The following is a 57671-nucleotide window of genomic DNA, read 5'->3' on the forward strand; positions in this document are numbered from 1 at the left end:
TTCTTCACGCCGGGGCTGTCGTCGATCTCGTATAGAGTAATCCAGGTCTCCGTACCCATGCGCTCTTCGACGTACTCGCGAAGATCTACAAAGGTCAGATATGCCTCGTTGCTGAGCTTGATTTGCACGCTGTCACTCGCCTCATAAAATTGGAGCATCCAAACTCATTATCTCACGGGCAATGCCGCCCGCATAGTGATTAACCAGCCGATGCGCCCTGCCCAGTTCTGGATTGGCTTTGAAGGGGACTTCTTCTGGGTAACGGGTCTTTGGCTAATAGATGTTCCGTCGTCACCCCACGCCAAGCCGACGGCTGCTACGAGCCCAATTGCGATGGCCGCAAGTGGTGAGATTCTAGGTCTTGTGTCGACCGGGAGTTTCAAGACGACTATCTCTTAAATGCTGGCAAGTTTATCGTAATATCAACTGTTGTTCTGTCACTCGGTGGATTGTCGCGCTTGGTTACCGTGCAGAATTGGTCTCCCGCGCCGGTATAGGTCCTACTACCGTATTCGGTGACCAGAAGTACAACACTTCCTTCAGCTAGGTCGGCATACGGGCTTCGCTGTCCGGTTCGGTCTGCGAGCAGCCGGTTGTCTTCGGCGTTGGCTCGGGACGAATCGTCGACAAGCGAGAATCCAACTTCCTTGGCGGCCGTCGAGACCAGATCGGACGCTGTTGCTCTATTGCCCGGCACTTCGTAGATCGCATGATAGTTCGGCGCGTCATTGTCTGACCCTCTGCCCGCGTCGCCCCGACTGCACATCTTCACGCCCCCCGCCTTCACCAGCGCCTCTTCCAACGGCTTCGCCACTTCCTCAGCGTAATTGGCTGTGGATTTAGTGTTGAGTGCGCCGTATAACGCAACAACACCCCATACCAGACCGACGACGGCTATAAGACCGATTGCGACAGCCGCCAGTGGTGGGAGCTTACGTTTCGGGGCAGATGATTTTGTGTTTGAGGTTTTCAAGTGTGTATTCCTATTAAGTTGCCTTCCATTATATGGATAGCTCGCCACTATTGCAATGTGGCCAGAACTGACCCCTGCCGCCAGAGGCCGCGCATCGCGGCGCTCTTGCAATTGCAGGGAACTAATGTTATTCCTCAGTTCATGCCCTTCGATAAAGCGACCTGCGCTTGAGGGTAGAACATTCCCATCTCTCCAGTAAGAAAGCTGGTGATGCGCCGTGCGCGTAAACCGAAGATCCAGGTGGCAAGCAGCCGCGCTCAGCGCCGCAACGCTTGTCAGCACAAGCCTGCTGGCCGTCGTACCGGCAAGCCCGGCCTACGCTGACCCTGGCTGCCAGCAGGGCGGGGTGTATGTGCTCTGGGCGAGAGGCTCGGGCCAGACGCTTGGTGATGTCGAAGCGGCGCGGTTCAAGGAGCATGTCTACTACGCTCTTGGAACTGGCGGGGTTGGTCCGTATGACTGGGCCGAACTCGGCAATCTGGACAACAACAGGGGTCAGGGCGAGCAGCCTGACGACCCGAACGAATTCCCCGCCGTCCCCGTCCCCTGGTCGCTCGTAACCGGCCAGTATTACGCCAGCGTCACCACTGGTACGAACGAGCTGATCGCTCACCTGAACGACCGGTACGCGGGCGACGGCCCCACTGGTGGTGGTAGCTGTTCCAACGAGACCCTCGTTATGGGCGGCTACTCGCAAGGTGCGCATGCAATTGGCGATGCCCTGGAACGAACTGGCTACGGCTCACTCAGCCAAGCCGCGAGGGACCACATCGGTTACGTCGCTCTTTACGGTGACCCCACGTCAAATCGGCTGTCGAGTCCGTGCCCGCTTTCAATGAGAGCGAACGCGCCCTGCGGCCAGGGAAACAATGCTGGCGCCCTGTACGGGCGGGGTGTTGTCTTTCCGGTTGCCTGGGCGGGGAGCTGGTGCGACCAATTCGACGGTGTTTGCAACCGGGCAAGCCAGTTCGGGTACAACGGGACTCTCGAAGGCAACCACACGTCAGCCTACCGCGACTGGTGGATCTGGCAGTCTGCGGCCGAAATCGCCCATGCCGCGCGTATCAAACGGTGCAGCTTCAACCCCTGCACTTCCAACCAGGTGTACATCACCAGCACCGCCGCCATCAACGGCAAAACAACTATCGGCTTCGGCAACTGGACGGAGCAGGTCGGGCCGGGGAACGCAAACAAGATCGCGGCGGGCGGCTCCAACCAGCTCTTCATCCGGGGCGACGCAGCGGTGTTCGGCCGCAGCGGCATCGGCACTACCTGGATTCAGCAGGTGGGGCCGGGAAACGCAAACGCCATCGCCGTGAGTTCAACAGGCGTCGTGATGTTCATACGGGGCGACGCGGCGATCTTCGCCAAGCAAGGCGTTGGCAGCACCGTCTGGACGGAAGAAGTTGGCCCCGGTAACGCAGCCGCCATCGCAGTCGGCGGTAACACCCAGATGTTCATTCGGGGTGATGGGGCGATCTTTGCCAAGGACACCATCGGCGCAAACGGCTGGACTCAAGAAGTGGGTCCGGGGAACGCCACAAAGATCGCTGTCAGCTCGACCGGCGTACAAATGTTCATTCGTGGCGACGGCGCCGTCTTCGCCAAGCGCGGTATCGGCAATGGCGGTTGGGTTCAGGAAGTTGGACCCGGCAACGCCACAGCGATTGCTGTGGGCGGCGAGACCCAGATGTTCATCCGGGGTGATGGCGCTGTGTTCGCCAAAAACTGGATCGGTGACGGCGGCTGGGTGCAACAGACCAGTCCGGGCAACGCCCAGGCTATCGCCGTCTGCGACGACGGGACGCAGATGTTCCTACGCGGCGACGGAATGGTGTTCGCCAAGCGGGGGATTGCGGCCAACTGGACCGAGGAGACGAGCGCCGGTTCGGCCAACGCCATCGCTTGCGGGTAGACCGCACGCACTCCACAGCGGTAACGCAGTAGTGAGCTAGGCCTGTCACTTCGGATGGGGAGGAATTCTGCTGAATGTAAGCAGCGCCCGCCGAGAGCGACATCTCGGCACCTACCTTGGGGCTTCATATATGTATGGAGGTTCGGGGCAGGTGCTAGGTTGGGTCGACTTCAGTTTCAGGCGATTGTCAGACCCGAAGGCGTCGACGTTAGGGTTAACGTCGCCTTCGCGTTTTGTAGGGTGACGTCGGCCCGCCACAGATTACCGCGTTCACCGCTCCTGCAGCTCGGCAATCGCCCGGCTGATTATCTCCCGCGCTGGCTTGCCCACGACGGCCGACGCCTGCAGGAGCGCGAACGCCCGTGAGTACACCGCGATCTCACGGGGCTGCGTGACCTCCAACCCGGCTGACATGGTCTCGATCTGCACCATCCGCTCGTCGAAGATCCAGAAGCTGCCCTGCGCCAGGCATTTCCGCTCGCCAGCGGCGGGGATGATCCCCAGGCTCACTCGCGGCAGCGACATCACGGCCAGTACACGGTCAAGCTGCCCGAGCATGACGTCTGTGCCGCCGACGCGGGTTCGTAGCGTCTGCTCCTCCAGGACGAACACAAACCGCCGGTCGCCGGTGTACAGCACCTTCTGGCGCTCCATGCGGGCGGCAACGGCTGCTTCGGTGTCGTTGGGCAGGTCGAGGAAGTCCGCCCAGAACTCGAAGATGGCAGCGGCATACTCGGCCGTGTGGAACAGGCCGGGTATGACGGTGTTCTCGTAGCCACGGAAGAGCTTGGTGCGCTCGTACATCGGGACGGACGAGACGTGCGTTTGCTTCAAACCCGCCCGAAGTTGGCGCTGCCACTCGATGTACATCGACTCGATGGCGCGCACCGTCGCCACGAGGTCGGGTATCTGGTCCTCCGCGCCGCAGGCTTGGCACCAGGCGCGCATGTCCGCCTCGCTCGGCGTCTGGGTGCCGTGTTCGAGCTTGCTGATCTTTGTGTAGTGCCAGCGGCAGTGGTCAGCGAGAGCCCGCCCCGTGAGACCGGCATCTTTCCTGATCTCACGGAGGCGGACGCCCAGAGCTTCGCGCGCTTGCTTGACGGGGGCGGTCAACTTACGCGGGCTTGTACTCGTGATGCGGGGTGGCCAGTACCCAGGCGGCCTCGAACGCCGCCCAGCACGAGCGCACCACGTCGGGGTCGGTGGTCATCTCGTGGTCGAGCACCAGGCCGTCACCCGAGAAGTGCGTGAACGCCACCGTTTCCTGATCGAACATCCAGCAGTCATTGCCAGGCAGCAGGAGCGTTGACGCCTTGCGGCGCGGCAACCACCGCACGTCCTCACCTGCCTTCACGAGGTTGAAGGCGTCCAGCCACTCGAACCGGATGTAGTCGGTGACCGGCTCCGACACGATCCGCAGACGCCGGAAGCTCTTACCTGCCGCCACGTTGGCCGCCATCAGGTCAAACCACGGCTGCCACCACACCGCCTCTTCCTCGGGGTCGAGCGGTTCGCCGCGTAGCCAGGTCTGGAACCGGCTCCGTTCGATGTCGGTCGAGTAGATGTCTCGCATTTCGAGGTGCAGCGCTTCCCGCTGGTATGACGTGAAGTAGCCGTCGCGCTGCTCTTCGGAAATCGGTTCCACCTACGCTCCAATGAGTAGTGCCTGCATGGCGGCCTTGGGTACCTCCACGCACGTCTCATAATCCGGGATGGTCATCTGGCCGAGCGCTTCGGTGTCGCCGACGCGCTCGCCCTGGATGATGTAGTTGCCGCTGTCGAGCACATGCACGATGGGCGGCACACGGTTGGTGACGTCGCCCTCCATGCCGTCGAGTGCCAAGAAGCCAAGCAGCCTGGCGGGTACTTCCACCACCGTCTCACTGTCGCTGACATCCAGCCGCGCCAGCACATCGGGGTCGGTGACGATCCACCCCTGCACGATGTAACTGTCCTTGTCACTGGCGTACAGGGTCGGTGAGTTGCTGGGGGTGCTCTCCTTGCCGAGGAACCGTAGCCGCACGATCTTCTCCCTGTCGTCGGGCTTGCGAGAGGTTGCGCCGGACGTACCTACCCTTGATGCCGCCGAGCAACAATGTCAAGAGATGCGAGGCGGATTCATCGAGAGGGGACGTCGCCGGATCTGCCTGGTGCGCGCGGAGTGTTGATCAAGAGCGCGGTGTGCCAAGCCCAAGCAACATGCGGCAACTTCGTTCCGGCCGCGTCAACTGTCGCTCTAGCGTCAGCCAACGTCTTGGCAACGCACACAGGTGTGGTGCGGCGAGTTCCAAGGATGGTGGCACAAATGATCATCGTTTCGGTGGTGGCCGCCTTGGCGGTGGGCTTCTTGGCCGGGCTCCTCGCGTTCAAGGTGCGCACCAGGTGGTGCCCATCCTGCGGGGCGACCACCATCACGCTCGATGAGCGCCGACGACAGATCGAGCACACGGCGCGATGAGCCGGACGCTTAACCGTGACGCTCTGGACGCCTCATGATCCCGCCGGTCAGGGTGCGCGAACTCATCCACCTGCGCCCGCAGGACTACGAAGACGGCACCGCCGGGCTGACGCTGCGTGTCACGGCGGTTCCGGCCGAGCTGGTTGACCCCGAGTGGGTCGAGATCAAGGGCATAAAGATCCTGTTCAACGGCGACCGCGCCGAGGAGATGACTGTGCGCGTGCGCGTGGCAGCCCTGCTCGCCAAGGAGTGGGGTGGCCCGTGAGCCTCGACCACCTGACGGACGAGACGAGCTTCTACCGCGCCGTTCACCATCTGGCCGAGATCGCCTGGGACAAAAACCTCACAGTCGAAGCGTTGCTCTCCTTGGCTGAGGTCGTCGACCCCATCGAGCCGCCGGACACCCCGGCGATGGCCACGGAACCAGGTTCGTGATGGCCGTCTACTTGAGCGCCGCCATCCTCGATGAGCTGGCCGCCGCGCAGACGACCATCAACCAGCACGTCACTGGCTGCGCACGCTGCGGCACCAACAATCTCTGTTACGACCGCATCGAGGCCGAGCGGGTCTTCTTGCGCTACGACCGGTTGCCGCACCGGACACCTGGCCTCACGCGCTCCTGATGGACGGCGAACTAACCAGGGTCACGGTCAACCTCGTCCCGGCTGCCGTCGTCGCCCTCAACTCTGCTTGCGACCGGGCGCGGGAGAGCAAGACCGACGCTATCAACCGCGCCGTGAGCCTCCTCCCGGTCATCTACGAGCTGCTTGAGCGCAGCGACGACAGGTCTCTCGTCGTCATCCAGCCGGACGGCCGGGTTGAGCGGGTCTATCTTCTGTGAGAGGAGCGGGCGTGTACCGACTGTCGTGGCACCCGGAGGACCCTCCGGCTGAACCGCCGCCGGGCTGCCTGGACGCTCAGCGTTGGCGTGCCGCGTGTTGTCTGTACGGCGAAGACCAGCTTGAGGACGCTGCGACAAGAGCGGCCCGGACTGCCGCCGCACAACAGGTCGTCAACGCGCACGTTGTCGACTGCGCCGGTTCCGCGGCGCCATATGGATACTCCTCCGCGACCTAGAGCTACGAACAGACGATCATGATCGGCGGTTCCGCGATCTGCTGATTCGGGAAGGCGATATGGACCAAGCGACCGGAGTAAGAAGACTAGTCATCCGTAAAGGTTTCAATCAGAGGCCCGTACTTTCAGAGAATCAAATACACACTCGGCAGCACCTCCGTGCTTATCACTTCCCGTAACGGCCGCTAAGCCAAGCGTTACCGGAAACTGATCGACTTCAGCGCGCAACGCTTGGATGTCATCCACAAAAAACCTAATTTGGTTACCCTCACCGTAGACTGCCAATTTCGTTGAAGATGAGTAGTGCCAGTTTGACCAGTTCAAGAGCTTCGGTGAAAAGTTGATGAATGGCATGTGGGCGAGGCGATCGGCCGACGGCGCTTCGCTCACAGAGACAGACTCCGACTCATCCCGCTCGACCCGAAGAAACTCCGGGCGGTAAACCGGCTTGCGAGTAAGCTCATAAGGCCTAACGTAATATTGATTTTGTTCTTTCCTCACGCGCAGCAGGAATTCCCCGCTTTCGGTTATAACTTGCAAACCACAGAGGGTAGGCGCATCGGCAGTACCACTGCGAAAGGTAGTCTCAACGTAGTACTCGCCCGCCGCTATCTCCCCAGCCTGGTAGCTGATCACCCCCCGACGTGTCGTGAAGGCTTTGAGATGCAACGATTCCTCCAAGACGCTACAAGAAACAGACATGGAGGGGTGATCGGAAACAGGATCACTGACCTCAGGACAATTAGTTTCAATGAAACCATTGAAAACTGGATTCCACGTCGAGGCACGTAACGTGATGTTGTTCGGAATTTGAGTCCCGAGAGACGACACTAGAGGATCATCAATGATGTAATCGACCCTAGCCTGATCAGATAAGTGGTTCACATATGCAGAGAAGTTCGTAAGCAGAAGAATCGCTGTTGCTACTCCGGTCCAACCGGCAAAATGGAGCCCTTCCTTCGCAGATTGCAGACTTCTAATGACGGCTATGGCCCAAAACCCAAGAGCAAGAAGAGACATAACCACAAGTGACATGATGAACTTGGAAGTAACTTCCTGTATCCCGAATACACGTAGCGAAGCGGCTGGCGGAAAGGAAGCCGTCCAAATGAGTAGGACTGGATCGAGGAAGGCAGCTAGCAGGAAGATTATAAAGCGCACTCTTTTGGCCCAGAAGACCAATCCTGATGAGCGCAGAAGGTATCGAAGGCCGTTCAGGCTTACGCCGAACGTTGTCGGTTTGGGCTGCTCCTCGAAGTCAAGGCTAACCTCAACGATCCCTTCGTTTTCGGACTCGATAGCCCATCCGTCGATGTCCGAACCATTATCCGCTACGACCAACGCTTGATTTAGCGCCGCAGGCGAAAAACTCTCTCCTGCCGGCTTGCTCCCTGCGTCTATAGGCCGTACCAGAATAGAGGACTCACCACTTGGCTCCGTGAGCGACAGAGGAATGGACTCTACAGAAAATTCCTCTATGCTCCGAAATAGAGCGTGCAGACAGGGGCCAATATTCTTATCTTTCCCGGCATTTCGTGCCGTTTTGATCGGCTTTCCCCGGGAACGCTGAAACTGGCCAGCGCGCCGCAATCGCTGCTGCATTGGGTCATCTGGATCCTCATATCTCGGACATGGCGGGTCCGCCATTTTTGGATCACGCATGCCGATGGCTTCGGCTCCGCCCAGGACTGCACTCCCTGGCCGATCCTTCCTTCGTTCCAACTCGATCGCGGCAGTAAGAAGTCGTTCCAAATAGTCTGTTGAAGGCGACCCTTCAAGGTCAACGCCCTGCCGTCGGAGCCGACGGGCTACATAGGCTGAGAATCCATGGCAGGAAAACAGGGAATCCCGGCTGACGCCCTTAAGCACAAGATCTCTGAAATCGCCAACGACCGCCGTTTGGTCTGAGTTGATACGGACGGGTTGGTTCACAACCTGACCCCTCTACCTAGTTGACCCTAAAACTACAGCAAGTACGGTGCGGTTAAGATCATTTACAAAATGTCCAGATTGTGTTATTTAAGTAGAAAGGGTAAGATCACAAAGGAGGCGACAGAGACGTGTCTAGTGTTGCAGAAAAAGCGGCACAAGAGTTCATCAGCTACATGAGGTCAACGCAAAGCGGCAACGACTCCCCCCGGTCGCTCGTTAGCCACATTGAAGAGTGGCTGACTGACGGCAATAAGGGATTGTTCCATACTGGCGGCCAGGTAACCGTTTGTCTGCGGACGATAATCCACGTCCTTCATCGAGTGATGGCGGACCCGAACATTCTGGACTATATCGGACCAGATGGAACAAGGGTTCCCCTCCAACTCAGCGGCGTATTTTTCGAATCTGAGGGGCAAGTGGACGAAGGCTGCACCGACCCCGAGGAGTTTGGGGTAACCCTCTTCGAGCTTGGTCTTCAACAGCATTCCTGATCTCCTTGCATCTTGGCCGCCCTGTTCTCCCAGTTCGAGAGCGGGGCGGCCGATCATCCCCTGGGCGTCCTGGCAGCATCTTTGCTGCATCCGGGCGTCCTTTTTCTATCCTTTCATTATCCACGACGCTGACATTCTCATGTCAACCGGCTACGTTTCTCATTGGCTCCCTCAGGCATCGCCTTCTAACGAGGAAATTCCGACGAGAGCGATTTCGTGGTCCACTAGCGAGAGGAATGGCTAATGTCATCATCCATTGCCCGCAGCGATATGAATGCGGCCCACGTAGGAAGGAGTACATATGTCAAGTGAATTGGAGCGCCGCATCCAAGAGCGACTGCCCGGCCTGCCCATGAACTACTCCACCCGCCGCCAACTCCGTCAGGTCTTTACGGAAACCGGCGTGGCGATCATCAAGAACGACGCTGCCGCCAGCGTCACCCGCAACGCCATGAAGAACGCCACTGACCTTGTGGACGAGGCGCGGCGGATGTCCGCAGGCGATCCAGTCAAAGAGATGATCGCTATTCGCCTGGTACAGGACTACGTCGAGCGTACCCAGGCCGCCAACCGCAACATTCTCGGTTGGTAGGCCGGGATGGATAACATCCGCATCTTGCAAGTACTCGCCTATTCCTTCGCGTGGAAGTACATCACCCTCTGGCGTATCAAGCTGGTTGGTGTCTACGTCGACTTGGGAGGGGTGGATAGGCATGACCGCTGACTTCAAGGGGAGTTTCAGAGAAAGCATCGACACATTGGCCGCCAGTAAGATGTCTCTTAACCCGCGGGCACTTCTCTACCAGGCAAACTTCGCCCGTCACCTGGCGAGTATTAGAGGCCGTAAGGGATTTCGCCTACTGCCGCTGCGCTGGGATGACCGGCTTGAAGTGGCGGCAGCGTTCCATGCCGTCGATATGCACGAGCGCAACTTTTTTGCTCACCAGTCGCCCGAGGGCGATGGTCCCGGTGATCGGGCACGGGCAGTGGGCTATGTGCAGGGCTGGATAGCCGAGAACAACGCCAGGGGCGCCGACCGGGCAGGCGAAGTACACGACGCCTGGGTCAACAGCCCAGAACACTATGCCAACATTATCGACCCGAAGTACAAAGTCTTTGCCGCCGCTAGATCCGGCATCTACTGGGTTGAGATGTTCGGTAGCGAAGTCATGGCTAAAGAAGCAACGTGGACGCTGCCATGAAGCGCGTCCACGCCTGGCTCATAGCTGCCCAAATCTCCGCAGATTGAGGAGTGAACCCTATGGCAAGAAGGAATATCCGCGTAAGCGACCTCACCGGCGAACCCATCAAGAAGCGACACGACATTGTGACCGTCGTAGTTCACCGTCACCCAAGTCTCCAGGAAGGCGCGGTCATCATGGAAGCCGCGTTGGATGAGCTGGTGGGCATCGACAGCGAGCAGCTCGCCGTCATCGAGCTGTGGTTTGCGAACGGCCAGGAGGTCATGCTTAACATCAAGGCCGACGCCTTCAACAGCCTGGCGACCACGTCGCCGATGGCCGAGCTGCTGGCCAAAGCTCAGAAGCGCAAGCGGTGGTATATCGCGCTTGAGCGGAAAGCTCATCGCGCCCTGAGCCGAAAAGACGTAATCGGCCTGCCCCGGTCGACATGATGCTTCGGGGCGGGATCGAATGAAATACGAACGCGTGAGTACTTGGCGTTCCAAGGTTGTCGGTTCGATTGTAATTCTCCTTGGGGTTGCCGTCGCATCCCGCGCGGCGTGGGAGCTGCTGCGCCCGCTCTTGCCTGTCATTCTCGTGCTGCTGTGCCTCATCTTCATCTACTGGCTGGTAATCGCTCGGCGTCGGTAGCTCGCCGAAGACGGCCCGTGCTGTTTCAGTGTCAGTACTCAAATTCAGGAAAGGAGCTGTCGGTATCTCTATGCCTCGTAAGGGCAGGAAGCGAATCGTCGGAAAGCGGGAGGACATCGCGCGGCGACTGCGGGAAGAGTCGTTGTCGGAGTTGAAGGATGCACTCCGTGATGGAGGGCATGACGAGTCGGACGACACGCATGCTATCGGAGACTCGACCGACGAAATGGAGGTACGCCAGGCATGAATAGCGTCGTGACGGCTGTGCCCGAGCGCCCCCGCGATTGGTGGGTTACTTTGGGCATGGCCGTCTCGGCTACGTCGGCGGCGGCCAGTAGCTTCTCGGGTCTCATGTCCTTGGCTGAGGTGGCTGGTTGGACACAGTTCATGGCACCGCTGCTGCCGCTGACGGTGGATGCCTATGCGATGACAGCCACACGGGTGTGGCTGTCAGGTACCGCAACCTCCGCGAGGGCACAGCAATTCGCCAGAAGCAACGCCATCGGGGCAATTCTGTTATCGCTTGCCGGTAACGCGACATGGCACCTTGTTAAGGCCGACCTTCTGGACGTGGGCTGGGTCATCGTCCTCGGCGTGGGTTCTGTGCCGCCGGTAGTACTCGGGCTGATCTCGCATCTTGCGGTTCTGCGTCGCCAGGTGGATACACCGGACCGACCGCAAGGACCGAGTACGGCGGTTCGTACCGAGTACGGTCCCCGGTACGACGACGAGGCCGCCTTGCTGGAGGCGGCGCGGGCAGCGAACGCGGCGCACCTCGCCGCACACGGCAAGCCCATCACCCGTGACGCGTTGAGAAAAACCCTGAGGGTCAGCGGCCAGCGCGCGACTGACGTACTCCGGGTGTTGCGGAAGGCCGATCCAGCCTGACAAACGGCTGTGGCTCCCCTTCGGTCACGGCTTGCCGATCGGTGTTGTAGAAATGACATTTTTCGTTGACTGGAATAGCAAAAATACCGCATATCTAGATGCGGACGGAAAGTCCTTGGGCTGTCCGGGCAGTGCAAGTCGTCGCAGACATATTGCTGCCCGAACAGCTTGGTGAGCCGGTTGAGGGCTCGGGGAAAAGTTAATCACAATTGTCCTACGCATGCAATGTGTAGCTCTATTTGTGATGCCCTGAGCCACAGCTTGGTCCAATCCGTCCTCTAACGACAGGAGGAGATTTTCGTGAATGAAAGCAAAAATGACAACAACGCGCCATTGCGCGTAACCGGAGAGGAGCGGAAACATCCCGCGATCCGCCAACTGGCGCGGGCTTGCATTGAGTTGGCGCGTCAGCGGATAGCACGCGGGTCGGACGCCAACGCTCCAGCAGCGGGCACGTCTGAAGGCGGCCCGGCAGAGACGGAGGCGCGGCGTGGCTGACCTTCGCTGGTTCGACCTGAGCCTTCCCCGTGACATGGAGCTGACCAGTGTGGTCGCTGTGCTACGTCCGTTGGCGACTCGGCCGCGCGTCGGGCTAACGGCCACGACGCCGCTGGTCGTGCTTGAGGCATGGGGAACGGGCGGCCATGTCTGCTGGCGGCTTGGGCTGGACGGCCGCATCGCGCGCAGCCTGCCGGGTCAGATCATGGCGCATCTTCCCCGCCTCGGCGTTGAGCCGATGACAACGCCACGGCCCACCGTGACGGTCGCCGCCGACCTGCGCATGTACGGGATGACGAGGCCGCTGCGGACGGACACCGCCGACGCGGTGTCAGCGGGGCTGCTGGCCGCCCTCGGACAGCTCGGCGTGAACGAGGCCGGTGTCGTGCAGTGGCTCATCGGGCCAAGCCGCCAGCGGCAGTCCCCGCCTGCGAGCTTCGATCTGGGCGAAGCGCTCGGACTCCGCCAGGAGCGGCAGCCGGACGCCACGGCCACTCGGGAGTGGCGGGACAAGACGGCCGAGGCGCTGTTCGCCTGTCGCGGCCGGATCGGCGGAAGCGGAGCACCGGCCAGGGCGCTTGCCATCGTCCGCCGTCTGGCTGACGCGCTCAAAATCGCCAACACGCCGCACACCGGGCTGCGGCTCGGTGCCGCGACGAAGGGGCGCGCTGCGAAGCTCACCGCTCCCACGGTGCCGCTTACCTGGTCCTGCCTGCTGAACACCTCCGAGTTAGCCGCGCTTGTCGGCTGGCCGATCACCAAGGCTGTGGGCGACGAACTGCCCCTTGTCGGCGGGCACATCAACCCGGCGCCCAAATCGCTGCTGGTGGCCGAGGACGACGCGCCGGACGGAGAGCGGGTAATCGGCGAGAGCTTGCACGCCGGTCAACGCGGCCAGTTGGTGACCATGCCAGTCAAAACGAGTCTGCATCACGTCCAGGTCGTCGGTCCGACCGGCTCAGGCAAGTCAACGTTGTTGGCCTCAATGATCCTCGCGGACATCGCCGCTGGCCGCTCCACGCTGGTGGTCGAGCCGCGCGGCGACCTGATCAACGATGTTCTCGCCCGGCTGCCGAAAGACCGCCGAGACCGCGTGGTGGTCATCGACCCGGCCAGCAGCGAGCGCGTCGTAGGCGTGAACGTCCTGGCTGGTGAGCGCACCCATGCTGAGCGTCGTGCCGACGAGATAGTGCACCTGCTGAGCGAACTACACGGCGGCAACCTTGGCCCGCGCAGTACCGATGTGCTGATGCACGCGCTGGTCACCGCCGCGCGTCTGCCGGACGGGACATTGTGCGACGTGCCGGTGCTCCTGACCAGTCCGGCGTTTCGGCGTATGGCGCTCGCTGCGGTCAGTGACCCGATGGTGCTCGGGCCGTGGTGGGCGGGCTTCGAGGCGTTGTCGGAGCCAGAGCGTGGCAGGTACGTCGCCCCGCTGATGAACAAGCTGCGCCCAATCACCGGCCGGGATAGCTTGCGCCGGATGCTCGGCCAGGCCGCCCCGCGCTTCGACGTGGACGAACTGTTCACCACGCCGGGGACGGTGGTGTTGGCAAACCTCAACCGCGGCCTGCTAGGAACACCGACCGCGAACCTGTTGGGTGCCCTCGTGCTCAGCCAAGCATGGGCAGCGATCCAGCGCCGCGCCGCACTACCGCCAAGGAGGCGCCAAGCAGTATCCATCGTAGTCGATGAATTTCAGGATTTCCTGCGGCTGCCTGGCGGCGTGGACTTCGGCGACGCACTCGCACAGTCGCGCGGGTTGGGCGTTTCCTGGACGCTTGCGCATCAGCATCTCGACCAACTCAGCTCCAGCCAGCAAGCCGGGGTCGTGGCCAACGCGCGTTCCCGCGTCGTGTTTCGCCCGTCACCCGGCGACGCCAAACCGCTCGCTGCGGCGTTCGGCGGCGGGCTCGCCGGTAACGATCTGCTGAGGCTGCGCGCGTTCGAAGCGTGTGTGCAACTCCACCTTGATAGCCAGCCATCCCGTCCGTTCTCCGTGCGCACCCGGCCCCTGCCGCCGTGGACAGGTGATCCGGCTGCTCTGCGCAAGGCCAGCGTTGATCGCTACGGCGTAGACGGAACCGAGCTGGACAAGGCCATGACCGAGCGATGGCACAACAACCAGAGTCCCGGCAGACCTGTCGGCGTGAAGAGGAGGGCGACGAAATGAACGCGAACACCCCTGCCGGTCGCCCTACCGATCCCGTCAACTCGTCATCACCCCTGACATGCGCAGATGGCTCGTTGCCCACAACGACTGTCGAGCCGTTACCGGCTCGACCCAGCGCCGACCGAACCCAGGCGCTACGTGACCGGCTCAGCGACCGTGACGTTGCCGTGCTCCGATCTTTGGCGACGCTGCGATTGCTAACCGGCGGCCAGGCGCGACGACTGCACGTCGCCGATGGGTCAGCCGCAACCCAAAGCCGGAGGGCGCGCGCCCTCCTCCAACGTCTCGCGGACCTCAAGCTCGTCGTCCGTCTCGGCCGCCGCGTCGGTGGCGTGCGAGCCGGGAGTGCGGGCTACGTCTATGGCTTGTCTGGCCACGGGCAAGCGGTCCTGGCTGTCGAAGGTCCGATGGGTGGCCGACGCCGGCGCGTCTGGGAGACAAGCCCCAGTTTTCAAGATCACGTCCTTGGCGTGGCGGAGGTGTACGTGCGCCTGGTGGAGGCCGAGCGCACGGGAAGTCTGGAGATGCTCGACTTCCAGGCCGAACCTCCGGCGTGGCGGACGTTCCCCGGCGCGAATGGACCTGCCGTACTCAAGCCCGACGCCTTCGTGCGTCTCGGCGTGGACGACCTGGAGCACAGCGCGTTCCTGGAGATCGACCGGAGTACGGAGAGCGTACCGACCATCGTCCGCAAGTGCCGTACATACGTCGCCTACTGGCAAAGCGGCATCGAACAAGCCGAACACGAGGTATTCCCTCGCGTGCTGTGGCTGGCGGCCGACGCCCGTGGTGCTCAGCGCATCACCCAAGCGCTCACCCAGATGCCACGCGATGCCCAGCACCTGTTCCAGGTGACGTTCCTGGAGAGCGCTGTACCAGTCCTTACCGCCACGGCCAGGGGAGGCCGTATGGTGTGAGCGCGCCCCCGAAGGCCCGGCTTCCCCTCGGGCAAATTCTTATCGGGGACGTGCGCACGCGGCTCGCGGAACTGCCCAGCGGCAGCATCGACACCGCGATCACCAGCCCGCCGTACTACCGCTTGCGCGACTACGGCCATCCAGGACAACTTGGCCTGGAGCCGGACGTTGACGGCTGGACGTCCAACCTGGTCGAGGTCTGCCGCCACGTGGCCCGAGTGCTCAAGCCGGGCGGGTCGCTGTGGCTGAACGTCGGCGACTCCTATTCCAGCCACGACCGCCAGGGCGCACCGAAGAAGAGCTTGCTACTCGGGCCTCAGCGGTTGGCAGTCGCCCTGATGAAGGACGGCTGGTTGGTCCGTAACCAGGTGATTTGGGCGAAGACCAACCCAATGCCGTCCAGCGTGGCCGACCGGCTGAGCTGCACCTACGAAGTGATGTTCCTACTCGTCCGATCTCCGCAATACTACTTCGACCTGGACCTGATACGGCAGCCGCTCGTCACGTCCGCGAAGAAACGCCGCAACACGAACAGCTACCGCTACCTGCCCGACGAGGCCATGCCGCCGGACATCGGCTTCGACGACGACCGCGGCCTTAACCACCTCAAGGCTGAGGGGCGCGCCGGGCACCCCCTCGGCAAGAATCCCGGCGATGTCTGGCAGTTGCCAACGGCTGGCTACCGTGGCGCGCACTTCGCCACCTTCCCGCTCCGGCTGGCAGAACAACCCCTACTGGCCACCTGTCCCGAACGGGTCTGCGCCGCTTGTGGCGAGCCGTGGCGGCGGGAACCAGTCGACCGCGACAGGGAGAAGCCGCACCTCGGCCAACTGCGGCCGGGCTGCGATTGCCGGGCTGGCAGTACACCGGGCGTCGTGCTCGACCCGTTCATGGGCGCGGGAACGGTCGCCCTCGCCGCTGAGACGCACGGCCGGGAATGGATCGGCACCGAGCTGAACCCGACGTTCGCGGCGCTGGCACGACGTCGGCTTGCGGACTGGCGGGAGCGACAGCGCCGGTGACGGCATCCACGGCACTCGTCGGTGCCATGCGGCTGTTCGTCGTCACCCCTGAGCGAGGGTGGCCAGCCGCACCACACCGAGGAGGGAAAGCCGTTATGACGGAACCCGGAAATGGCAAGGCGGGCGTGAAGACGCTCGGCATCAAGTTGCCGGACGAGCTGCATGCGCAGTTCGCCCTGGTGGCCCAGCTCGACGGACTCAGCCTGACCGATGCGATGCGCCGGGCGGTGGAGCTGTACGTCGAGACGAAGCAGAACGAGCCGGACTTCGCGGCGCGGGCACAAGCCGCGCTCGAGGAGATCGAGCGCGAAGCTGCCAACCGACGCGGTGCGATCCAAGCGCTGTTTGGCGGGCAGACCGGCTCGGCAACAGAGGCGAAGGCTTCGAGCCGACGCCGCAGCGGTGACGCCAGCGCCTGAGGCGCCAGGCTCGCCGCAACGGGACGGAGGGTAGGCACACCGCCGCCCTCCGTCCCGCCAACCCCAAGCCGAACGCTGCAAATACCACAACCCAAAAGATGATCAATACCTGAGAAAATATAGGAGGATATGAATGTAATGGAAAGATCAACATGGCTTCCGACGGGAACGCCCGGGACATACCCTGCGTCGTCCCAGGACGCGCGTGGGCGCGACGGGACGACGATTCCGGAGGAAGACATGCGCGACGCGCCGACGTACACCGATGCCGACCAGGGCACGGATCAAGACCTGGACGGGCGTGCGGCTACGACAGTTGAACGCGCCGCCCGGCACGAGCGCAACCGCCCTGACCGCACGGGACTCATCGGCCAACTCAACGACCGCACCAGCGGCGTGGGCGGGATGGTCGACTATCTGCGCGGCAAGACCAGCGACCGGAACGAGCAGCCCGCCGGACACATCCCGCGCGTCGTCATCTACCTGCGGGTGAGCACCGAAGAACAGGCCAAGATGGGCGGCGAAGCCGAGGGCTACTCCATCCCTTACCAGCGCGAAGCCTGCTTGGGGAAGGTGCGCGTTCTAGGCGGCATCCTGGTGTGCGAGTACCTCGATGCCGGAGAGAGCGCGAAGTCCGCACACCGGCCGCAACTACAGGCGATGCTGCGGGAGCTGAAGGCCAAGCGCATCGACTACGTGCTCGTACACAAGATCGACAGGTTGGCGCGCAACCGCGCCGATGACGTCGAGATCAACGCCGCGATTGCCCGCTCGGGCGCCAAGCTCATCTCGGTCGCTGAGCCGGTTGACGAGACCCCTGCGGGCAAGCTGCTCTACAACATGATGGCCGACGTCGCCCAATACCACTCCGACAACCTGGCGGCCGAAGTGCTCAAGGGCATGGACACCAAGGCCAAGCGCGGCGGCACACCCTACCGGGCACCGCTCGGCTACCTCAACAAAAAGGAATTCATCGGCAACGCCCGCAACAGCTACGTCGTCGTGGACGACGAACGGGCTCCGCTCATCCGCTGGGCGTTCGAGCAGTACGCCCTTGGCGACTGGGCGATCCGGCAACTGGTCGATGCCCTGAACGCCCAAGGGTTGCGCAGCCGAGCCAGCCGCAAGCTGACAGCCAAGCCACTGACGATCTCGGGCGTGCATCACATGTTGCGCAACCCCTACTACATGGGTGTGGTGCCCTACCGAGGCGTCTACCACGAAGGGACGCACGAGCCGCTGGTGTCCGCCGAGCTGTGGCTACGGGTCCAAGACGTACTCACGGCGCATCACCTGGCGGGAGAGAAGGAGCGCAAGCACCCGCACTACCTGAAGGGCTCCATCTTCTGCGGCGAGTGCGGCGCGCGGCTCATCTACACGCGGAACAAGGGCAACGGTGGCGAGTACGAGTACTACACCTGCCTCTCGCGCCGGACAGGGCGGCGGCCGTGTACCCGCAAGCCGATGCGACTGGAAAAGATCGAAGACAGCGTGGCCCGCTTCTACACCGCGTTCCGGCTGGGCCCGGAGCGAGCCGAACTGATCCGTAATGGCGTCCTGGACGAGCTGACCGCCGACCGCGAGAAGGCTGCCCGCGACACCGACCGCGCCAAGAAGCGCATTGCCCGGCTGCAAGGCGAGCGGCAGAAGCTGCTGACCGCCCACTACGCCGGAGCCGTGCCGCTGGACATGCTGAAGACCGAGATGGACCGGCTCACAGGCGAGATGGCCGACGCCGAGAACGCCGCCAAGGCTGCCACCCGAGCGGTTGCAGACCTGGAAGGCACGCTCAACGCGGCGCTCGTCATCGCCAAGGAGTGCGAACGGCAGTACGCCGATGCGCCGCCGCGCGAGCGAAGGATGATCAACCAAGGGCTGTTCAAAGCGCTGTACCTCTCTCCAGACGGAGAGGTAGAGCGCTTCGAAATGACCGAGCCGTTTGCCACACTGCTCGACCGCAACCTTCTGGCCGACCTCGCCAAGGAGCGGGCGGGGCGGCGGCCCGCCTTCGTCCTGGCTGACGTGCCGGAAGCCGTACACGAAGAAGCCGAGGGCCGCTCACGGCCCTCGGCTGTCTTCATCAATAGTTTCGTATGTCCGTCGAAAACGGACAAGCCGGACGGCGGTGCCGTCCGGCTTGGTTTGCACATGATCACTCTGGTGCGCCCGGCAGGATTCGAACCTGCGGCCTTGGGATTAGAAGTCCCCTGCTCTATCCGCTGAGCTACGGGCGCAACGTGGTATCGCGCGAGAAGGGTACCGCCGTCCGCGCCTGGCCCGCCGAAACGGGTGGTCGGGAGGGTCGGACTCGCGGCCGGATCCACGCACCGGGCTACCCGCGACGGCCGGGCCGTTGCCGGGGCCGCCGGGGTTGCTCAGGCGTCCGCGTCCGCGTGCGGCGTGGCGTCCGCCGCCGGCCCGGAGCCGTTCTCCGCCGAGCGTCGGGGACCGGGCGGGGTCGGGTGGGGGGTGGTCGGCCCGGGTTCGAGGAACGCCTCGGCCCATCGGCCGACCTCGTCGAAGACCCTTTCGCGTACGGCGGGGCCGGAGAGGGTCAGGTCGTGCAGGCCACCGTCGAAGCGGGCCATGGTGACGTGTTGGCCGAGGCGGGGTGCCCAGCGGACCATGTGTTCCACGTCGAGCACGGCGTCGGCGAGGCTCGCCGCGTCCTGCCACTTGGTCCCCCGGAACGAGCGGGTGGAGCAGGCGAGCAGCACCGGCACCGGGATGTCCAGCCCGGCGCGTAGCCGCCGTTGGCCGGTGCGGACGGCGTCCAGCCAGCCGGCCCGGACCGGGAAGCCGGCGAGCGGTTTCCAGGCCAGGTCGTACGTCCACTCGCCGCGGTGGTCGGCGTGAAGGCTCTCGCCGTACACGGTGCCGAGCCCGAACGGCAGGATGCGGTGCGGCGCCCTGCGGCCCACGCGCGCGACGGCGGCCGCGAGGGGTCGGCGCACGAACCAGGGTGCGTTGAGGTCGAAGAAGGGGCTGTTGAGGAACAGGCCGTCGACCAGACCGCTGTCGCGGCGGGCGTGCGCCCAGAGCGAGATGATCAGGCCGCCGGTCGAGTGGCCCATGGCCAGCAGGGTGTCGTGCCCGTCCTCGGTGCGGACGATCTGGGCGGCGGCGTCCAGTTCGGGGAAGTAGTCGCCGAGGTCGCGGCAGAAGTTGGCGGTCTGGTGCGGCAGCAGGCTGCGGCCGTACTTGCGCAGGTCCAGCGCGTAGAAGTCCCAGCCGCGGGTGACGAAGAAGTCGGCGACGTGGGTCTGGAAGAAGTAGTCGACGAAGCCGTGCACGTAGAGCACGGCACGCCCGGTCGGGCGCTCGGCGCGGCGCCGGATCAGGGTGGCCACCACCGGCCCCTCGTCGTCGCGGCCCAGGTCGATGGTGTGCCGCTCGTACGGCGGGCCCAGCAGGTCGGGTTCCACCTCGTTGACGGTACGCCGGCAGGCTACCGGGCGGTAGCCCGCCCGCACCCGGCGGGCGGGCTACCGGTCGTCAGTCGCCCTCGGCCTCGCGGCCGGACGGCTCGTGCGAGGTCGTGGCCCGGTCCCGACCGGGGCCGTACGGCGAGACCTGATCGGCCGGCACCGAGCGGTGCTCCCGCCGGGCAGCCGAACCGCCGCCCGGGGTCGGGCCGTCGCTGTCCTGGACCAGCCGGGTTTCGCCGCTGCGGCGCATCTCCGGTTGCTGCACGTTGGGCATGCCGTTCACCTCTCCACGGTCGGCGTCGCCGGCCAGGCCACCAGCCGGCGGCGCGATCAGCTTTCGTCGGTCGTCCCGGCGCCGGCCAGTTCGTCGGCGGGCTCGTCGCCCGGCGTGGCCTCTCCGGGCGGGGTGTTCACCCGCAGGTGCTTGTTGTTGCGCGGCTCCTGCCGGGTCTTCGCGTCGTTGAGCCGGCGGCGCAGGTCGTCGCGGGCGTCGTTGAGCGCGGCGTGCAGGTCCTCCTCGGTCGAGGTGGTGACGATCTTCTGCCGGCCGGCGATCCAGCACTCCAGCGTGACCTTCTGGCCCTTGGCCTCCCGGTCCTTGACCGACAGCTCCAGTTCGGTGGCGTCCGCGTGGAAGGTGGCCAGGCGGGCGTCGAGGGTGGCGAACTGCGCGACGATCCACTCCCGGTCGGCCTGTGCGAAGCCGGCGCCGAGCCGGAGGCACTCTGCCACGATGGCCGGATTCGGGCTCATCGCCGCACCTGACCGGGGACGCGGATGGAACGGGTGATGGTCATCTTCATGATCGCTGACCTTTCGTTCGACGTCGTGCACAGGTGCGGTTGAGGAGATCCCTACCCAGGCCGGCCCCGTCCGGAACGTGACCGATTCCGCCTCTTCTTGATCATGGCGGTTCGTCGAGCCGGTGGGTCAGGGTCGACTGTCCTATCACATCGGGACCTTGATCAGGTGTTCGTCCACAGGCCGTCGCGTCGTCCACAGGCGCCGCCTCCGGGGCTGCCCGAACTCGGCGCCGGGCCGCAGGCTCGGTGCGAGCCGGCTCACGAAGACAACTTCCGACCCCGCTGGAGGATTGATGTTCGACACTCATGTCACGATCGTCGGAAACGTGCTTACCGCCCCGGAATGGCGTCGAACCACGCAGAGCAACACCCTGGTGGCCAACTTCAAGGTCGCCTCGACCGCTCGGCGCCTCGACCGCGACAGCGGACGCTGGGTCGACGGCAACAGCCTGCGCGTGCGCGTCAACTGCTGGCGGAAGCTCGCCGAGGGGGTGGCCGCCTCGGTGATGGTCGGCGACCCGGTGGTGGTCTGCGGTCGCCTCTACACCCGCGACTGGACCGACGACGCCGGCAACCACCGCACGCTGTACGAGTTGGAGGCCGTCGCGGTCGGCCACGACCTGTCCCGGGGGCGTGGGCGGTTCCTGCGTAACCGGCCCAGCCTGGCCACCAGCGCGGTCTCCGACGCCGAGGCCGACGACCGGGTGCACGGCGAGCCGACCGAGCCGGTGCCGGTCGACCAGGCGCCCGCCCATCCCGACCACCGCGCGGTCGACGACGACGTCGAGCTGCCCGATCTCGCCCCGTCGCGGGTCGGGTCGCCCGTCGTCGGCAGCTATCGCCCTGGCCCGGGCGACCTGCCCGCCGGAGCCGACCACGTGCCGGCTCCGGCGGACGACGACCTGCTCCCGGCCGACCCGTTCGACGAGTTCACCGAGGCCGACGAGCCGGTTTCCGCCGAACTGGCCCCGGCGCACCCGGAGGCCCCGGCGCACCCGGAGGGGCTCCCGCGCCCGAGGGGCTCCCGCGCCGGAGACGGAGCCCGAGCAGGAGTTGGCGGCACGTCCGGAGGAATCGGGGCGGGCGTCGCGGGGACCGGGCGCGGGCGACGGGGGCGCGGGCGGCTGCCGCAGCCCGCGTGACGGTCCCGATTAGCGGCGCACGACCGTGGTCGCTCGCGGATGGGTGACCGGGACCTGCCGGTTCGGTCATCCAACCGCGTGCGCCCGGCGGCGGTCCGACGGGTGGTGGAGGGCCGGATCCGCCGGGCGGTGCGGCTGCCGAAGCGCCGCCTCGACCTCGCCTCGACCTCGCCGCGACAGTCGCCGGAACCTCGCCGCGGCAGGCGCCCGGACCTCGCCGCGACACTGGCAACGTGCCGGCACATCCCACTAGGCTGGCCGCCCGGGGGTGGTGGGGTGCGGCACGCGCGTGCGGCGGCGAATGCGGCGGGACTCGTCGCCGGATACGCGTTGGACACGCTGTTCGGTGATCCGCGCCGCGGGCATCCGGTCGCCGGGTTCGGGCTTGCCGCCGCCGCCCTGGAACGTCGCCTCTACCGGCCCGACCGGCTGGCCGGCGGCGTGTTCACCGCCCTCGCCGTCGGCGGTCCGGTGCTGATCGGGGTGGCCGCCTCCGTCGGGACCCGGCACCGACCGGTTGCCCGGGCGGCGCTGGTCGCCGCCGGCACCTGGGCGGTGCTGGGCGGGCGCAGCCTGCGCCACGAGGCGAGGACGACGGGTCGGGCGCTGCGCTCCGGTGACCTGCCGGCCGCCCGGCAGCGGCTCGGTCACCTCTGCGGGCGGGATCCTTCGACGCTCGACGAGCCGGAACTGGCTCGGGCGACGGTCGAGTCGGTCGCGGAGAACACCTCCGACGCCGTGGTGGCCCCGCTGCTCTGGGGTGCGGTCGCCGGGCTGCCGGGCCTGCTGGGCTACCGCGCGGCGAACACCCTCGACGCGATGGTCGGCCATCGCAACGTCCGCTACGTCCGTTTCGGCACGCCGGCCGCCCGGCTGGACGACCTGCTCAACCTGGCGCCCGCGCGCCTGACCGGCCTGCTCACCGTCGCGTTGGCACCGACCGGGCGGGGGGACCGGGAACGGGCGTGGCGGGTGTGGCGGCGGGACCGTGACGACCATCCCAGCCCCAACGCCGGGCAGTGCGAGGCGGCGATGGCCGGGGCGTTGGGCGTGCGGCTGGGTGGGCGCAACGTCTACTTCGGCCGCACGGAGGTGCGCCCATTCCTCGGGGACGGCCCACGCCCCGAAGCGCGGCACCTGGCGCGGGCCGCCCGGATCTCCCGCGCGGTCGGCCTGGCTGCGCTCGCGCTCGCGGCGGCCTACCCGCTGACCGCCGGCCGGCTGGCCGGCGCCGTCGCCCGCCGGACGGCCCGGCCGGGGAGATGGCGGTGACGGGCGGCCTGCTGATCGCCGGCACCACCTCCGATGCCGGCAAGAGCGTGCTCACCGCCGGCATCTGCCGGTGGCTGCATCGCCAGGGTGTGAAGGTGGCGCCCTTCAAGGCGCAGAACATGTCGAACAACTCGGCCGTGGTGGTCGGTGCGGACGGCCGGGCGGGCGAGATCGGCCGGGCGCAGGCGATGCAGGCGGCGGCCTGCGGGCTCGCCCCGGACCTGAGGTTCAACCCGGTGCTGCTCAAGCCGGGCAGCGACCTGGCCAGCCAGGTGGTGCTGCTCGGCGAGGCCGTCGACACGATCACCGCCGGTACCTTCCGCACGCTGCGTCCCCGGCTGGCCGAGACCGCCTATGCGGCGCTGGCGGAGCTGCGGTCGGCGTACGACGTGGTGATCTGTGAGGGTGCCGGCAGCCCCGCCGAGATCAACCTGCGCGACGGCGACTACGTGAACATGGGCCTGGCCCGGCACGCCGAACTGCCGACCATCGTGGTCGGTGACATCGACCGGGGCGGTGTGTTCGCCGCCATGTTCGGCACCCTCGCCCTGCTCGACCCCGCCGACCAGGCCCTGATCGCCGGTTTCGTGGTCAACAAGTTCCGGGGTGACCGCGGCCTGCTCGCTCCCGGGCTGGAGATGCTGCGGCACGTCACCGGTCGCCCGACCTACGGGGTGCTGCCCTGGGCGCTGGACCTGTGGCTCGATGCGGAGGACTCGCTCGCCTACGGCCGGGTGCTCGGCCGTCCGGCCGCCCCGCACGGCACCGAGTGGCTCGACGTGGCGGTGCTCCGGTTGCCCCGGATCAGCAACGCCACCGACGTCGAGGCGCTCGCCACCGAGCCCGGGGTTCGCGTGCGGCTGACCGTCGAGCCGGCGGAACTCGCCGCCGCCGATCTGGTCGTGCTGCCCGGTTCCAAGTCGACCGTGGCCGACCTGGCCTGGCTGCGCGAGACCGGCCTCGCCGAGGCGGTCACCGCGCACGCGGCGGCGGGCCGCCCGGTGCTCGGCATCTGCGGCGGTTTCCAGATGCTGGCCCGGGCCATCCACGACCCGGTGGAGAGCCGGCGGGGCACGGTCGACGGGCTCGGCCTGCTGCCCGTCGAGATAACCTTCGCCGGGCGCAAGACGGTCCGGCCGGCGGTGGGCACCGCCGGTGGGCTGCCGGTCCACGGCTACGAGATCCACCACGGGTACGTCTCGGCCGCGGACCCGCAGCTGACCCCGCTGCTGCGCGACGCCGGTGGCGCCGGCGAGGGTGCGGTGTCCGGTGCCGTGCACGGCACCCACTGGCACGGCACCTTCGAGTCCGACGGTTTCCGCCGGTGGTTCCTCGCCCGGGTGGCCCACCTCGCCGGGCGTAGCGGTTTCCGGGTGGCGCCGGACACGTCCTTCGCCGCCGCCCGCGAACGCACCCTCGACCTGCTCGGCGACCTGGTCGAGGAGCATCTGGACACGGACGCCCTGTGGCGGCTCATCGAGACCGGCCCGCGCACCGACCTGCCGTTCGTCCCACCGGGTGCGCCACCGCGCTGAGCGGTCCGCGGGCGGTGGTCAGGGGCGGACATCGGCGGCCCGGTCGGTGAAGGGCAGCCCCGCCGTCCGCCACGCCTCCACCCCGCCGATCATGTCGGTCGCCCGGTGCAGGCCGAGGGCGCGCAGGCTGGCCGCGGCGAGGCTGGAGCTGTAGCCCTGCCGGCACACCACGACGATTTCGAGGTCGTACCCGGTCGCCTCGGGGATGCGCCAGTCGCTGGCGGGGTCGAGTCGCCACTCCAGCACCGTCCGGTCGATCACGATGACGCCGGGCAGGTCGCCCTGTTCCCGCCGCTGCGGGTCGGACCGCGTGTCGATCACCAGCGCACCCCGGGTCGCGGCCTGCACCGTCTCCTGCGGGGTCAACCGGGCCATGCCCGCGCGGGCCTGTTCCAGCAACGCCTCGACACCGGGACTCATCACGGAATGGGACACGCCACGATCATGCCGTTCGGCTCACGGCGGGCGGTCCGAAGTGGCCGGGGACAACCCGATCGGTAACGTCGGTGCCCGTGGTGGCGATCTTCGAGGCGTACGCCGATCTGGCCCGGCGGGTGCTGGCCGGGCCGGCCCGGTTGGGGCGCACCCGGTTGGTTGCCGTCGACGGTCCCAGCGGCGCGGGCAAGACCGTCTTCGCCGCGCGGCTGGCCGAGGCCGTCACCGCCGAAGCCGGGGCCGCCGAGGCCGTCACCGCCGACGCCGGGGCCGCCGAGGCCCTCCCGGCCGACGCCGCCGCGGCCGACGTCCCCGCCGGCAGGGCCGCCGATGCCGGTGGCGGACGGCCACCGGTGGTGCACACCGACGACCTGCTCGACGGGTGGGACGACCAGCTCACCTTCTGGAGCAGGCTGGAGGACGGGGTGTTGGCTCCGGTGCGGGCCGGCCGGTCGGGGGCGTACCGGCGCTACAGCTGGATGCGCCGTCGCTTCCTGCCCACGCCGGTGCCGGTACCGGCGGCACCGGTGCTGATCGTGGAGGGGGTCAGCGCGGCGCGGGCGGCCGCCGGACCCGTCCTGACCCTGGCGGTCTTCGTCACCGCCCCGCGATCGCTGCGGCTGACCCGGGCGGTGGCCCGCGACGGCCCGGCGATCCTGCCGGAGCTGCGGCGCTGGCACGCCGTCGAGCGGGCCCACTTCGCCGCCGACGGCACCGCGGGCCGGGCCGACCTGGTGGTCGACGGGGCGCCCGCGTTGCCCCACGACCCCGACCGCTACTACCTACGGATCACGGCTGGCGGTGCCGCCGACGCCGACCGGTGAGCCCGGCATACGATGCCGGTCATGACCACACCGATCATGACCGACACCGACCTGCGGGAGGCCGTCGCACGGGAGCTGCCCGGCGTCCGGGCCGATCTGGAGCGTCTGGTCCGCATTCCCGGCATCGCCTTCGAGGGCTTCGACCACTCGCAGGTGCGGCGATCCGCCGGGGCGGTGGCCGAGTTGCTGCGCGGCTGCGGCCTCGACGTCGAGGTCGTGCGCGCCGGTGGCCAACCTGCGGTGATCGGCCGGAAGGCGGCGCCGCCCGGCGCGCCGACGGTCATGCTCTACGCCCACCACGACGTGCAGCCGATCGGTGACCGGGCGCTGTGGGAGTCCGACCCCTTCGAGCCGGTCGAGCGGGACGGTCGGCTGTACGGGCGGGGCGCCGCCGACGACAAGGCCGGCATCATGGCGCACGTCGCGGCGTTGCGTGCCTTCGGCGGGCAACTGCCGGTCGGCGTGGTCGTGTTCGTCGAGGGGGAGGAGGAGTACGGCTCCGACTCCCTCGAACAACTGCTCGCCGAGCACCGGGACAAGCTCGCCGCCGACGTCATCGTGATCGCCGACTCGACCAACTGGGACGTCGGTGTGCCGGCACTCACCACCTCGTTGCGCGGCCTCGTGAACTGTTTCGTCGAGGTGCGCACGCTGGACCACGCCGTGCACAGCGGGATGTTCGGCGGCGCGGTGCCGGACGCGCTCACCACCCTGGTGCGGCTGCTCGCCACGCTGCACGACGACACCGGGGACGTGGCGGTGGAGGGACTGGTCGGCCGGGAGGCGGCCAGCGTCGACTATCCGGAGGACCGGTTCCGCGCCGAGGCCGGGCTGGCCGAGGGGGTGCGGCTGTTCGGCAGCGGGCGGATCACCGACCGGTTGTGGACCAAGCCGGCGCTCGCCGTGCTCGGGATCGACGCACCGTCCACGGCGGAGGCCCCGAACGCCCTGGTCCCGGCGGCCAGGGCCAAGCTGAGCGTGCGGCTGGCGCCGGGTGACGAACCGAAGCGGGCGTACGCGGCGGTCCGCGACCATCTGGAGCGGTACGCCCCGTGGGGCGCCCAGGTGCAGGTCACCTTCGAGCACGACGGCGCCCCGTGCGTCATCGACGCCACCGGACCGGTGTTCGACGCGGCCCGTGCCGCCTTCCGTACCGCCTGGGACGGCACCGACGCGGTGGAGATCGGCGTCGGCGGTTCGATCCCGTTCATCGCCACCTTCCAGGAGATGTTCCCGCAGGCGGCGATTCTGGTGACCGGGGTGGAGGACCCGCACGCCCGGGCGCACGGGCCGAACGAGAGCCTGCATCTGGGCGAGTTCGCCCGGGTCTGCCTGGCGGAGGCGTTGTTGCTGGCCAGGGTGGCCGAGGTGCGGCGGCACCCGAACCCGTAACTTCCCGCAGATGGTGACCGTTTCGGGTGTGTCGGGCGCGGCGCTGTTGTAGCCTCTCGAACATGCGTACGAACGAAGGTCTGGCGCGCCTGGAGGCCGCCGTCAGTGCTCTGGGGGACGTCGACGTCTCCGCGTGGCCCGAGGACACGCTCAAGGAACAACTGGGCGAGCTGTCCGCCGCCCTGGTCGCCCTGGACACGTCGCTGTCCCGCATCGCCGACGAGGTCCGCGCCCGCGGCCTGCGGGTCGAGGAGCCCGTCCCGGTCTGACGCCGTGCCCCGCCTGCCGAGCCCAGCCCGGCGGGGCTTGCCGCCGAGCCCGGCCGAGGGCGGGTGGGTGCGGCCGGGCGCAGCTGGCGGCGGTTGTCGGGGGCGGCTGGCAGGATGGGTTCGTGCGGTTCCTGGACCTCGCTGCCACCTCCGCGGCCGTCGGCGCCACCAGCGGCCGGCGCGCCAAGATCGAGCTGCTCGCCGACGCCCTGCGGCGGCTCGGCCCCAGCGAGGTCGCCGCGGGTTCCGGCTGGCTCGCCGGTGAGCTGCGCCAGCGGCAGACCGGCGTCGGCTGGGCCAGCCTGCGTGAGCTGCCCCGCCGGCGGCCGAGCCGACCCTGACCGTGGCGGCGGTCGACGCGGCGATCGACGAGATCGCGGCGGTGCACGGCGCGGGCTCGCAGGCCCGCCGGCGGGCCCTGGTGGCGGCGCTCTACGCCGCCGCGACCGCCGCCGAGCAGCGGCTGCTGACCGGCCTGTTCCTCGGCGAGCTGCGACACGGCGCCCAGGCCGGGCTGCTCGCCGACGCGATCGCCCGAGCCGCCGAGGTGCCGGTGACCGCGGTGCGCCGGGCGCTGCTGCTCGCCGGTGACCTGCGGGCGGTGGCGGTGGCCGCGCTGCTCGGCGGTGCCGCGGAGCTGGCCGGGTTCGGGCTGCGGGTCGGTCGGCCCCTGGCGCCGATGTTGGCGCGGAGCGCGTCGTCGGTCGACGAGGCGCTCGCGGCCACCGGCACCCCCGCCGTGGTCGACGTCAAGCTCGACGGGGTCCGCATCCAGGTGCATCGCAGCGGGGCCGACATAGCCGTGTTCAGCCGTAGCCTCGACGAGATCACCGGGCGGGTGCCGGAGGTGGTCGCCGCGGTGCGCGCCCTGCCCGCCCGGGAGATCGTCCTCGACGGCGAGGCGATCGGGCTGGACGCCACCGGCCGCCCGTTGCCGTTCCAGCAGACGTCGAGCGCCGCCGCCCGCCGAGGAGCCGGCCCGGCTGCCGGTGCACCGGTCGCGCCGGCGGTGCGGGCCGCCGCCGAGCGGACCGGCGAGACAGTGCTCACGCCGTACTTCTTCGATCTGCTGCACCTCGACGGCGCCGATCTGATCGACCTGCCCGGCCGCGAGCGGTGGGCCGTGCTGGCTGGCACGGTCGACGCGTCGCTGCTGGTGGGGCGGATGGAGGTCGACGGCCCGGAGCGCGCCGGCGCGGCGTTCGCCGCGGCGATCGACGCCGGTCAGGAGGGCGTGGTGGTCAAGGCGCCCGACGCGCCCTACGACGCCGGTCGGCGCGGTGCGGCCTGGGTCAAGGTGAAGCCGCGGCACACCCTCGACCTGGTCGTGCTCGCCGTGGAGTGGGGCAGCGGGCGGCGCACCGGATGGCTGTCGAATCTGCACCTGGGCGCGCGCGACCCGGAGACCGGCGGGTTCGTGATGCTCGGCAAGACCTTCAAGGGGCTGACCGACGAGTTGCTGCGCTGGCAGACCGAGCGCTTCCTCGACCTCGCCGTGCGGCGCGAGGACTGGATGGTCCAGGTCCGGCCCGAACAGGTCGTGGAGATCGCCTTCGACGGGGTGCAGAGCAGTTCGCGCTATCCCGGCGGGGTGGCCCTGCGCTTCGCCCGCGTGGTGCGCTACCGCGACGACAAGACCGCCGCCGAGGCCGACACCATCGCCGCCGTGCGGGCCATCCATGCCGGCCGGCCGCCGGGCTGAACGGTCAGGTGGCCGCCCGCGACCCGGGTCCGGCCGCCCGGTCGCGGGGTCGCTCGTCCACCACCCCGGCCAGCCGGCGGGCCTCCCGCCGGGCGATCCAGCCGTAGCCGAACAGGGTCATCGCCGCGAAGATCCACCATTGGACCACGTAGCCGAGGTTCTGCCAGTTGTTGGTGTGGCCCACCGGCACCGCCCTGAAGGCCGGGTCGGCGGCCGGGGTCTGCTCGTCGAGCAGGAGGTAAGCCCCGTGCAGCGGGTACGGCAGTTCCCCGGCGAGCTGGGGCACGGAGACCCGGCGGCTCTCCAGCCGCCCCGCACGCCAAGCCACCCGGGCATCGCCGCTCTCGCTCGCGTGCACCCGGCCCTCGACGGTCACCTCGCCGGCCGGCGCCGGCGGCACCTGCGGCTGCGCGACCGCCCCGCCGGGAGCCGGCGGGATCCAGCCCCGATCCACCAGGACGGCGGTGCCGTCGGCCAGCACCAGCGGGGTGACCACCTCGAAGCCGACCCGGCTCTCGACCGTCCGGCCGCGCACCAGGACGACGGTGTCGGTGTCGTAGCGGCCGGTGACGGTGACCCGGGTGAAGGTCCGTTCCGGCGCCGGTGGTGGCCCGACCGTGCCGGGGCCACCGGTCGGCGCGGGCAGCGCCGCACGTAGCGGCACCGGGGCCATCCGCAGGCCGGCGTCGATCCGTTCGTTGATCGCCGTGCGACCGTGGTAACGCTCCAGCTGCCAGTTGCCGAGCAGCACCATCACCGTGGCGGCGACCAGAGCCAGCGAGAGGATGCCCAGCCAGCGCGGCGTCAGCAGGAACCGGTACACGCCACGAGGCTACCCGTACGACCACCGCCGCCGCGCCGGGCCGGCCACCGGCGCCGGCTGTCGACCAGGGGTGGGCATTGCGGAGAGTGTCCGGGTCGGTGCGGTCCGCGCAGGCTCGCCGGCAGTGGTGGACGCGGGGACCCCGACGGCGCGTACCCGCCGCCCGGTTCGGCTATCGTCACGCGGGCGGAGCGCGCCGACGGTCGGCACGCCGTCCGCTCGCGAGGAGTCGATGATGACCGTCGTGCCGCGTCTGGTGCTCAGCGCGCCCTCCTCCGGACACGGCAAGAACGCGTTGGCGATCGGTCTGCTCGCCGCGCTCGCCGACCGGGGTCTCGACGTGTCCGGGTTCAAGATCGGGCCGGACCAGGTGGATGCCGCCTATCTCGGGCTCGCCGGCGGCCGGCCCGGACGCAGCCTGGATCCCCGACTGGTCGGCACCGAGCGGCTGGCCCCGCTGCTCCTGCACGGCGCGGCCGGCTCCGAACTCGCGGTGGTGCAGGGCAGCATGGGCCTGTACGACAGCCTCACCGGGCGGAGCGACACCGAGTCGACCGCCGCCGTCGCCACCGCGCTGCGCAGCCCGGTCGTGCTGGTGGTCGACGTCGCCGCGATGGGGCAGTCGGTGGCCGCCCTGGTGCACGGCTTCCGGGCGTACGACGAGCAGTTGTGGATCGGTGGGGTGATCCTCAACCGGGTCGCCTCCGCTCGGCACGAGGCGCTGCTGCGCGAGGCGCTCGACGACATCGGCATCCCGGTCTACGGCGCATTGCGCCGCCAGGACCTGCCCGTGGTGCTGCCGTCCCGCCGGCACGGGGTGGTGCCGGTGCTGGAAGGCGCCGGCGAGGCCACCCGGGCGGTCCGGCGGCTGGGCGAGGCGGTGACCGCCACCGTCGATCTGGAACGGCTGCTCGGGCTGGCCCGCTCCGCTCCGCCGTTGGGCGTCCAGCCGTGGTCGCCGGTGGTCGCCGACGGGGTCGTCCCGTCCCCGCCCGCCGGCGCCGCGGCTCCGATCGTCGCGCTGGCCGGTGGGCCCGGTGGCAGCTTCAGTCACGCCGAGACGGCCGAACTGCTGCGGGCCGCCGGGGCGGAGGTGGTGACGCTCGACCCGTTCGCCGACGAGGTGTTGCCGGCCGGCACCTCGGCCCTGGTGGTCGGCGGGGCCCTACCCGAGTCGTACGCCGAGCAGCTGTCGGCCAACCGGCGGCTCTGCATCGCGGTCGCCGAGCTGGCCCGGACCGGTCGGCCGGTGGTCGCCGAGGGCGCCGGTCTGCTCTGGCTCGCCCGGGAGCTGGACGGGCTGCCGATGTGTGGGGTGATCGATGCGATCGGCAGCCTCCGGGAGGGGTTGGTGGTCGGCTACCGGGAGGCGACGGCCGAGAGTGACAGCGTGGTCGCCGCCCGGGGCGAGGTGGTGACCGGCCACAAGGAGCACCGGGCGGTGCTCAACCCCGGGGCGGGCAGCGGCCGGCGTGGAGCTGGCCGGGCGGCGCACCGGAGGGTTCGTCTGGCGCGGCGTGCACGCCTCCCAACTCGCCCCGCACTGGGCCGCGTACCCGCTGATCGCGCCGCGGCTGGTGGCCGCCGCTTCGGCCGGGCCGGCGACGGTCCCGGCGGGGCTGGGCGCCGGTGCCCCGGCCGGGTCGGCGGGTGCCGCGCCGGCCGGCCCGGCAAGTGTCGTGGCGTCCGGGCCGGCCGGTGGGACATCCGCCTGATCAGCCGACTATCCGGTCGGAGGGCGGGACGAAGTCCCGGACGGGTTTGCCCTTGAGGGCGTCGCGGAGGGTGTTCGAGACCGCCGCGATCGGGATCTGCGACTGGCCGTCACCCACGGCGTTGAACGGGTTGTCGGGGTCGGAGATGAAGCTGGCGGCGGCAAGCTCCGGCGTGTAGCCGACGAACCAGGCCGACCGGGTGCTGTCCGTGGTGCCGGTCTTGCCGGCCACCGGTCGGCCGACCGTGCCGCGTACGCTGTCCGCCGTCGACCAGCCGCCGCAGCCGCCCTTGGCCGGCGTGTCGCCGGTGGGGCAGCGCGCGGCGTCGGTGGCGGCCCGGGCGGCGTCGGCGCTGACCACCTGGCGGCAGCGCGGCTTGGCGACCTCGCGCTCGATACCACCCGCGGTCCTGAAGGTGGCCGGGGTGCCGTCCCGGTTGTAGATGGCGTTCACCGGCATCGCCTCGCAGTAGCGCCCGTCGGCGGCGACGGCGGCGTAGGCGTTGGCCATCTCCAGCGGGGTGGCGTCGGAGACGCCCAGCGTGAACGCGCCCCACTTGTTGGCCCTCGACGGCGAGGCGTGTTCCCGGTCCACGTCGGTGCGCCAGCGCAGCCCCAGCTGCTCGGCGAGCCGGACGGCCTTCTCCGCCCCGACCTGCTCCTCCAGCCAGACGAAATAGGTGTTCACCGACTTGCCGAAGCCGGACCACATGGTCTGGGTACCGCTCATCGCGCCGCTGGCGTTCGACGGCTGCCAGCCGTCGTAGACCTCGGAGCGGTAGCTGTGTGGCGCGTTGAAGGTGGTGTTCAGCGTCATGCCGGCGTCGAGCGCGGCCAGCATCGGGAACATCTTGAACGTCGACCCGGCCTGGTAGCCCGGCAGGTCACCGCCGCCCATCAGTGGTGCCACCGTGTTCGGGTAGTTCGCCTTCACCTTGGGCCCGGCCTCCGGGTTGGAGCTGAGCGGGTTCTCGTCCAGGTCGAGCGAGTAGGTGCGGTTCACCGCCATCGCCTTGACCCGCCCGGTGCCCGGCTCGGAGACCACGATGCCGTTGGCGAACGGGCTGCCGGTGTTCCCCTCGGTGCCGACGTTCTTCTCCGCCGCCGCCTGGATCTTCGGGTCCATGCTGAGCACGATCCGGTAGCCGCCCCGGCGTAGCTTGTCCATCCGTTGCAGCCGGTTCTCGCCGAAGGCGGGTTGGGCGCTCCACCAGTTCTTCAGGTAGTCGCAGAGGAATCCCCAGCTGTTCCACTTCTCCGGCACCGAGGCGCAGTCGTTGGGCGGGTAGGTCAGCCGCAGCCGGATCGGTTCGCCCTTGGCCGCCTCGGTCGAGTCGGGCGACAGGTAGCCGAGCTGCGCCATCTTGTCGAGCACGTAGTTGCGCCGCGCGGTGGCGTCCTTCTGGTCCGAGCTGGCCGGGTCGTACTGCGAGGGTGATTTCACCAGTCCGGCGAGGGTGGCGGCCTCGACGGCGGTGAGTTTCTTCGGCGTCGTGGAGAAGAAGATCTCGCTGGCGGCGTAGATGCCGTACGCCCGGTGCCCGAAGTACGCCGAGTTCAGGTAGCGCTCCAGGATGTCCTCCTTGCTCAGCTCCTTCTCCAGGTCGACCGCCATGCGCATCTCCTTGACCTTGCGGATCGGGGTCTGCGCGGTGGCCTCCTGCACCTCCTTCGGGGTGGTGGCGCTGTCGCGCAGCGCCATCCGGACGTACTGCATGGTCAGCGTGGAGGCGCCCTGGGAGACGCCGCTGGAGCGGGCGTTGGCCACGAAGGCGCGGGCGACGCCCTTTGGGTCCACGCCGTGGTGCTGGTAGAAGCGGTTGTCCTCGGCCGCCACGATGGCCTGCTGCATGTTTGGCGAGATGTCCGACAGCTTCGTGTACTGGCGGTACTCCTCGTAGAACATGGTCAGCACGGTCTTGCCGTCGGGCGCGTACAGGTAGGAGGTCTCGGCGGGCAGGGCGGTGGCCAGCAGGCGGGTCTTGCTCTCCACGGCGTGCGCGGTGGCCTTGGCGCCGATGCCGGTGAGGGCGACCACGGGGTACGCCACGGCGGCGACGACGATGCCGGCGATCAGCCCGGCACGGAGGAGAGGAACGAGTCGACCAGCGGCGGCAAGGGGTCGGTTGCTCACACCGCTAAGTTATGACATTTCCGATTCGTCCATGAGAAATACTCATGAAGTGACCAGTGGTGATGCGGCCCACCCTCCGGGCTGCTGTCCCCCGCGCCTCCTTCCCGGCAGGATCGCGGGCATGCATGGTCAGCTGGCCGGGGCGTCCCGCGCGTCGCCGGCCGAGCCGGATCTCGCCCATCACGGCGACGCGGAGGTCGGCCAGGGCCTGATCGACCTCGCCGTCAACGTGCGGCGTGCCCCGATGCCGCCCTGGCTGGCCGGGCCGATCACGGCGTCGCTGGCCGACCTCGCGGCGTACCCGAACCCGCACCGGGCCCGCGTCGCCGTCGCCGCCCGGCACGGCCGGCCGGTGGGCGAGGTGCTGCTGACCGCCGGCGCCGCCGAGGGTTCGTGCTGCTCGCCCAGGCACTGCGCGGGTGCGCCGGCCGGTGGTGGTGCACCCGCAGTTCACCGAGCCGGAGGCCGCGCTGCGGGCCGCCGGGCACGCCGTCGAGCGGGTGCTGCTCGACGCGGCGGACGGTTTCCGGCTCCATCCGGACCGGATCCCCGCCGACGCCGACCTGGTCATGATCGGTAACCCGACCAACCCCACGTCCGTGCTGCATCCCGCCGTCGACCTCGCCGCACTGGCCCGTCCCGGTCGGGTGCTGGTGGTCGACGAGGCGTTCGCCGACACCACCGCCGCGCCCGGCGTACCCGGCGAGCCCGAGTCGCTGGCATCCCGCCGGGACCTGCCCGGGCTGCTGGTCGTGCGCAGCCTCACCAAGACGTGGGGGCTTGCCGGGCTGCGGATCGGCTACCTGCTGGGCGAGGCCGCACTGCTGGACCGGCTGGCCGCCGTCCAGCCGCTCTGGGCGGTCTCCACGCCGGCCCTGGCCGCCGCGTCCGCCTGTGCCGGCCCCGAGGCGGTCGCGGCCGAGCGCGCCATCGCCGCGCAACTAGCGGCCGACCGCGAACACCTGGTCGATCGGCTGGCGACCCTGCCGGGAGTGCGCGTCGCCGGCCGCCCCGCCAGCGCCTTCGTGCTGGTGCGGCTCCCCGGTGCCGACCGGATCCGGAGCGTCCTGCGGGGCCACGGCTGGGCGGTCCGCCGCGGCGACACGTTCCCGGGCCTCGGCCCGGACTGGCTGCGGATCGCGGTGCGCGACCGGGCGACCACCGACACGTTCATCAAGGTGCTGGCGGAGATCCTGGAGGCATGATGCTGGAGACCACCATCGCGGCGATCGGCCCGCTCGACGAGTCGGCGATGACCGCGGCGCGGCAGTTGCAGGCCCGGCTGACCAAGCCGGCCGGCTCGCTCGGCGCCCTGGAGGAGCTGTCCGTACGTCTCGCCGGCCTGGCCGGCACCTGCCCGCCGCCGCTGCCCACCCCGGCGGCCGTGGCGATCTTCGCCGGAGACCACGGCGTGCACGCCCAGCGGGTGACCCCCTGGCCGCAGGAGGTGACCGGACAGATGGTCAGCAACTTCCTGGCCGGCGGCGCGGTGGTCAACGCCTTCGCCCGGCAGGCGGGCGCCTCGGTGACCGTGATCGACGTCGGGGTGGCCGACCCGCTGCCGGTTCCCGACCCCGCGGGCGTGGCCGACATCGACGATCCAGGCGGTGCCGGCGTCCTCGACGGCGCGGCCGGATCGGGCGTACCCCGACTGGTCAGCGCGTCGGTCCGGCGCGGTACCCGGGACATGACCGTCACCGCGGCGATGACCCGGGAGGAGGCGCGGGCGGCGGTCGAGGTCGGTATCACCATCGCCGGGGAACTGATCGACGCCGGGGCCGGAATGCTGCTCACCGGCGACATGGGGATCGCCAACACCACCCCGGCCGCCGCCCTCGTCGCCGCCTTCGGCGGAGTCGACGCCGCCGAGGCGACCGGCCGGGGCACCGGCGTCGACGACCCGACCTACCAACACAAGATCGACGTGGTGCGGGCCGCGTTGCACCGTCACCGCCCTGACCCGGCCGATCCGCTCGGTGTGCTGGCCGCCGTCGGTGGTCTGGAACACGCCGCGTTGGCCGGATTCGTGCTCGGTGGCGCCGCGCGCCGGGTACCGGTGCTGCTGGACGGGGTGATCGCGGTCTCCGCCGCGCTTGCCGCGGCGGCCTTCGCCCCGGACTCGGTCGCGGCCATGGTCGCCGGTCATCGCTCCGCCGAGCCCGGCGCCACGGTCGCGCTGCGCCGGCTCGGCCTCACCCCCTGATCGACCTCGGCCTGCGGCTCGGCGAGGGCACCGGCGCGCTGCTGGCCCTGCCCGTGGTCACCGGCGCGGTCCGGGTACTGCACGAGGTGGCCACCTTCGACGCCGCCGGGGTGGCCGAGAAGTGAGCGGGCGAACCATTTCCATCCGGCCGCACGGTCCACTGCCGGGCACCGCCGGCAGGCGGAGCGAGGCGGCGTGAGCGGCAACCCGTACCCCTCGGGCTCCGGCTGGCCGGCCTCCGCGTCGTCGTGGTCGGTGGCGGCGCGGTGGCCACGCGGCGGGTACCGGCACTGCTCGACGCAGGTGCGGACGTGCTGCTGGTGGCGCCGGAGCTCACCCCGGCCCTGCGCGCCCACGCCGACGCCGGACGGTTGCGGTGGGCACCGCGCCGGTTCGTCGCCGACGACCTGGACAGCGCCTGGCTGGTGCAGGTCGCCATCGACGACCCGACCGCCGCTGACGAGGTCAGCGCCGCCGCCGCGGAGCGTCGGATCTTCTGCGTACGCGCCGACGACCGGACCGCGGCAACGGCCTGGACTCCGGCGGTGACCCGGTACGGCCCGGTCACCGTGGCGGTGCACGGTGGCGGTGACCCACGCCGCGCGGTGACCGTCCGCGACGCCGTCCGCACCCTTCTGCACGCCCGGACGGGCCCCCTGTTGACGGACTCCCCGGAGCGGGCGCCGCTGGCCACCCGCAACGGTGGAACCGGTCAGGTGTTTCTGGTCGGTGCCGGCCCCGGCGACCCGGAGTTGATCACCCTGAAGGGGTGGCGGCTGCTCAGCGAGGCCGACGTGGTGGTCGCCGACCGGCTGGTGCCCGGCCTGCTCCTGGACGAGTTGCGTGCCGGGGTGGAACTGGTCGACGCCTCCAAGATCCCGTACGGTCCGTCCCGCGGTCAGGAGGAGATCAACCGGATCCTGGTGGACCGGGCCCTGGCCGGCGCCTTCGTGGTCCGCCTCAAGGGCGGTGACCCGTACGTCTTCGGTCGGGGCGGCGAGGAACTGCTCGCCTGCGCGGCGGCCGGTGTACCGGTCACCGTGGTGCCGGGTGTGACCAGCTCGATCGCCGCCCCGGCCGCGGCCGGCATTCCGGTCACCCACCGATCGGTGGCGCACGAGTTCACCGTGGTGTCCGGGCACGTCGCGCCGGAGTCGCCGGACTCCCTGGTCCGCTGGGATGCGTTGGCCGGTCTGCGCGGCACGCTGGTGATCCTGATGGGCCTGAAGAACCTACCCTCGATCACCAGCACGCTGCTGGCGCACGGGCGGGCGGCCGGAACCCCGGCCGCGGTGGTCCAGGAGGCCACCACCGGCGGTCAGCGGATCGTTCGCTCGACACTCGGCGAGGTGGCTGACGCGGTGATCGCCGCAGGGCTACGCCCGCCAGCGGTGGTCGTGGTCGGTGACGTGGTCGAGGCACTGGTCTGAGCTGCGGGCACGCCGCTGGCCGGCACCCCGGGTACGGGTGCCGGCCAGCGGTTCTTGCTTCCCCCGGTGGAGGAATGTCGTCGGTGGTCAGCTGGTCCAGTGTGCGGCGACCAGGTCGGCGGCCTGCTGTTCCCACTGGGCGTAGTGGTCCGGGTAGGCCGACACCTGCACCGTCTGCGCGGCCTCGGTCAGCGGCATGTCCTGCCAGCCGTCGACCTGCTTCAGGCCCTTCAGGAACGCCAGGGTCGCGTACTCGGGGTCGGTGATCTGCTCCACCGTGCCCCACCCGCTCGACGGACGCTGCTGGAACAGGCCCTGCGAGTCGTGGTCGTTACGGTCACCCAGATGACCCAGGTTCTCCAACTTCGACTCCTGCAACGCGGTACCGATGGCCACCACGGCCGCCCGCTCGTCCATCCCGGCCTTCTTCGTCGCCGCGACGATCGCCTTCGCGTTCGCCGTCTGCTCGTCGTTCAACTCGATCCGCGACTGGCCGCCCGGAACGCCGTGCGGCAACAGCTTACCCACGTCGGGCTTGTCCGCCTGCACCACCGCGACCGGCGCGGCCCGAACCGCCGTGACATCGGCGTGGCCGGCCACCGGACCGGCGAACACGCCACCGGCGAACGCCACACCCGCCACACCCAGCACACTCCTACGAATGATCGTGTTCATCACCAAGCTCCATTCGGGGGTCGACGCACACGCACCCCAAGGGGGAGAAGGCACGCGCACGCAAGCACCGACAGGCGCCCAAACAAAAGGGGGACGATCACCCGGGGCGCGGGGCACAGAACCGCCGCTGCACGCCGCCGGGACCATCTGCAACGACCACCGGCCCGCCAACATTCCGGACCGCATCCACCCACCGCAGCGGGCGGTCTTCCTCGGCCGTTCACCCGTCTACAACGACGCCGGCCCGCCACCCATTCCACCCCGAGCCGATCCACCGCACCCGACGTCCCACGATCTTGGTGCGAAAGCGGACATCGGGCGTGATCGGCCCCGGGAGTGCCTCGACCTCGTCGGGACGCGGGCCGCCCGGACGGTGATGCCGGAAGCGGCCGGAGACGCGGGATCTCCGGCCGCTCGGGTCTGACGGTCGGCTACTGCTTGAGCATGTTGTCCAGCAGCAGTGCGCACCGGATCACACCGAGGTGGCTGTACGCCTGCGGGTGGTTGCCCAGGCCGCGCTCGGCGAGCGGGTCGTACTGCTCGGGCAGCAGCCCGGTCGGTCCCGCCGTGTCGATCATCTGGAGGAAGAGTTCCTCGGCGTCGGTACGCCGCCCGGTACGCAGGTACGCCTCGATCAGCCACGCCGTGCAGATGTGGAAGCCGCCCTCGCGGCCGGGCAGGCCGTCGTCCCAGTGGTAGCGGTAGACGACCGGGCCGCTGCGCAGATCCGCCTCGATCTTCAACACGGTGGAGAGGAAGCGGGGATCGTCGCCGGGCAGCAGGCCGGAGAGCCCGATCCACAGCGACGAGGCATCCATGTCCTCGTCGCCGTACGCGACGCTGTACGCCTCGGCGTGCTCGTGCCAGCCGTACTCCAGCACGTTGGCGCCGATCCGGTCGCGCAGCTCCACCCATTCCGGGCGGTCCTCGCCGCCGTGCTGGCGCATCACGTGCAGCGCACGGTCGACGGTCATCCAGCACATCACCTTCGAGAAGATGTGGTGCCGGGGCGGCAGGCGGGCTTCCCAGATGCCGTGATCCGGCTCGTGCCAGCGGCGCCGGACCGCCTCGACCATGTTCTCCAACACCCGCCACTCCTCGGCACGCACCGAACCGCGTGCGTCGGCGGTGGCGGCGATCAGGTCGGCGATCGGGCCGAAGACGTCCAGCTGGAGCTGGTGGTTGGCGAGGTTGCCGACGCGCACCGGGCGGGAGCCGGCGTAGCCGGGCAGCGTGTCGATGACCGCCTCGGCACCCAGCTCGAAGCCGTCCACGGTGTAGAGCGGGTGCAGCCGCTCGGGGTGCCCGCCGGTGCGCTCCACACAGCCGTCGACCCAGCGCAGGAACGCCTCGGCCTCGGTGACCGAGCCCAGGTCGACCAGGGCCCGGGCGGTCATCGCGGCGTCCCGCAGCCAGCAGTAGCGGTAGTCCCAGTTCCGGACTCCGCCCAACTCCTCCGGTAGCGACGTGGTCGCCGCCGCCAGGATCGAACCGCTCGCCTCGTGGCAGAGGCCGCGCAGCGTCAGCGCGCTGCGGGCGACCAGGTCCCGGGCGGTCGCCGGCAGCCGCAGCGAGGCCACCCAGTCCTTCCAGGGTCGTTCGGCCGCCGCCTGCCGCTCGTGGATGGGCAGCCGGTGGTGTTCCAGGCTGTGCGTGCCGAAACGAAGCTCCAGCACCACCTGCCCGCCGAGCGCGGCGAGGTCCACCACCGCCTTCGCGGTCTCGTATCCGCCGTCGTTGCCGACCTCCCACTGCACACCGGGGGAGTAGAGCGCGACCGGCTCGTTGGAACCGAGCACCAGCAGGCCGTCGCCGAGCGGCTGGAGCTGCACCGCGACCTGGGCGAACTCGGGCCGGGGCGCGAACTCCAGCCGGGCCCTACCGGTGCCGGTCAGCACCCTGATCAGCGTCGAGTCGCCGGAGACGATCGCCGGACCGTCGGGGGTGGCCCGGGGGTCGGGCTTGCCGAGCCAGTCGGTGACGGTCAGGCCGGACCAGCGGGTCTCCACGGTCATCGTGCCCGACCGGTAGCGCTGGCCCAGCGGGATCCCGTCGCGCTCCGGAGCGACGCTGAAGTGCCCGGCCGGGCTGCCGCCGACCAGGTCCGCGAAGATCGCCGCCGAGTCGGGCTTGGGGTTGCACAGCCAGCTCACCTTGGCATCGGGGCTGAGCAGCGCGACCGTGCGGCCGTTGGCCAGCATCGAGTGCCGTTCGATCGGCACCGCCCGTTCGCCGAACAGCCAGTGCCGGCGGGTCTCCAGCAGCAGGCCGAGCGCGCGGGCGGCCTCGATCGGCTCGGCCACCCGGTACCCGGCCTTGGTCTCACCCGGGCCGATCTTGATGCCGACGTCGGGGCCGTGCAGGTTGCCGAAGGCGTTCTCGTCGGTGATGTCGTCGCCGATGAAGAGCACCGCACTGGCGGAGAGCTGGGTGCGCAGCTGGTCGATCGCGGTGCCCTTGTGGGTGGCCACCACGGAGATCTCGATGACCTCCTTGCCCTGGGTGACGGTGACGTCCGGCCAGGTCGCGGGGCCGCTACGGACCGCCTCGATGGCCGCGGCGGCGACCTCGGGGTCCACCCCGCGGGTGTGCACGGCGACGCTGGCCGGCTTGCGTTCGAGACGTATCCCGGGATGGACCGTGGCGATCTCGCGCAACGCGTCGCGCAGCCGGTTGCGCACGGCGATCAGCTCGGGGGAGAGCCGCTCGACGAAGCCGATGTCGAACTCGGAGCCGTGGCTGCCGACCAGGTGGACCTCGCTGGGCAGCCGGGAGAGCGCCGCCAGGTCACGCAGCGCGCGGCCGGAGACGACCGCCACGGTGGTTTGCGGCAGCGCCGCGAGGGCGCGCACCGCGGCCACCGACTCGCGCAGCGGTACGGCCCTGCTCGGATCCTCGACGATCGGGGCGAGAGTGCCGTCGTAGTCACAGGCGACGAGGAGCTGGGGCACCCGGGCGATCCGCCCGAGGGCGGCGCGAAGCTCCGGATCCATACTGCCCGCGACGGGCGTGATGATCTCGTTTGGTGCGGCGTTCACGCCGCCTCCATGTCGGGCACACCGAGTTCGGTGAGGAAGGACTTCGCCCAGTGCCCCACGTCGTGGGTGCGCAGATGGCGTTGCATGGTACGCATTCGGCGACGAGCCTCCGGCTTCTCCACATGCACGGCCCGTAGCAGAGCGTCCTTGACCGCGTCGGGATCGTGCGGGTTGCACAGGAACGCCTGACGCAACTCGGTGGCCGCGCCGGCGAACTCACTGAGTACGAGTGCGCCCCCGTGGTCCGCCCTCGATGCGACGTACTCCTTGGCCACCAGGTTCATTCCGTCTCGCAGCGGGGTGACCATCATCACATCGGCGGCGGCGTACATCGCAGCCAGTTCGGTCCGACTGTACGACTGATGCAGATAATGCACCGCCGGGACGCCGACCCGGCCGAATTCGCCATTAATCCGACCAACCTCGCGCTCGACCTTGACGCGAAGTGCCTGGTAGTGCTCCACCCGCTCGCGGCTCGGCGTGGCGACCTGCACCATAACCGCGTCCGGCACTGTCAGCTTTCCGTCAGCCAGCAGCTCGCGGAACGCCTTGAGGCGCAACTCGATGCCCTTGGTGTAGTCGAGCCGGTCGACGCCGAGGATGATCGTGCGTGGGTTGCCCAACTCCTCGCGGATCTCCTTGGCCCGGGCCTGGATCGCCGCGTCGGCGGCCAGCCGCTCCATCTCCTTGGTGTCGATCGAGATGGGGAACGCGCCGGCTTTGACCTGGCGGCCGTCCACCTGGATCATCTGCCCCTCGTAGCGCAGGCCGAGCAGGTGCCGGGCCAGCCGGACGAAGTTCTGCGCGGCCAGCCGCTGCTGGAACCCGACCAGGTCCGCGCCGAGCAGGCCGCGCAGGATCTCGGCCCGGAACGGCATCTGCATGAACAGCTCGATCGGCGGGAACGGGATGTGCAGGAAGAAGCCGATCCGCAGGTCGGGGCGCAGCTCCCGGAGCATCGCCGGCACCAGTTGGAGCTGGTAGTCCTGCACCCACACCGTGGCGCCCTCGGCCGCGACCTCCGCCGCCGCCTCCGCGAAGCGCGCGTTCACCAGGCGGTACGCCTCGCGCCAGCGCCGCTTGTAGGCGGGGGTCTCGACGGCGTCGTGGTAGAGCGGCCAGATCGTGGCGTTGGACTGGCCCTCGTAGTAGCGCTCCAGTTCCTCGGCGCTCAGCGGCACCGGGTGCAGCCGGATGCCCTCCAGGTCGAACGGATCGGGGGCCGGGCCGGTCCCGCCGGCCCAACCCACCCAGGTGCCGTGGTGCTCGGCGAGGACGGGATGCAGCGCGGTGACCAGCCCGCCCGGGCTGCGTCGCCACTGGCGTCCCTCGGGTGTGCTCACCTCGTCGACCGGCAGTCGGTTCGCCACTACGACAAAGGAGCTACGGACGGTCACGATCGGCCACCTCCGGGTGCTGACTGGTCCACCGCGATGAGCGTACTGAGCGTAGCTGCGGCGTCTGTTGCCCTGTGCCGGACTCACCTACCCGTCCCGAACTCGCCGAACCGCAGACGTGATCATGGTGACAGGTCAGCCGTCCGCGCCGGCGCCCGGGGCCGGTGTGGTCTGCCGGCGTGCGGTCGGGCGGGGCGATGTGGGCGCGGGCCGCCGTACCTGTCAGGATTGACGACGGCGTGCGTGCGGCCGGCTTCCTGTCGGCGGTGGGCGGCGGGCGGTGGACCCGACCCGCGCCGGACACCACGCGAATCAGCGATCGAAACCGACGGAGGAGCCCGCACCGTGGCCCAGTTCATCTACGTCCTGGACAAGGCGCGCAAGGCGCACGGCGACAAGGTCGTGCTCGACAACGTGACGCTGAACTTCCTGCCGGGTGCCAAGATCGGTGTGGTCGGTCCGAACGGCGCCGGCAAGTCCAGCCTCCTCAAGATCATGGCGGGTTGGGACCAGCCGAGCAACGGCGAGGCCCGCCTGATGCCCGGCTTCACCGTGGGCATGCTGGCCCAGGAGCCCGCGCTCAACGACGCGAAGACCGTGCTCGGCAACGTCGAGGAGGCGGTCGCCGAGACCAAGGCCAAGCTGGAGCGGTTCAACAAGATCGCCGAGCAGATGGCGACCGACTACTCCGACGAGCTGATGGAGCAGATGGGTCGGCTCCAGGAGGAGCTGGACCACGCCGACGCGTGGGACATCGACTCCAAGCTCGAACTGGCCATGGACGCGCTGCGCTGCCCGCCGCCGGACGCCGACGTCATCCAGCTCTCCGGCGGTGAGCGCCGCCGGGTCGCGCTGTGCAAGCTGCTGCTGGAGGCACCCGACCTGCTGCTGCTCGACGAGCCCACCAACCACCTGGACGCGGAGAGCGTGCAGTGGCTGGAGCAGCACCTGGCCAAGTACGCGGGCACCGTCGTCGCCATCACCCACGACCGGTACTTCCTCGACAACGTGGCCAACTGGATCCTGGAGCTGGACCGGGGCCGCGCCTACCCGTACGAGGGCAACTACTCCACCTATCTGGAGAAGAAGGCCGCCCGGCTGGCCGTGGAGGGCCGCCGGGACGCCAAGATGAAGAAGCGGCTCTCGGACGAACTGGAGTGGGTGCGCTCCAACGCCAAGGCCCGGCAGACCAAGTCCAAGGCCCGTCTCGACCGGTACGACGAGATGGCCGCCGAGGCGGAGAAGACCCGCAAGCTGGACTTCGAGGAGATCCAGATCCCGCCGGGTCCACGCCTGGGCAACACCGTCATCGAGGCGCACAGCCTGACCAAGGCGTTCGGCGACCGGGTGCTGATCGACAACCTGTCGTTCTCGCTGCCCCGCAACGGCATCGTCGGCATCATCGGGCCGAACGGCGTCGGCAAGACCACGCTGTTCAAGACCATCGTGGGGCTGGAGGAGGCGACCGCCGGCTCGGTCAGGGTCGGCGAGACCGTCTCCCTGTCGTACGTCGACCAGAACCGGCAGGGCCTCGACGGTGACAAGACCGTCTGGGAGGTCGTCTCCGACGGGCTGGACCACCTGATGGTGGGCAAGGTCGAGATGCCGTCGCGGGCGTACATCGCCGCGTTCGGCTTCAAGGGGCCGGACCAGCAGAAGCCGACCAAGGTGCTCTCCGGTGGCGAGCGCAACCGGCTCAACCTGGCGCTGACACTGAAGATCGGTGGCAACGTGGTCCTGCTCGACGAGCCGACCAACGACCTGGACGTGGAGACCCTCTCCAGTCTGGAGAACGCGCTGCTGGAGTTCCCCGGCTGCGCCGTCGTGATCTCCCACGACCGGATGTTCCTGGACCGGGTCGCCACGCACATCCTGGCCTGGGAGGGCGACGACGAGAACCCCGCGGAGTGGTTCTGGTTCGAGGGCAACTTCGAGGCGTACGAGAAGAACAAGATCGACCGGCTGGGCGCCGAGGCGGCCCGTCCGCACCGGGTGACGTACCGCAAGCTGACCCGCGACTGACCGGGGGCGATCCCCTTGGCTGACCGGTTTGTCTATCATTGCACCCTGCGGTGGTCCGACCTGGACGCGTACGGCCACGTCAACAACGCCCGCTTCCTCACTCTCTACGAGGAGGCCCGGGTGGCGCTGATGTTCGTCGGTGCCCGGGCACACGGGGTCGACTCGTTCGCCGACGGTGTGGTGATCCGCCGGCACGAGGTCGACTACCTGCGTCCGGTCGGCTACGCCCTGGATCGGGGCAGCGCCGAGGCGGCGCCCACCGTGCGGATCGAGCTGTGGGTGGAGCGGTTGCGGGCCGCGTCCTTCACCGTCGGCTACGAGATGCACGACGGCGACCTGCTGATCAGTCGGGCCCGCTCGGTGCTGGTTCCGTTCGACCTGCTCCGGCAGGTGCCCCGGCGGCTCAGCGAAGCGGAGCGCACCTTCCTGCTCGGGTACGCCCCGGACGGCGGTGCGGCGTGAGCGAACGAGGCGAGGCCGCCGTCGAGCACGGCATCGAGGGTGTCGCCGACGCGGGGGCCTTCCTGGCCCGGCTGGTCCGGCTGGAACGCACCGCCCTGGTCCGGCTCCGTCCGGCGGTCGCGCCCGCCCGTACGGCCCTCTGGGCCCGGCTGCCGTGGGGGTGCTGGCGGTGCGGACGGTGGCCGGTGTGGGTGCCGGTGACGTCACGGTGGCCGCCGGGCAGTTGCTCGCCGAGTTGGCGGCCGGCCGCGCCGCGCTGCCGGCCCGCCGCGACGCGCAGTGGCGGTGGGCGTTGCCACCGGCCGACAGCCGACGGGTCGAGACGTTGCCGGGCGGCGAACTGCGTCGGCTGGCCGAGGCGGCGGCGGGCACCCTGCGGGAGGCCGCCGGGCAGGGGATCGGCGGCCGGGCGGTCGGGCAGCGGGTGCTGCGGGACGCCCTGCTGGACCACGTCGCGGTGGTGGTCACCCCCGACCACGAGCCTGACCGTCCGGTGGAGGTGGCCCAGCGGATGGTGCAGGGCGTGGTTCAGATGGGATTCCTCGGCCCCTCGGAAGATCCGCCGGGCCGGGCCGGAGTGCAGGTACGGACGGCAGGCCGATGGGTCGGCCTGGTGGGACCGTATGGAGCAGTCTGGTCGCAGAAGGCCACCGATCTTGCCCTACGGCCGGCCACGGCTCATCCGTTCGGATGACCTCCGATCGTTCTTCTGGTTTGGGGCTGCCGTTGGGGGGGTGCTTCGTTCCGGCTGTCCGGGTACCGTCCATCCTCGGATCCAACCTACGGTAGGCGGCTGGATCCGCTGGGGAGTGAGGTGCGCGAGCGATGCCGTGGTGGTCATGGCGCCCCGGTCCCGCCAGTGGCGGTGACCCGGAAACTCGAAGCAGGATCACGGTGGAGGGTGCCGTCCGGGTCGGACCGCCGGGTCCCCGCCAGCCGGGCGACGACTGCCCGGGCGGGGAACATCCGTTGATAGCCGACATGCCGGCCACCGTCGAGCAGGTCACCCTGCGTCGCATCTGCGACGCACTCGACCTGCTCGACGTGCGCTACCTCGCCGACGGGGACGGCAACCTGCTGGCGATGTGGGAACGGCACGCCGTGCTGGTCACCCTGGAGGGCCCCGAGGACGAGATCCTCGTGCTGCGGGCCCGGCCGCACGCCACCGTGCCACCGGACTGGGCGGACCGGGCCTACCGGGTGGTCAACGAGTGGAACCACACCCGGCGCTTCTGCAAGGCGTACGTAGGCGACGCCACCGAACGCGGCCAGTTGCCGATCTACGCCGAGTTGCAGGTGCCGCTGGCCGCGGGCGCCCACGACGCGCTCCTGGTCGAGCTGCTCGACTGTGGCGCGGCCGTGGCCACCAGTTTCGTCGACTGGCTGCACGACGAGGGCGCCCTGCTGTGACGAACGGCCGCCCCGCGGCCGGCGGGGCGGCGGCAGGTCAGGCCGGCGCGGCCGGGTCCTCCATCACGTTCACCATGAAGTAGGCCGCCCGCTCCAGATAGTTCCAGAGTTCGGTGTCGAGCGCCGGGGGCAGGTCGAGGCCGTCGACCGCGCGGCGCATGTGACGCAGCCAGGCATCGCGCTCGGCGGCGCCGATCCGGAACGGGGCGTGCCGCATCCGCAGCCGAGGGTGCCCCCGCTGGCTGGAGTAGGTGTTCGGGCCGCCCCAGTACTGCATGAGGAAGAGGCGCATCCGGTCGGCGGCCGGCCCCAGATCCTGCGGATACATGGGGCGCAGCAGCGGGTCGTCGGCGATGCCGGCGTAGAACTCGTCGACCAGCCTGCGGAACGTGGGCTCGCCGCCGACGGCGTCGAAGAGCGTGACCGCCTCGCCGCGGCCTTCGGACTCACCTGCGGGATTCACCGTTCCATCCTGCCAGGGACCGGCGGGCGGTCGCCCGCCCGGGACCGGGCACAGGACGGTGGTTCAGGTCACCGCGTGTCGGGGGCGGCCGGGGTTCACCTGCCCGGGTCCCGGGTCGTCGGCGGTCGTGGCGGGCAGCGGTATGCCGCCGGACGCGGCCCGGGCCGCATCGATCGAGGAGTTCACGGTCTGCTGGTCGGGCCAGCGCAGGGCGACGAATGACATCAGCACCACTCCGGCGGCGCTCCACACTCCCACCACGGTCGGGATCGGGAAGCGCTCGGCGAGCAACCCGGTCACCATCACCGCGGTGCCCTGGATGACCTGGACGCCGGTGGCCATGACACCGAACGCCCGGGCCCGGAAGCCGTCCGGAAGGGCCTGGACGAAGAGGCCGTTGGCCACCGGCAACAGGCCGGCGACGGCGAATCCACAGACGGCGGCGAGCAGTGCCACCACCAGCGGCGGTGGATCGAGCAGCGCGGGCACCAGGCTCAGCGGGGCGATGACGGCCAACGGCCGCAGCAGGAGCAGCCGGCGGGCCGGTGCGACCGTACGCCCGATCAGCAACCCGCCGAGGATGAACCCGACCGGGGTGGCGGCCATGATCACAGCCTGCGCCAACCCGGGATTCATGGTCTGGCCGGCGTGTTCGTTCGCCCAGGCGGCGGCGAGACCCTCGGGGACGATGGAGAAGAGCATGGCGCTGAAGACCAGCACGGCGATCGCCCGTAGCACCGGCGTGTGGAAGACCATCCGGAACCCGGCGGCGGTCTCCCGCAGCAGGTGACTGCGGTGCTCGCTGGCCATCGCCGGTGGGCGGTCGCCCACGCCGAGGCGGACGAGCGTGGCCGACAGCGCGAAGGCGCCCGCGTTCATCAACAGCGCGGCGGTGGGGCTCACCGTCGCCACGGCGGCACCGAGCAGATAGCCGACGACCTGGGCGGCCTGCCCCACGCTGGCGTTGACGGAGAGCCCGACGACGAGCCGGTCGCCGGGCAGGATCAGGGGCATCAGCGCGGAGCGTGCGGCCTGGCTCGGTGGGTTCGCCAGCGTGGTGGCGAACAGCAGCGCCAGGATCACCGGCACCGGCATCCCCGGGATGGCGACGAGCAACATCAGCATCATCCGGATGACGTCACAGACGACCATGACCTGCCGGAAGCGGTGCCGTTCGGCGATGGTGGCCAGCAGCGGCCCGCCCACCAGCCAGGGCAGGTAGCTGACCGCGAAGGCGGCGGCAGACAGCGCGACGGACTCGGTCTCCCGGTAGACCAGGAGGGTGACCGCCGCCTTGGCGACGTAGTCGCCGATCCAGGTCAGCGTGCTGGCCGCGAAGACGGCTCGGTACTCACTCTGGGCGAAAACCTCCCGGAAGGTGGCCGGCCCTTCCGGAGAAGGTCGCTCGTCGGACACCATCGCCTCCATCGTCCCGGCGGGGGCCACTCGTGATGGCTGTCGGGACCATCGTCAGGTCTGCGGATCAACGAGGACGTGACACGCGCTGGGAAGCGCGTGCACCGGATTCTGCCCGATCGTCTGACAACTGGCTAGGGCGAACGGTTGGTCGGTCGCATCTCCGACTGAACGAACGGACGATACCCGAGGGGCCGCTCGGCCGCGACCCCCGGCGGCCGGCTCAGGTGGCCCCACCCTGACCGGTCTCGGTGTCCAAACGAGTATGTGCGCCGGGATAAATGCGGCCCGCCGCGATCCTCGCGGTGATACCGGAGTTCTCCAACCCCTCGGCGAGCCGGCGGCGCAACTCCCGACCCACGGCGAACTGCCCGTCGGCGGTGGTCTTGACCACGGTCCGGATCACCGTGCCGTCCACCGTCACCTGCTCCACGCCGAGCACCTCGGGCGGCTCGACGATCGAGGGCCCCAGCTCCGGATCCACGGCGAGCGACGCGGCGGCGGTACGCAGCACCGACGTGGCCTCCTCGGTGCCGGCGAAGCCGATCGGCAGGTCGACCACCACCAACGCCCAGCCCTGGCTCTTGTTGCCGACCCGGATGATCTCGCCGTTGCGGATGTACCAGAGCACGCCCCGCCCGTCGCGGACGGTGGTGACCCGCAGGCCGACCGTCTCGACCACCCCGGTCGCCTCGCCGAGGTCGACGTTGTCGCCGACCCCGTACTGGTCCTCGATGAGCATGAACAGCCCCGCGATCAGGTCCTTCACCAGGCTCTGCGCGCCGAATCCGAGGGCCACGCCGGCGATTCCCGCACTGGCCAGCAGCGGCGCCAGGTCGAAGCTGAACTCCTTGAGCACCATCAGCAGGGCGATGCCGAAGATGAAGGCGGTGCTCAGGCTGCGCAGCACCGAGCCGATCGCCTCGGCGCGCTGGCGGCGACGCTCCGGGACGAACTGGCCGGGCTCGGTGGTGGTGGTCGGGATGCGCTCACGCAGCGGGCGGAGCATGGTCGGCACGCCCGCGCCGCTGGTGCTGCGCACCAGCCGGCGGATCGTGCGGTGCACCAGCCACCGGGCGGCCAACGCCAGCAGCAGGATCAGGACGATCCGCAGCGGCTTGACCAGGATCCAGAAGCTGCCCTCGGCGAACCACACCGAGTCCGTGTGGTTCCAGACGATTGTGCACAGGATCTCGTCCAGGCACTCCGGGCTGGGGGTTTCGTCCGACGCCGGGCTGGGCGCGGCGGGGGTGGGGCTGGGGATGCTGACGGTCACCCTGATTTCGTACCGCAGGCACCCGGTGGACCCGCCGCCGACCCACCGGCCGGCGACGCCGAACCCCGCCGGTGCCGACGGCGGAAAGCTCCCGCAGGTACCCGGGATTAGTACGTGCATTCGCGGGTCCGATCAGGGACTATTGGCGCAACGGACGTCGGTGATCCGGCCGGCGTCGACGTGGTGCGGGGCTGTGCCCGGCGTCGGTCGGCGGTGGCGAGGCGGAAGGCCGCTTGACCGGGAGGGTGACGCGATGCCTGACATACGACGCGCGGTGGGCTCCGGCGCGCTGGTCCTCAACGCCACCTACGAGCCGCTGTGTGTCGTGTCGGTACGTCGTGCCGCAATCCTCGTGCTCTCCGCCAAGGCGGTCTGCGTCGCCGACGGCGAGGGCATCCTGCACAGCGCCCGCAATGCGCTGCCGGTGCCCTCGGTGGTCCGGCTCACCCGTTTCGTCCGGGTGCCGTACCGCACCCACGTGGGGCTGTCCCGCCGGGCGATCTTCGCCCGGGACGGCTGGCGCTGCGCCTACTGTCGCGGCCCGGCCGAGACCATCGACCACGTCTTCCCGCGCAGCCGGGGTGGCCGGCACGCCTGGGAGAACGTGGTCGCCGCCTGTGCCAGGTGCAACCACACCAAGGGCGACAAGACCCCGGCCGAGTTGGGGTGGCGGCTGCCGGCACCGCCCACCGCCCCCAAGGGGATCGCCTGGCGGGTGCTCGGGCACCGGGCCCCCGACCCGCGCTGGGTCGACTGGCTGGATCTCCGCGAGTCCGAAGCGGCCTGACCGCCGCCGCGGGTCGGGCTGCCCGGAGACAGCCACCGCGAGCACCGACTCAGCGGGCTTCGACCAGCGACGCGAACACCACCACGTTGTCCGCGTAGCCGGTCTGCCCGCCCACCCAGCGCCCGCCGCACGTGATCAGCCGCAACTGGGGGCGGCTGAAGTCACCGAAGACGTCGTCCGCCGGCAACTGCTCCTTGTCGTACCGGCCGACCCGGTCGACCTCGAAGACCGCCACCGTGCCGTCCGAGCGGGCGACCTCGACCCGGTCGTCGGTCCGCAGTTCCCGCAGATCCTGGAAGACGGCCGGACCGGTGCTGGTGTCGACGTGCCCGACGATGACCGCCGGACCGTACTGACCCGGGGTCGGGCCCTGGTCGTACCATCCGGCCTCCTGGGCGCGTTCCGCCGGTGGCGCGGCGATGCTGCCGTCCGCGGCGATGCCCACGTTGTGTACCGGCGCCGCCAGGTCGATCCGGCCGATCTCGATGCCGACGGGCTCGCTCGCGGCCAGCAGCGGGAAGTCCTTCGGCGGTGGCGCCAGCCCGGCGATGAAGCGGTCCGGCAGCAGACTCAGCCCGGTCAGCCGCTCGACGCCGAGCATCGTGATGATCAGCAGCATCAGCGAGCCGATCACCAGGACCGGCAGTCCCGGACCGGTGGGGCCCCGGCCCCGGTGCCCCACCGACCGGGCCCGGCGTGGCCTCGGCGGCAGCGGCGCGGCCGACGGGTCGGGCGTGGCGACGCTGGCGGAACCCATCTGCGCGGCGACCCGGCCCAGCCGGCCCGCCGCCGCAACCGCCGCCCGCCAGGCGCGAGACGCCCGGCGGGCGGTCCGGGCGGCCCGGACCCGGTTCCGGCGTGGGTACGCGGCAGCCGATCATGGCGATGGTGGGTCAGGAACCGGCCCGGCGTCGGCTGCTCACCAGCCCGAACACCACCGCTGCGGCCACCGTGGCGGCGCCGCCGAGCAGCAGCATCGAGCCCGTGCTCCGGCTGGCGGTGCCACCACCACCGGTCGCCGGGCCCTTCGTGGGCTGGTCCATGTTCAGCACGGTCAGGCTGGTGCTCGCGGTCCGGTCGTTGTCACAGCGCAGGTGCACCGGATAGTCACCGGCGGCCTTGTTGCCCGGCACGGTGACCGAGCCGGTGAGCAGGCCGTTGTCCGGCCGGAGGAAGACCCGGTCGAAGGCGTCCGACGTCACCTCTGCCTGTCGGTCGTTGGCGTTGTCACAGCTCGCGCGGATGTGTACCCGCGAGCCGGCCTGCACGCTGTTCGGCGTCACCTCGACGAACGTGTTCTCACCCGCTCGGGCGGGTGCCGCGCCGACCAGGACGAACGCCCCGATCAAGGCGAACGCCCCGAGCAGCCGGACGATGGTTGACGGAGCGTGGAGCAGACCTCCGTACGGTCGCAGACCCCGCATGATCCTCCCTCCCGGCACCGGTGCACCGGTCCTGCTGGGGCGACCCGCGGCGCTTTCCCCCTGGTCCGGGGGCTAACCGCGCGGGCCGGGCGGGAGTGGGGTGATCGGCTGCCAGTCGAGTGGGGTGGAGAGCACCATCGTGCTCGACGGCTGGCCGTACGGTGCGAGCCGGTCGATGACGGCCTCGAACTCACCGATCGAGCCGGCGGCGACCTTCAGCATGCTGCACGCGTCGCCGGTGATCCGGTGGATCTCCAGGATCTCCGGCCATCCCGGGACGTCCGGGTCGTGCAGGATGCACCGGGCTCCGTAGCAGGACATCCGGATCAGCGCGACCACGGTGCGGCCGGCGCGGGTGAGGTCGACGTGGGCGTGGTAACCGCCGATCACGCCGGTTTCCTCCAGCCGGCGCACCCGCTCGGCCACCGCCGGCGGGGAGAGGTGCACCCGCCGGGACAGTTCGCTGAACGACAACCGTGCGTCGGCCTGCAACTCGGACAGCAGGGCCCAGTCCATCTCGTCCATCCACCGACCTTACGTGCGGTAGGCCGACCTGGGCTAGCGGCTTTCGTTCGGCAGGTCGAACGGTTAAAGCGCCGTTGAACAGGCATTCCGTTTGGCGAACCCGGCGGGAGATCATGACTGGAGGGCAGCCAGGAAGGAGCGGACGCATGGAGCAGACCGAACTGCGCCCGGAAACCCGGACGCCGGTGCGCCCGGCCACGCCAGGCCAGCGGGCGGCGCGCGCCGCCCGCAACGGTGGTGAGCCGACCCTCGAATTCGCCGAGCGGGTGCCGTACGACGCGTACGTGCATGCCAGCACGCTGCACCGGCTGCAGCAACCGCTGAGCGGCGACCCGGGCGAGATGTCCTTCCTGATGGTCAGCCAGATCATGGAGCTGTACTTCGGGCTGACCTGCCACGAGCTGCGGGAGACGTCCCGGCTGCTGCGGGCGGACCGGGTGTGGGAGGCGCTGGCCCCGCTGCGCCGGGCCACCCTGCATCTGGAGGGGCTCAACGCCGCCTGGCGGGGACTGCGCTGGATGACCCCGGCCGACTTCAACCGCTTCCGCAACCTGCTCGGCGAGGGCTCCGGCTTCCAGTCGGCCATGTACCGCCAGCTGGAGTTCCTGCTCGGGTTGCGCGACCCGACCCTGATCCGGCCGTTCCGCCGGCAGACCGAGGTGTACGCGGAACTCACCGACGCGCTGGCCACGCCGAGCGTCTGGGACGAGGTGGTCGCCCTGCTCGCCCGGCACGGTCACGACCTGCCCACCGAGTTGCTGGAGCGGGACGTGGCCACCGAGCACGAGACGGACCCCGCCGTCGAGGCGGCCTGGGTGCGCGTCTACGCCGACGCCGGTCCGGACAACCACCTGCGGCTGCTCGGTGAGGCGCTGACCGAGGTGGCCGAGCAGTTCGGCGACTGGCGGCACCACCACGTCAAGGCGGTGCAGCGGACGATGGGCGCCAAGGTCGGCAGCGGCGGTTCCGCCGGGCTGGCGTGGCTGCAACGCAGCATGGCCCGGGTGGTCTTTCCCGAGCTGTGGTCGGCCCGTACGGCGATGTGAGGCTGGAACGATGACGACGAACGAGACCGGGCCGACCCGGACCGGCGAGGCCGACGCCCGCCGCCTCGACGCGGCCGACCTCGGGCACCGGCACCTGTTCCAGGTGCCGCCGGCCGACGGTGGCCGCTACCCCGAGGCCGCGTACCTGGCCGGCAACTCGCTCGGCCTGCAGCCGAAGGCCACCCGCGCCGAGCTGCTGGCCGATCTGGACGCGTGGAGCCGGCTCGGGGTCGAGGGGCATCTGGAGGCCGGACGGCCCTGGCTGCCGTACCACGAGTCGCTGACCGAGCCGGCGGCCCGCCTGGTCGGCGCCCGGCCCACGGAGACCGTGGTGATGAACTCGCTGACCGTCAACCTGCACCTGCTGATGGTCAGCTTCTACCGGCCCGCGGGCGAGCGGACCCGGATCGTGATCGAGGACACCGCCTTCCCGTCGGACAGCTACGCGGTGCGCAGCCAGGCGCGGTTCCACGGCCTCGACCCGGACACCACGGTGGTGCGGCTCGCACCGCGTCCCGGCGAGGACACCCTGCGGACCGAGGACGTCACCGCGTTCCTGGCGGCCGAGGGGGACACCGTCGCGCTGGTCCTGCTCGGCGGCGTCAACTACCTCACCGGCGAGCTGATGGACATCCCGGCGATCACCGCCGCCGGCCGGGCTGCCGGCGCGGTCGTCGGCTGGGACCTGGCGCACGCCGCGGGCAACGTGCCGCTGTCCCTGCACGACTGGGACGTCGACTTCGCCGCCTGGTGCTCCTACAAGTACCTCAACTCCGGGCCCGGGGCGCTGGCCGGGGTCTTCGTGCACGAACGGCACCACGGCGACGGGACGCTGCCCCGCTTCGAGGGCTGGTGGAGCACGGCTGCGGCGACCCGGTTCGAGATGGCGCCGGTCAGTCGGCCGCCGGCCAGCGTCGAGGCATGGCAGGTCTCCAACCCGCCGATCTTCGCGATGGGGCCGGTCCGGACCTCGCTGGAGCTGTTCGACTCGGTCGGCATGCCGGCGCTGCGCGAGCGCAGCCTGCGCCTCACCGGTTACCTGGAACGGCTGCTGGACGGGGTGACGGCCGCCCGGCCGCTGACCGTGCTCACTCCCCGCGAGCCGCACCGGCGCGGCTGCCAGCTCTCGGTACGCATCGGCGAGGGCAGCGCCAACGAGCTGACCAAGCGACTGCGGCACGAGCACGGGGTGATCGCCGACGCCCGCGAACCGGACGTGGTCCGGTTCGCCCCGGTGCCGTTGTACTCGACGTACCACGACTGCTGGCGGGTCGCCGACGCGCTGGCCGCGACCGTTTCGGAGGTGGGCCGGTGACGGCGGGGCGGGACGAGATCGCCGTGGTCGGTGCCGGGCTGGCCGGCTGTCTGCTGGCCTGCTTCCTGGCCCGGCGGGGTCATCCGGTGGCGCTCTACGAACGGCGGCCGGACCCGCGCACCGGGGCGCCCGAGCGGGGGCGGTCGATCAACCTGGCGCTCTCCGAGCGGGGCCTGGACGCGCTGCGTCGCATCGGGCTCGACGAGCAGGTGATGGCGGACGCGCTGCCGATGCACGGCCGGATGGTGCATCCGGTGGTCGGTGAGCCGGGATTCCAGCCGTACAGCGTCTCCGGCGACCGGGCGATCAACTCGATCGGCCGGGGTGCGCTGAACAATGCGTTGCTGGAGGCCGCCGCCAAACTGCCCGGTGTGCGGATCGCCTTCGACCACCGGCTGGTCGGGCTGGACCCGGCGACCGGCACGATGACCTTCGAGACGCCGCGGGGCACGGTCACCGCGGGCGCGCGGGTGGTGCTCGGCACCGACGGCGCCGGTTCGGCGGTACGCGGACAGTTGCTCGCGCACGGCCTGCTCACCGAGAGCGTCGACTTCCTCGACTACGGCTACAAGGAACTCACCATCCCGCCGTTGGGCGGTGACTTCGCGCTCGACCCGGGCGCCCTGCACATCTGGCCGCGCGGCACCTCGATGATGATCGCCCTGCCCAACCCGGACCGTTCCTTCACCTGCACGCTGTTCTGGCCCACCCACGGCACCGCCGGCTTCGCCTCGCTGGGCAGCCCGGCGGCGATCGGGCACCACTTCGCACAGCACTATCCGGACCTGCCGCCGCTCGCCCCCGACCTGGTCGACGACTACCAGCACAACCCGGTGGGGCCGCTCGGCACCGTGCGGTGCGACCCGTGGCAGGTCGACGGGCGGGTCGGCCTGCTCGGCGACGCGGCGCACGCCATCGTGCCCTTCTACGGCCAGGGCGCGAACTGCGCCTTCGAGGACGTGGTGGAGCTGGACCGCTGCCTGGACGAGTGCGCCGAGGACTGGTCGGCGGCGCTGCCGCTGTTCCAGCACCGCCGGCAGGACAACGCCGAGGCGATCGCCCGGATGGCGCTGGCCAACTTCGTGGAGATGCGGGACAAGGTCGCCTCGCCGGTCTTCCGGACCCGCAAGCGGGTCGAGCACGCCCTGGAACGCGCGCTGCCCGGCCGGTACGTCTCCCAGTACGAGCTGGTCTCCTTCTCCACCGTCCCGTACGCCCAGGTGCGCCGCCGGGTGCGTCGCCAGTACCAGGTGCTCGGTGTGGTGGCGGCCGGCGTGGTGGCGGCGGTGGCCGGCGTGGCGGTCGCCCTCGGCCGGGGGAGGCGGGGATGACGCTCTGGGATCCACGGCTGATGGCCGGGCAGGCACCCGACGGGCCGGGCCTGTTGCGCAACTTCGTCGGCGGCGAATTCGTCGAGGCCGGTACCCGGTTCACCAAACACTCGCCGGTCACCGGCGAGCCGGTCTTCGAGGTGGTCGAGGCGTCCTCGTCCGTGGTGGACGACGCGGTGACCGCCGCCCGGGCGGCGCTGCGCGGGCCGTGGGGCCGGATGGGCGAGCGGGAGCGCGCCGAGGTGCTGCGCCGGGTCGCCGACGAGTTGGAGCGCCGCTTCGACGACCTGGTCGCCGCCGAGGTGGCCGACACCGGCAAGGCCGTCTCGCAGGCCCGGACGCTGGACATCCCGCGGGGTGCGGCGAACTTCCGGGCCTTCGCCGAGATCGTGGCGACCGCCCCGACGGAGTCGTTCACCACGGTCACGCCGAGCGGTGGTCGGGCGCTCAACTACGCGGTCCGCAAACCGGTCGGTGTGGTCGCGGTGATCGTGCCGTGGAACCTGCCGCTGCTGCTGCTCACCTGGAAGGTCGCCCCGGCGCTGGCCTGCGGCAACGCGGTGGTGGTCAAGCCCAGCGAGGAGACCCCCGCCTCGGCGACGCTGCTCGCCGAGGTGATGGCCGCGGCCGGCGTGCCGGCCGGCGTGTTCAACCTGGTGCACGGCTTCGGCCCGGACTCGGCCGGTGAGTTCCTCACCCGGCATCCGGGCGTCGACGCGATCACCTTCACCGGCGAGTCCGCCACCGGCGGCGCCATCATGCGGGCCGCCGCCGACGGGGTGAAGGCGGTCAGCTTCGAGCTGGGCGGCAAGAACGCCGGGCTGGTCTTCGCCGACGCCGACCTGGACGCGGCGGTGGCCGGGTCGGTCCGCTCCAGCTTCACCAACGGCGGCCAGGTGTGCCTGTGCACCGAGCGGATCTACGTGCAACGGCCGGTGTTCGAGGAGTTCACCGCCCGGCTGGCCGAGCACGCCGCCGACCTGGCGTACGGCTGGCCGGCCGACGAGGCGACGGTGCACATGCCGCTGATCTCGCGGGCCCACCGGAGCAAGGTTCTCGGGCACTACGACCTGGCCCGGGCCGAGGGTGCACAGGTGCTCGCCGGCGGCGGGGTGCCACGGTTCGGCGACGCCCGGGACGGTGGCGCGTACGTCCAGCCGACGGTGCTGACCGGGCTCGGCCCGGACACCCGGACCAACACCGAGGAGATCTTCGGCCCGGTGGTGCACGTGGCGCCGTTCGACGCCGAGGACGAGGCGTACGCGCTGGCCAACGGCACCGAGTACGGCCTGGCGGCGACGGTCTGGACCCGCGACGTGGGGCGGGCACACCGGGCCGGCGCGCGGCTGGACGCCGGCATCGTCTGGGTCAACACCTGGTTCC

General features: G+C 69.5%; 52 protein-coding genes, 1 tRNA gene and 5 pseudogenes (2 of these 58 running past the window's edge). 36 read left to right on the forward strand and 22 right to left on the reverse strand.

What is annotated here, in order from left to right; all coding sequences use genetic code 11:
* A protein-coding gene (locus KIF24_RS05415; protein ID WP_221083009.1) for a hypothetical protein crosses the window boundary here: on the reverse strand, positions 1-158 show its start. The gene continues 1558 nt to the left of window position 1, outside the view; the window shows 158 of its 1716 coding nt (coding positions 1-158); the start codon lies at positions 156-158; its stop codon lies off the left edge, out of view.
* A gap of 230 nt (positions 159-388) precedes the next feature.
* The gene (locus KIF24_RS05420) at positions 389-814 is read right to left on the reverse strand and encodes a hypothetical protein (protein ID WP_221083010.1); all 426 of its coding nucleotides are present in this window, start codon (positions 812-814) and stop codon (positions 389-391) included.
* A 505-nt stretch (positions 815-1319) separates the two neighbouring features.
* Between KIF24_RS05420 and KIF24_RS05425 the strand changes: the two genes are divergently transcribed.
* Positions 1320-2888, forward strand: coding sequence for a cutinase family protein (locus tag KIF24_RS05425; protein WP_221083011.1), 1569 nt, complete (start codon positions 1320-1322; stop codon positions 2886-2888).
* 270 nt (positions 2889-3158) lie between these two features.
* On the opposite strand, the gene KIF24_RS05430 is transcribed toward KIF24_RS05425, so the two are convergent.
* From KIF24_RS05430 to KIF24_RS05440, 3 genes are read right to left on the reverse strand one after another with little or no spacing between them, the layout of a single operon-like run.
* A complete protein-coding gene (locus tag KIF24_RS05430; protein WP_230414885.1) occupies positions 3159-4001 on the reverse strand; it encodes a helix-turn-helix domain-containing protein in 843 nt (280 codons plus the stop codon).
* A gap of 1 nt (position 4002) precedes the next feature.
* Positions 4003-4533, reverse strand: a complete 531-nt coding sequence (locus tag KIF24_RS05435) for a DUF6879 family protein (protein ID WP_221083012.1) — start codon at positions 4531-4533, stop codon at positions 4003-4005.
* Complete coding sequence (locus KIF24_RS05440) at positions 4534-4911, reverse strand: hypothetical protein (protein WP_221083204.1); 378 nt, start codon at positions 4909-4911, stop codon at positions 4534-4536.
* Positions 4912-5193: 282 nt separating this feature from the next.
* Here KIF24_RS05440 and KIF24_RS05445 point away from each other — a divergent pair, with 282 nt between their 5' ends.
* From KIF24_RS05445 to KIF24_RS05465, 5 genes are read left to right on the forward strand one after another with little or no spacing between them, the layout of a single operon-like run.
* On the forward strand, positions 5194-5346 hold the full coding sequence (locus tag KIF24_RS05445) for a hypothetical protein (RefSeq protein ID WP_221083205.1): 153 nt from the start codon (positions 5194-5196) through the stop codon (positions 5344-5346).
* 34 nt (positions 5347-5380) lie between these two features.
* Entirely contained in the window at positions 5381-5611 is a 231-nt protein-coding gene (locus tag KIF24_RS05450) for a hypothetical protein (RefSeq protein WP_221083013.1), read from the forward strand.
* Positions 5608-5781: a hypothetical protein gene (locus KIF24_RS05455; protein WP_221083014.1), complete on the forward strand. Its 174-nt coding sequence runs from the start codon at positions 5608-5610 to the stop codon at positions 5779-5781. The genes KIF24_RS05450 and KIF24_RS05455 overlap by 4 nt, the downstream gene beginning before the upstream one ends.
* Entirely contained in the window at positions 5781-5969 is a 189-nt protein-coding gene (locus KIF24_RS05460) for a hypothetical protein (protein WP_221083015.1), read from the forward strand. Before KIF24_RS05455 ends, KIF24_RS05460 begins: the two co-directional genes overlap by 1 nt.
* Entirely contained in the window at positions 5969-6187 is a 219-nt protein-coding gene (locus KIF24_RS05465) for a hypothetical protein (RefSeq protein ID WP_221083016.1), read from the forward strand. Before KIF24_RS05460 ends, KIF24_RS05465 begins: the two co-directional genes overlap by 1 nt.
* A gap of 341 nt (positions 6188-6528) precedes the next feature.
* On the opposite strand, the gene KIF24_RS05470 is transcribed toward KIF24_RS05465, so the two are convergent.
* Complete coding sequence (locus tag KIF24_RS05470) at positions 6529-8355, reverse strand: hypothetical protein (RefSeq protein WP_221083017.1); 1827 nt, start codon at positions 8353-8355, stop codon at positions 6529-6531.
* A 128-nt stretch (positions 8356-8483) separates the two neighbouring features.
* Here KIF24_RS05470 and KIF24_RS05475 point away from each other — a divergent pair, with 128 nt between their 5' ends.
* The 10 genes and pseudogenes from KIF24_RS05475 to KIF24_RS34935 form a co-directional block, all read left to right on the forward strand.
* Positions 8484-8846, forward strand: coding sequence for a hypothetical protein (locus KIF24_RS05475; protein WP_221083018.1), 363 nt, complete (start codon positions 8484-8486; stop codon positions 8844-8846).
* Between the two features lie 301 nt (positions 8847-9147).
* Positions 9148-9438: a hypothetical protein gene (locus KIF24_RS05480; protein WP_221083019.1), complete on the forward strand. Its 291-nt coding sequence runs from the start codon at positions 9148-9150 to the stop codon at positions 9436-9438.
* A gap of 121 nt (positions 9439-9559) precedes the next feature.
* Positions 9560-10048 (forward strand): CAP domain-containing protein, encoded by a 489-nt coding sequence (locus tag KIF24_RS05485; protein ID WP_221083020.1) that lies wholly within the window; start codon positions 9560-9562, stop codon positions 10046-10048.
* A 59-nt stretch (positions 10049-10107) separates the two neighbouring features.
* A complete protein-coding gene (locus KIF24_RS05490) occupies positions 10108-10479 on the forward strand; it encodes a hypothetical protein (RefSeq protein WP_221083021.1) in 372 nt (123 codons plus the stop codon).
* A 442-nt stretch (positions 10480-10921) separates the two neighbouring features.
* Positions 10922-11566 (forward strand): DUF2637 domain-containing protein, encoded by a 645-nt coding sequence (locus KIF24_RS05495; RefSeq protein ID WP_221083022.1) that lies wholly within the window; start codon positions 10922-10924, stop codon positions 11564-11566.
* 490 nt (positions 11567-12056) lie between these two features.
* On the forward strand, positions 12057-14237 hold the full coding sequence (locus tag KIF24_RS05500; protein WP_221083023.1) for a type IV secretory system conjugative DNA transfer family protein: 2181 nt from the start codon (positions 12057-12059) through the stop codon (positions 14235-14237).
* On the forward strand, positions 14234-15154 hold the full coding sequence (locus KIF24_RS05505) for a replication-relaxation family protein (RefSeq protein ID WP_230414886.1): 921 nt from the start codon (positions 14234-14236) through the stop codon (positions 15152-15154). The genes KIF24_RS05500 and KIF24_RS05505 overlap by 4 nt, the downstream gene beginning before the upstream one ends.
* Before the next feature lie 50 nt (positions 15155-15204).
* Complete coding sequence (locus tag KIF24_RS05510) at positions 15205-16176, forward strand: DNA-methyltransferase (protein ID WP_221083025.1); 972 nt, start codon at positions 15205-15207, stop codon at positions 16174-16176.
* 95 nt (positions 16177-16271) lie between these two features.
* Positions 16272-16595 (forward strand): hypothetical protein, encoded by a 324-nt coding sequence (locus KIF24_RS05515; protein ID WP_221083026.1) that lies wholly within the window; start codon positions 16272-16274, stop codon positions 16593-16595.
* 513 nt (positions 16596-17108) lie between these two features.
* Positions 17109-18035, forward strand: a pseudogene (locus KIF24_RS34935) (recombinase family protein); the annotation flags it as partial.
* 718 nt (positions 18036-18753) lie between these two features.
* Here KIF24_RS34935 and KIF24_RS05530 read toward each other — a convergent pair.
* From KIF24_RS05530 to KIF24_RS05545, 4 genes are all read right to left on the reverse strand, one after another.
* Positions 18754-18829, reverse strand: a tRNA-Arg gene (locus tag KIF24_RS05530).
* A 141-nt stretch (positions 18830-18970) separates the two neighbouring features.
* Positions 18971-20020: an alpha/beta hydrolase gene (locus tag KIF24_RS05535; protein ID WP_221083027.1), complete on the reverse strand. Its 1050-nt coding sequence runs from the start codon at positions 20018-20020 to the stop codon at positions 18971-18973.
* A 70-nt stretch (positions 20021-20090) separates the two neighbouring features.
* Positions 20091-20297 (reverse strand): hypothetical protein, encoded by a 207-nt coding sequence (locus KIF24_RS05540; protein WP_221083028.1) that lies wholly within the window; start codon positions 20295-20297, stop codon positions 20091-20093.
* A 56-nt stretch (positions 20298-20353) separates the two neighbouring features.
* The gene (locus KIF24_RS05545; protein ID WP_221083029.1) at positions 20354-20776 is read right to left on the reverse strand and encodes an HPF/RaiA family ribosome-associated protein; all 423 of its coding nucleotides are present in this window, start codon (positions 20774-20776) and stop codon (positions 20354-20356) included.
* Between the two features lie 343 nt (positions 20777-21119).
* On the opposite strand from KIF24_RS05545, the gene ssb reads away from it, so the two are divergent.
* The 3 genes from ssb (at position 21120) to KIF24_RS05560 (ending at position 24775) form a co-directional block, all read left to right on the forward strand.
* Positions 21120-21968, forward strand: a complete 849-nt coding sequence (gene ssb / locus KIF24_RS05550) for a single-stranded DNA-binding protein (protein ID WP_221083030.1) — start codon at positions 21120-21122, stop codon at positions 21966-21968.
* Positions 21969-22244: 276 nt separating this feature from the next.
* Positions 22245-23240: a cobalamin biosynthesis protein gene (locus KIF24_RS05555; protein ID WP_221083031.1), complete on the forward strand. Its 996-nt coding sequence runs from the start codon at positions 22245-22247 to the stop codon at positions 23238-23240.
* Positions 23237-24775 (forward strand): cobyric acid synthase, encoded by a 1539-nt coding sequence (locus KIF24_RS05560; protein WP_221083032.1) that lies wholly within the window; start codon positions 23237-23239, stop codon positions 24773-24775. The genes KIF24_RS05555 and KIF24_RS05560 overlap by 4 nt, the downstream gene beginning before the upstream one ends.
* Positions 24776-24793: 18 nt before the next feature.
* On the opposite strand, the gene KIF24_RS05565 is transcribed toward KIF24_RS05560, so the two are convergent.
* On the reverse strand, positions 24794-25195 hold the full coding sequence (locus KIF24_RS05565) for a rhodanese-like domain-containing protein (protein WP_230414891.1): 402 nt from the start codon (positions 25193-25195) through the stop codon (positions 24794-24796).
* Positions 25196-25287: 92 nt separating this feature from the next.
* On the opposite strand from KIF24_RS05565, the gene KIF24_RS05570 reads away from it, so the two are divergent.
* The 4 genes and pseudogenes from KIF24_RS05570 (at position 25288) to KIF24_RS05585 (ending at position 29397) form a co-directional block, all read left to right on the forward strand.
* Positions 25288-26034 (forward strand): uridine kinase family protein, encoded by a 747-nt coding sequence (locus tag KIF24_RS05570; protein ID WP_407939879.1) that lies wholly within the window; start codon positions 25288-25290, stop codon positions 26032-26034.
* Positions 26035-26070: 36 nt separating this feature from the next.
* On the forward strand, positions 26071-27426 hold the full coding sequence (locus KIF24_RS05575) for a dipeptidase (RefSeq protein ID WP_221083193.1): 1356 nt from the start codon (positions 26071-26073) through the stop codon (positions 27424-27426).
* Between the two features lie 62 nt (positions 27427-27488).
* On the forward strand, positions 27489-27695 hold the full coding sequence (locus KIF24_RS05580) for a hypothetical protein (protein WP_221083034.1): 207 nt from the start codon (positions 27489-27491) through the stop codon (positions 27693-27695).
* A 122-nt stretch (positions 27696-27817) separates the two neighbouring features.
* Positions 27818-29397, forward strand: a pseudogene (locus KIF24_RS05585) (ATP-dependent DNA ligase).
* A 4-nt stretch (positions 29398-29401) separates the two neighbouring features.
* Here KIF24_RS05585 and KIF24_RS05590 read toward each other — a convergent pair.
* A complete protein-coding gene (locus KIF24_RS05590; RefSeq protein ID WP_221083035.1) occupies positions 29402-30220 on the reverse strand; it encodes an SURF1 family cytochrome oxidase biogenesis protein in 819 nt (272 codons plus the stop codon).
* A 235-nt stretch (positions 30221-30455) separates the two neighbouring features.
* Between KIF24_RS05590 and KIF24_RS05595 the strand changes: the two genes are divergently transcribed.
* Entirely contained in the window at positions 30456-31991 is a 1536-nt protein-coding gene (locus KIF24_RS05595) for a cobyrinate a,c-diamide synthase (protein ID WP_230414893.1), read from the forward strand.
* Here KIF24_RS05595 and KIF24_RS05600 read toward each other — a convergent pair.
* Positions 31936-34068, reverse strand: a complete 2133-nt coding sequence (locus KIF24_RS05600) for a transglycosylase domain-containing protein (protein WP_221083036.1) — start codon at positions 34066-34068, stop codon at positions 31936-31938. The genes KIF24_RS05595 and KIF24_RS05600 overlap by 56 nt on opposite strands.
* Before the next feature lie 121 nt (positions 34069-34189).
* Here KIF24_RS05600 and cobC point away from each other — a divergent pair.
* The 3 genes and pseudogenes from cobC (at position 34190) to cobA (ending at position 37701) form a co-directional block, all read left to right on the forward strand.
* Positions 34190-35273, forward strand: a pseudogene (cobC, locus tag KIF24_RS05605) (Rv2231c family pyridoxal phosphate-dependent protein CobC).
* Positions 35273-36396 (forward strand): annotated as a pseudogene (gene cobT, locus KIF24_RS05610) (nicotinate-nucleotide--dimethylbenzimidazole phosphoribosyltransferase). The pseudogenes cobC and cobT overlap by 1 nt, the downstream one beginning before the upstream one ends.
* 102 nt (positions 36397-36498) lie before the next feature.
* Positions 36499-37701 carry a uroporphyrinogen-III C-methyltransferase gene (cobA, locus tag KIF24_RS05615; RefSeq protein ID WP_221083194.1) on the forward strand — a complete coding sequence of 401 codons (1203 nt, stop codon included), beginning with the start codon at positions 36499-36501 and terminating at the stop codon, positions 37699-37701.
* A gap of 87 nt (positions 37702-37788) precedes the next feature.
* On the opposite strand, the gene KIF24_RS05620 is transcribed toward cobA, so the two are convergent.
* The 3 genes from KIF24_RS05620 to KIF24_RS05630 form a co-directional block, all read right to left on the reverse strand.
* Positions 37789-38376: a hypothetical protein gene (locus KIF24_RS05620; RefSeq protein WP_221082937.1), complete on the reverse strand. Its 588-nt coding sequence runs from the start codon at positions 38374-38376 to the stop codon at positions 37789-37791.
* Between the two features lie 431 nt (positions 38377-38807).
* Positions 38808-41369, reverse strand: a complete 2562-nt coding sequence (gene otsB / locus KIF24_RS05625) for a trehalose-phosphatase (RefSeq protein WP_221083195.1) — start codon at positions 41367-41369, stop codon at positions 38808-38810.
* Positions 41370-41410: 41 nt separating this feature from the next.
* Positions 41411-42811 carry an alpha,alpha-trehalose-phosphate synthase (UDP-forming) gene (locus KIF24_RS05630; protein WP_221083037.1) on the reverse strand — a complete coding sequence of 467 codons (1401 nt, stop codon included), beginning with the start codon at positions 42809-42811 and terminating at the stop codon, positions 41411-41413.
* Between the two features lie 345 nt (positions 42812-43156).
* Between KIF24_RS05630 and ettA the strand changes: the two genes are divergently transcribed.
* From ettA to KIF24_RS05650, 4 genes and pseudogenes are all read left to right on the forward strand, one after another.
* On the forward strand, positions 43157-44833 hold the full coding sequence (ettA, locus tag KIF24_RS05635) for an energy-dependent translational throttle protein EttA (RefSeq protein ID WP_221083038.1): 1677 nt from the start codon (positions 43157-43159) through the stop codon (positions 44831-44833).
* Positions 44834-44848: 15 nt separating this feature from the next.
* The gene (locus tag KIF24_RS05640; protein ID WP_221083039.1) at positions 44849-45295 is read left to right on the forward strand and encodes an acyl-CoA thioesterase; all 447 of its coding nucleotides are present in this window, start codon (positions 44849-44851) and stop codon (positions 45293-45295) included.
* Positions 45292-45989 (forward strand): annotated as a pseudogene (locus KIF24_RS05645) (hypothetical protein). The gene KIF24_RS05640 and the pseudogene KIF24_RS05645 overlap by 4 nt, the downstream one beginning before the upstream one ends.
* A 131-nt stretch (positions 45990-46120) precedes the next feature.
* On the forward strand, positions 46121-46705 hold the full coding sequence (locus KIF24_RS05650) for a type III secretion system chaperone family protein (protein WP_221083040.1): 585 nt from the start codon (positions 46121-46123) through the stop codon (positions 46703-46705).
* A 37-nt stretch (positions 46706-46742) separates the two neighbouring features.
* Here the strand turns inward: KIF24_RS05650 and KIF24_RS05655 are convergent, their stop codons facing one another.
* From KIF24_RS05655 to KIF24_RS05665, 3 genes are all read right to left on the reverse strand, one after another.
* A complete protein-coding gene (locus KIF24_RS05655) occupies positions 46743-47168 on the reverse strand; it encodes a globin (RefSeq protein ID WP_221083041.1) in 426 nt (141 codons plus the stop codon).
* 63 nt (positions 47169-47231) lie between these two features.
* Entirely contained in the window at positions 47232-48587 is a 1356-nt protein-coding gene (locus KIF24_RS05660; RefSeq protein ID WP_221083042.1) for an MFS transporter, read from the reverse strand.
* Between the two features lie 220 nt (positions 48588-48807).
* Positions 48808-49860 (reverse strand): mechanosensitive ion channel family protein, encoded by a 1053-nt coding sequence (locus tag KIF24_RS05665; RefSeq protein ID WP_331461011.1) that lies wholly within the window; start codon positions 49858-49860, stop codon positions 48808-48810.
* Between the two features lie 253 nt (positions 49861-50113).
* Here KIF24_RS05665 and KIF24_RS05670 point away from each other — a divergent pair, with 253 nt between their 5' ends.
* Entirely contained in the window at positions 50114-50647 is a 534-nt protein-coding gene (locus tag KIF24_RS05670; protein ID WP_221083044.1) for an HNH endonuclease, read from the forward strand.
* Positions 50648-50696: 49 nt separating this feature from the next.
* Here the strand turns inward: KIF24_RS05670 and KIF24_RS05675 are convergent, their stop codons facing one another.
* The 3 genes from KIF24_RS05675 to KIF24_RS05685 all read right to left on the reverse strand — a co-directional run bounded on the left by KIF24_RS05675 (position 50697) and on the right by KIF24_RS05685 (position 52596).
* Positions 50697-51425: a class F sortase gene (locus KIF24_RS05675; protein WP_230415276.1), complete on the reverse strand. Its 729-nt coding sequence runs from the start codon at positions 51423-51425 to the stop codon at positions 50697-50699.
* Positions 51426-51540: 115 nt separating this feature from the next.
* A complete protein-coding gene (locus tag KIF24_RS05680) occupies positions 51541-52071 on the reverse strand; it encodes a hypothetical protein (protein ID WP_230414895.1) in 531 nt (176 codons plus the stop codon).
* Positions 52072-52143: 72 nt separating this feature from the next.
* Complete coding sequence (locus KIF24_RS05685; protein WP_221083046.1) at positions 52144-52596, reverse strand: Lrp/AsnC family transcriptional regulator; 453 nt, start codon at positions 52594-52596, stop codon at positions 52144-52146.
* A gap of 146 nt (positions 52597-52742) precedes the next feature.
* Here KIF24_RS05685 and KIF24_RS05690 point away from each other — a divergent pair, with 146 nt between their 5' ends.
* The 4 genes in view from KIF24_RS05690 to KIF24_RS05705 are tightly spaced (at most 20 nt apart) and all read left to right on the forward strand, a layout consistent with a single transcriptional unit that may run on beyond the window.
* The gene (locus KIF24_RS05690; protein WP_221083047.1) at positions 52743-53642 is read left to right on the forward strand and encodes a tryptophan 2,3-dioxygenase; all 900 of its coding nucleotides are present in this window, start codon (positions 52743-52745) and stop codon (positions 53640-53642) included.
* Between the two features lie 10 nt (positions 53643-53652).
* Positions 53653-54957: a kynureninase gene (kynU, locus tag KIF24_RS05695; protein WP_221083048.1), complete on the forward strand. Its 1305-nt coding sequence runs from the start codon at positions 53653-53655 to the stop codon at positions 54955-54957.
* Positions 54954-56288, forward strand: coding sequence for an FAD-dependent oxidoreductase (locus tag KIF24_RS05700; protein WP_221083049.1), 1335 nt, complete (start codon positions 54954-54956; stop codon positions 56286-56288). The genes kynU and KIF24_RS05700 overlap by 4 nt, the downstream gene beginning before the upstream one ends.
* A gap of 20 nt (positions 56289-56308) precedes the next feature.
* Positions 56309-57671, forward strand: partial view of a 2-hydroxymuconic semialdehyde dehydrogenase gene (locus tag KIF24_RS05705; RefSeq protein ID WP_221083197.1) — the 5' portion only. Its footprint extends 119 nt past the window's final position; only the first 1363 of its 1482 coding nucleotides appear in the window; the start codon lies at positions 56309-56311; its stop codon lies off the right edge, out of view.

This window comes from Micromonospora tarapacensis (assembly GCF_019697375.1).
GTDB lineage: Bacteria > Actinomycetota > Actinomycetes > Mycobacteriales > Micromonosporaceae > Micromonospora > Micromonospora tarapacensis.

What these genes read in the sequence shown, in the direction of transcription:
- KIF24_RS05490 (WP_221083021.1), top strand. Translation starts at nt 10,108, where the DNA reads ATGGCAAGAAGGAATATCCGCGTAAGCGACCTCACCGGCGAACCCATC.
- KIF24_RS05685 (WP_221083046.1), bottom strand. Translation starts at nt 52,596, where the DNA reads ATGGACGAGATGGACTGGGCCCTGCTGTCCGAGTTGCAGGCCGACGCA.
- KIF24_RS05485 (WP_221083020.1), top strand. Translation starts at nt 9,560, where the DNA reads ATGACCGCTGACTTCAAGGGGAGTTTCAGAGAAAGCATCGACACATTG.
- KIF24_RS05575 (WP_221083193.1), top strand. Translation starts at nt 26,071, where the DNA reads ATGACCGACACCGACCTGCGGGAGGCCGTCGCACGGGAGCTGCCCGGC.
- KIF24_RS05565 (WP_230414891.1), bottom strand. Translation starts at nt 25,195, where the DNA reads ATGAGTCCCGGTGTCGAGGCGTTGCTGGAACAGGCCCGCGCGGGCATG.
- KIF24_RS05595 (WP_230414893.1), top strand. Translation starts at nt 30,456, where the DNA reads ATGACCGTCGTGCCGCGTCTGGTGCTCAGCGCGCCCTCCTCCGGACAC.
- kynU (WP_221083048.1), top strand. Translation starts at nt 53,653, where the DNA reads ATGACGACGAACGAGACCGGGCCGACCCGGACCGGCGAGGCCGACGCC.
- KIF24_RS05460 (WP_221083015.1), top strand. Translation starts at nt 5,781, where the DNA reads ATGGCCGTCTACTTGAGCGCCGCCATCCTCGATGAGCTGGCCGCCGCG.
- KIF24_RS05680 (WP_230414895.1), bottom strand. Translation starts at nt 52,071, where the DNA reads ATGCGGGGTCTGCGACCGTACGGAGGTCTGCTCCACGCTCCGTCAACC.
- KIF24_RS05650 (WP_221083040.1), top strand. Translation starts at nt 46,121, where the DNA reads ATGCCGTGGTGGTCATGGCGCCCCGGTCCCGCCAGTGGCGGTGACCCG.
- otsB (WP_221083195.1), bottom strand. Translation starts at nt 41,369, where the DNA reads ATGGATCCGGAGCTTCGCGCCGCCCTCGGGCGGATCGCCCGGGTGCCC.
- KIF24_RS05465 (WP_221083016.1), top strand. Translation starts at nt 5,969, where the DNA reads ATGGACGGCGAACTAACCAGGGTCACGGTCAACCTCGTCCCGGCTGCC.
- KIF24_RS05445 (WP_221083205.1), top strand. Translation starts at nt 5,194, where the DNA reads ATGATCATCGTTTCGGTGGTGGCCGCCTTGGCGGTGGGCTTCTTGGCC.
- KIF24_RS05480 (WP_221083019.1), top strand. Translation starts at nt 9,148, where the DNA reads ATGTCAAGTGAATTGGAGCGCCGCATCCAAGAGCGACTGCCCGGCCTG.
- KIF24_RS05495 (WP_221083022.1), top strand. Translation starts at nt 10,922, where the DNA reads ATGAATAGCGTCGTGACGGCTGTGCCCGAGCGCCCCCGCGATTGGTGG.
- KIF24_RS05545 (WP_221083029.1), bottom strand. Translation starts at nt 20,776, where the DNA reads ATGAGCCCGAATCCGGCCATCGTGGCAGAGTGCCTCCGGCTCGGCGCC.
- KIF24_RS05515 (WP_221083026.1), top strand. Translation starts at nt 16,272, where the DNA reads ATGACGGAACCCGGAAATGGCAAGGCGGGCGTGAAGACGCTCGGCATC.
- KIF24_RS05580 (WP_221083034.1), top strand. Translation starts at nt 27,489, where the DNA reads ATGCGTACGAACGAAGGTCTGGCGCGCCTGGAGGCCGCCGTCAGTGCT.
- KIF24_RS05670 (WP_221083044.1), top strand. Translation starts at nt 50,114, where the DNA reads ATGCCTGACATACGACGCGCGGTGGGCTCCGGCGCGCTGGTCCTCAAC.
- KIF24_RS05540 (WP_221083028.1), bottom strand. Translation starts at nt 20,297, where the DNA reads ATGCCCAACGTGCAGCAACCGGAGATGCGCCGCAGCGGCGAAACCCGG.
- KIF24_RS05660 (WP_221083042.1), bottom strand. Translation starts at nt 48,587, where the DNA reads ATGGTGTCCGACGAGCGACCTTCTCCGGAAGGGCCGGCCACCTTCCGG.
- KIF24_RS05690 (WP_221083047.1), top strand. Translation starts at nt 52,743, where the DNA reads ATGGAGCAGACCGAACTGCGCCCGGAAACCCGGACGCCGGTGCGCCCG.
- KIF24_RS05450 (WP_221083013.1), top strand. Translation starts at nt 5,381, where the DNA reads ATGATCCCGCCGGTCAGGGTGCGCGAACTCATCCACCTGCGCCCGCAG.
- KIF24_RS05620 (WP_221082937.1), bottom strand. Translation starts at nt 38,376, where the DNA reads ATGAACACGATCATTCGTAGGAGTGTGCTGGGTGTGGCGGGTGTGGCG.
- KIF24_RS05505 (WP_230414886.1), top strand. Translation starts at nt 14,234, where the DNA reads ATGAACGCGAACACCCCTGCCGGTCGCCCTACCGATCCCGTCAACTCG.
- ssb (WP_221083030.1), top strand. Translation starts at nt 21,120, where the DNA reads ATGTTCGACACTCATGTCACGATCGTCGGAAACGTGCTTACCGCCCCG.